The 57671-nt window shown below is 68.8% G+C and carries 43 protein-coding genes, 1 other RNA gene and 1 pseudogene (1 of these 45 cut by a window edge); 26 read left to right on the top strand and 19 right to left on the bottom strand.

Annotated features, from left to right (window positions below; all coding sequences use genetic code 11):
- Nucleotides 1–116 precede the first annotated feature (116 nt).
- Nucleotides 117–680, top strand: coding sequence for a dihydrofolate reductase family protein (locus ACSMXV_RS17385; protein WP_473178499.1), 564 nt, complete (start codon nucleotides 117–119; stop codon nucleotides 678–680).
- Nucleotides 681–747: 67 nt separating this feature from the next.
- Here ACSMXV_RS17385 and ACSMXV_RS17390 read toward each other — a convergent pair whose 3' ends face one another.
- From ACSMXV_RS17390 to ftsE, 7 genes are all read right to left on the bottom strand, one after another.
- Nucleotides 748–1416, bottom strand: coding sequence for a class I SAM-dependent methyltransferase (locus ACSMXV_RS17390; protein WP_473178500.1), 669 nt, complete (start codon nucleotides 1414–1416; stop codon nucleotides 748–750).
- On the bottom strand, nucleotides 1397–1558 hold the full coding sequence (locus tag ACSMXV_RS17395) for a hypothetical protein (RefSeq protein ID WP_473178501.1): 162 nt from the start codon (nucleotides 1556–1558) through the stop codon (nucleotides 1397–1399). Before ACSMXV_RS17395 ends, ACSMXV_RS17390 begins: the two co-directional genes overlap by 20 nt.
- A gap of 484 nt (nucleotides 1559–2042) precedes the next feature.
- Nucleotides 2043–2411: a transfer-messenger RNA gene (gene ssrA / locus ACSMXV_RS17400) on the bottom strand.
- Nucleotides 2412–2579: 168 nt separating this feature from the next.
- Nucleotides 2580–3059: an SsrA-binding protein SmpB gene (smpB, locus tag ACSMXV_RS17405; protein WP_181660426.1), complete on the bottom strand. Its 480-nt coding sequence runs from the start codon at nucleotides 3057–3059 to the stop codon at nucleotides 2580–2582.
- Nucleotides 3060–3077: 18 nt separating this feature from the next.
- Nucleotides 3078–4253: a S41 family peptidase gene (locus ACSMXV_RS17410; protein WP_473178502.1), complete on the bottom strand. Its 1176-nt coding sequence runs from the start codon at nucleotides 4251–4253 to the stop codon at nucleotides 3078–3080.
- A gap of 68 nt (nucleotides 4254–4321) precedes the next feature.
- On the bottom strand, nucleotides 4322–5239 hold the full coding sequence (ftsX, locus tag ACSMXV_RS17415; protein WP_181660428.1) for a permease-like cell division protein FtsX: 918 nt from the start codon (nucleotides 5237–5239) through the stop codon (nucleotides 4322–4324).
- 48 nt (nucleotides 5240–5287) lie between these two features.
- Nucleotides 5288–5977: a cell division ATP-binding protein FtsE gene (gene ftsE, locus ACSMXV_RS17420; protein ID WP_181660429.1), complete on the bottom strand. Its 690-nt coding sequence runs from the start codon at nucleotides 5975–5977 to the stop codon at nucleotides 5288–5290.
- Between the two features lie 318 nt (nucleotides 5978–6295).
- Between ftsE and ACSMXV_RS17425 the strand changes: the two genes are divergently transcribed.
- Nucleotides 6296–6487 (top strand): hypothetical protein, encoded by a 192-nt coding sequence (locus ACSMXV_RS17425; protein WP_181862472.1) that lies wholly within the window; start codon nucleotides 6296–6298, stop codon nucleotides 6485–6487.
- 228 nt (nucleotides 6488–6715) lie between these two features.
- Here the strand turns inward: ACSMXV_RS17425 and ACSMXV_RS17430 are convergent, their stop codons facing one another.
- From ACSMXV_RS17430 to ACSMXV_RS17445, 4 genes are all read right to left on the bottom strand, one after another.
- Nucleotides 6716–7360 carry a hypothetical protein gene (locus ACSMXV_RS17430; RefSeq protein WP_473178503.1) on the bottom strand — a complete coding sequence of 215 codons (645 nt, stop codon included), beginning with the start codon at nucleotides 7358–7360 and terminating at the stop codon, nucleotides 6716–6718.
- Nucleotides 7361–7652: 292 nt separating this feature from the next.
- Nucleotides 7653–8759, bottom strand: a complete 1107-nt coding sequence (prfB, locus tag ACSMXV_RS17435; protein ID WP_181862471.1) for a peptide chain release factor 2 — start codon at nucleotides 8757–8759, stop codon at nucleotides 7653–7655.
- A gap of 227 nt (nucleotides 8760–8986) precedes the next feature.
- Nucleotides 8987–10249 (bottom strand): serine/threonine-protein kinase, encoded by a 1263-nt coding sequence (locus tag ACSMXV_RS17440; RefSeq protein WP_473178504.1) that lies wholly within the window; start codon nucleotides 10247–10249, stop codon nucleotides 8987–8989.
- 178 nt (nucleotides 10250–10427) lie between these two features.
- Nucleotides 10428–12194 (bottom strand): serine/threonine-protein kinase, encoded by a 1767-nt coding sequence (locus tag ACSMXV_RS17445; RefSeq protein WP_473178505.1) that lies wholly within the window; start codon nucleotides 12192–12194, stop codon nucleotides 10428–10430.
- A 543-nt stretch (nucleotides 12195–12737) separates the two neighbouring features.
- Between ACSMXV_RS17445 and ACSMXV_RS17450 the strand changes: the two genes are divergently transcribed.
- The 4 genes from ACSMXV_RS17450 (at nucleotide 12738) to ACSMXV_RS17465 (ending at nucleotide 20962) form a co-directional block, all read left to right on the top strand.
- Nucleotides 12738–17117 (top strand): FHA domain-containing protein, encoded by a 4380-nt coding sequence (locus ACSMXV_RS17450; protein ID WP_473178506.1) that lies wholly within the window; start codon nucleotides 12738–12740, stop codon nucleotides 17115–17117.
- A gap of 167 nt (nucleotides 17118–17284) precedes the next feature.
- Nucleotides 17285–18682 (top strand): ABC transporter substrate-binding protein, encoded by a 1398-nt coding sequence (locus tag ACSMXV_RS17455; RefSeq protein ID WP_473178507.1) that lies wholly within the window; start codon nucleotides 17285–17287, stop codon nucleotides 18680–18682.
- Between the two features lie 7 nt (nucleotides 18683–18689).
- Nucleotides 18690–20042 (top strand): carbohydrate ABC transporter permease, encoded by a 1353-nt coding sequence (locus tag ACSMXV_RS17460; RefSeq protein ID WP_473178508.1) that lies wholly within the window; start codon nucleotides 18690–18692, stop codon nucleotides 20040–20042.
- The gene (locus ACSMXV_RS17465; protein WP_473178509.1) at nucleotides 20039–20962 is read left to right on the top strand and encodes a carbohydrate ABC transporter permease; all 924 of its coding nucleotides are present in this window, start codon (nucleotides 20039–20041) and stop codon (nucleotides 20960–20962) included. Before ACSMXV_RS17460 ends, ACSMXV_RS17465 begins: the two co-directional genes overlap by 4 nt.
- A 323-nt stretch (nucleotides 20963–21285) precedes the next feature.
- On the opposite strand, the gene ACSMXV_RS17470 is transcribed toward ACSMXV_RS17465, so the two are convergent.
- The gene (locus ACSMXV_RS17470) at nucleotides 21286–22173 is read right to left on the bottom strand and encodes a glycosyltransferase family 2 protein (RefSeq protein ID WP_473178510.1); all 888 of its coding nucleotides are present in this window, start codon (nucleotides 22171–22173) and stop codon (nucleotides 21286–21288) included.
- 209 nt (nucleotides 22174–22382) lie between these two features.
- Between ACSMXV_RS17470 and ACSMXV_RS17475 the strand changes: the two genes are divergently transcribed.
- The 11 genes and pseudogenes from ACSMXV_RS17475 to ACSMXV_RS17525 all read left to right on the top strand — a co-directional run bounded on the left by ACSMXV_RS17475 (nucleotide 22383) and on the right by ACSMXV_RS17525 (nucleotide 38447).
- Nucleotides 22383–24278 (top strand): methyltransferase domain-containing protein, encoded by a 1896-nt coding sequence (locus ACSMXV_RS17475; RefSeq protein WP_473178511.1) that lies wholly within the window; start codon nucleotides 22383–22385, stop codon nucleotides 24276–24278.
- Nucleotides 24275–25786 carry a hypothetical protein gene (locus tag ACSMXV_RS17480; protein WP_473178512.1) on the top strand — a complete coding sequence of 504 codons (1512 nt, stop codon included), beginning with the start codon at nucleotides 24275–24277 and terminating at the stop codon, nucleotides 25784–25786. Before ACSMXV_RS17475 ends, ACSMXV_RS17480 begins: the two co-directional genes overlap by 4 nt.
- A 29-nt stretch (nucleotides 25787–25815) precedes the next feature.
- Nucleotides 25816–26106: pseudogene (locus ACSMXV_RS17485) on the top strand (sugar phosphate nucleotidyltransferase); the annotation flags it as partial.
- A gap of 218 nt (nucleotides 26107–26324) precedes the next feature.
- A complete protein-coding gene (locus tag ACSMXV_RS17490) occupies nucleotides 26325–27011 on the top strand; it encodes a glycosyltransferase family 2 protein (protein WP_473178513.1) in 687 nt (228 codons plus the stop codon).
- A gap of 7 nt (nucleotides 27012–27018) precedes the next feature.
- Nucleotides 27019–27384 carry a DUF2304 family protein gene (locus ACSMXV_RS17495; protein WP_473178514.1) on the top strand — a complete coding sequence of 122 codons (366 nt, stop codon included), beginning with the start codon at nucleotides 27019–27021 and terminating at the stop codon, nucleotides 27382–27384.
- A gap of 130 nt (nucleotides 27385–27514) precedes the next feature.
- Entirely contained in the window at nucleotides 27515–29767 is a 2253-nt protein-coding gene (locus ACSMXV_RS17500; RefSeq protein ID WP_473178515.1) for a bifunctional glycosyltransferase/CDP-glycerol:glycerophosphate glycerophosphotransferase, read from the top strand.
- Between the two features lie 21 nt (nucleotides 29768–29788).
- Nucleotides 29789–32017, top strand: a complete 2229-nt coding sequence (locus tag ACSMXV_RS17505) for a bifunctional glycosyltransferase/CDP-glycerol:glycerophosphate glycerophosphotransferase (protein ID WP_473178516.1) — start codon at nucleotides 29789–29791, stop codon at nucleotides 32015–32017.
- Nucleotides 32018–32065: 48 nt separating this feature from the next.
- The gene (locus ACSMXV_RS17510) at nucleotides 32066–34312 is read left to right on the top strand and encodes a bifunctional glycosyltransferase/CDP-glycerol:glycerophosphate glycerophosphotransferase (RefSeq protein ID WP_473178517.1); all 2247 of its coding nucleotides are present in this window, start codon (nucleotides 32066–32068) and stop codon (nucleotides 34310–34312) included.
- Entirely contained in the window at nucleotides 34309–35901 is a 1593-nt protein-coding gene (locus ACSMXV_RS17515; RefSeq protein ID WP_473178518.1) for a hypothetical protein, read from the top strand. Before ACSMXV_RS17510 ends, ACSMXV_RS17515 begins: the two co-directional genes overlap by 4 nt.
- Entirely contained in the window at nucleotides 35891–37723 is a 1833-nt protein-coding gene (locus ACSMXV_RS17520; RefSeq protein WP_473178519.1) for an arabinofuranosyltransferase AftB family protein, read from the top strand. The genes ACSMXV_RS17515 and ACSMXV_RS17520 overlap by 11 nt, the downstream gene beginning before the upstream one ends.
- Nucleotides 37724–37778: 55 nt before the next feature.
- Complete coding sequence (locus ACSMXV_RS17525) at nucleotides 37779–38447, top strand: hypothetical protein (protein ID WP_473178520.1); 669 nt, start codon at nucleotides 37779–37781, stop codon at nucleotides 38445–38447.
- A 193-nt stretch (nucleotides 38448–38640) separates the two neighbouring features.
- On the opposite strand, the gene ACSMXV_RS17530 is transcribed toward ACSMXV_RS17525, so the two are convergent.
- Nucleotides 38641–40257 (bottom strand): glycosyltransferase family 2 protein, encoded by a 1617-nt coding sequence (locus tag ACSMXV_RS17530; protein ID WP_473178521.1) that lies wholly within the window; start codon nucleotides 40255–40257, stop codon nucleotides 38641–38643.
- Nucleotides 40258–40536: 279 nt separating this feature from the next.
- Between ACSMXV_RS17530 and ACSMXV_RS17535 the strand changes: the two genes are divergently transcribed.
- The 4 genes from ACSMXV_RS17535 (at nucleotide 40537) to ACSMXV_RS17550 (ending at nucleotide 44354) form a co-directional block, all read left to right on the top strand.
- Nucleotides 40537–42558, top strand: coding sequence for a N,N-dimethylformamidase beta subunit family domain-containing protein (locus tag ACSMXV_RS17535; protein ID WP_473178522.1), 2022 nt, complete (start codon nucleotides 40537–40539; stop codon nucleotides 42556–42558).
- Between the two features lie 45 nt (nucleotides 42559–42603).
- Nucleotides 42604–43023 (top strand): hypothetical protein, encoded by a 420-nt coding sequence (locus ACSMXV_RS17540; RefSeq protein WP_473178523.1) that lies wholly within the window; start codon nucleotides 42604–42606, stop codon nucleotides 43021–43023.
- Between the two features lie 68 nt (nucleotides 43024–43091).
- On the top strand, nucleotides 43092–43430 hold the full coding sequence (locus ACSMXV_RS17545) for a hypothetical protein (protein WP_473178524.1): 339 nt from the start codon (nucleotides 43092–43094) through the stop codon (nucleotides 43428–43430).
- A gap of 75 nt (nucleotides 43431–43505) precedes the next feature.
- On the top strand, nucleotides 43506–44354 hold the full coding sequence (locus ACSMXV_RS17550) for a tachylectin-related carbohydrate-binding protein (RefSeq protein ID WP_473178525.1): 849 nt from the start codon (nucleotides 43506–43508) through the stop codon (nucleotides 44352–44354).
- Nucleotides 44355–44450: 96 nt separating this feature from the next.
- Here the strand turns inward: ACSMXV_RS17550 and ACSMXV_RS17555 are convergent, their stop codons facing one another.
- Complete coding sequence (locus ACSMXV_RS17555; RefSeq protein WP_473178526.1) at nucleotides 44451–46286, bottom strand: hypothetical protein; 1836 nt, start codon at nucleotides 46284–46286, stop codon at nucleotides 44451–44453.
- Between the two features lie 263 nt (nucleotides 46287–46549).
- On the opposite strand from ACSMXV_RS17555, the gene ACSMXV_RS17560 reads away from it, so the two are divergent.
- The gene (locus tag ACSMXV_RS17560) at nucleotides 46550–47203 is read left to right on the top strand and encodes an acyltransferase (protein WP_473178527.1); all 654 of its coding nucleotides are present in this window, start codon (nucleotides 46550–46552) and stop codon (nucleotides 47201–47203) included.
- A 129-nt stretch (nucleotides 47204–47332) separates the two neighbouring features.
- Here the strand turns inward: ACSMXV_RS17560 and ACSMXV_RS17565 are convergent, their stop codons facing one another.
- Nucleotides 47333–48640 carry a nucleotide sugar dehydrogenase gene (locus ACSMXV_RS17565; RefSeq protein WP_473178528.1) on the bottom strand — a complete coding sequence of 436 codons (1308 nt, stop codon included), beginning with the start codon at nucleotides 48638–48640 and terminating at the stop codon, nucleotides 47333–47335.
- A gap of 20 nt (nucleotides 48641–48660) precedes the next feature.
- The gene (locus ACSMXV_RS17570) at nucleotides 48661–50298 is read right to left on the bottom strand and encodes a glycosyltransferase family 4 protein (RefSeq protein WP_473178529.1); all 1638 of its coding nucleotides are present in this window, start codon (nucleotides 50296–50298) and stop codon (nucleotides 48661–48663) included.
- Nucleotides 50299–50559: 261 nt separating this feature from the next.
- Between ACSMXV_RS17570 and ACSMXV_RS17575 the strand changes: the two genes are divergently transcribed.
- The 4 genes from ACSMXV_RS17575 to ACSMXV_RS17590 are packed head-to-tail and all read left to right on the top strand — an operon-like array spanning nucleotide 50560 to nucleotide 54292.
- The gene (locus tag ACSMXV_RS17575; protein ID WP_473178530.1) at nucleotides 50560–51795 is read left to right on the top strand and encodes a glycosyltransferase; all 1236 of its coding nucleotides are present in this window, start codon (nucleotides 50560–50562) and stop codon (nucleotides 51793–51795) included.
- A gap of 8 nt (nucleotides 51796–51803) precedes the next feature.
- Nucleotides 51804–52319: a hypothetical protein gene (locus tag ACSMXV_RS17580; RefSeq protein ID WP_473178531.1), complete on the top strand. Its 516-nt coding sequence runs from the start codon at nucleotides 51804–51806 to the stop codon at nucleotides 52317–52319.
- Between the two features lie 9 nt (nucleotides 52320–52328).
- Complete coding sequence (locus tag ACSMXV_RS17585) at nucleotides 52329–53675, top strand: glycosyltransferase (RefSeq protein WP_473178532.1); 1347 nt, start codon at nucleotides 52329–52331, stop codon at nucleotides 53673–53675.
- The gene (locus tag ACSMXV_RS17590; RefSeq protein WP_473178533.1) at nucleotides 53672–54292 is read left to right on the top strand and encodes a hypothetical protein; all 621 of its coding nucleotides are present in this window, start codon (nucleotides 53672–53674) and stop codon (nucleotides 54290–54292) included. Before ACSMXV_RS17585 ends, ACSMXV_RS17590 begins: the two co-directional genes overlap by 4 nt.
- Before the next feature lie 25 nt (nucleotides 54293–54317).
- On the opposite strand, the gene ACSMXV_RS17595 is transcribed toward ACSMXV_RS17590, so the two are convergent.
- The 3 genes from ACSMXV_RS17595 to ACSMXV_RS17605 form a co-directional block, all read right to left on the bottom strand.
- Nucleotides 54318–54752: a hypothetical protein gene (locus ACSMXV_RS17595; protein ID WP_473178534.1), complete on the bottom strand. Its 435-nt coding sequence runs from the start codon at nucleotides 54750–54752 to the stop codon at nucleotides 54318–54320.
- Nucleotides 54753–54798: 46 nt separating this feature from the next.
- Nucleotides 54799–56823, bottom strand: a complete 2025-nt coding sequence (locus ACSMXV_RS17600; RefSeq protein WP_473178535.1) for a N,N-dimethylformamidase beta subunit family domain-containing protein — start codon at nucleotides 56821–56823, stop codon at nucleotides 54799–54801.
- Between the two features lie 80 nt (nucleotides 56824–56903).
- Nucleotides 56904–57671, bottom strand: partial view of a hypothetical protein gene (locus tag ACSMXV_RS17605; RefSeq protein ID WP_473178536.1) — the 3' portion only. The gene runs 522 nt beyond the window's last position; the window shows 768 of its 1290 coding nt (coding positions 523–1290); its start codon lies beyond the right edge, outside the window — the gene reads right to left on this strand; its stop codon occupies nucleotides 56904–56906.

Genomic DNA, 57671 nt, shown 5'->3' on the forward strand with positions numbered 1-57671 from the left:
AGGTCAAGTCCACCACTTTTGTGAGGAGCCCTTGGCCAGGGGATTCCGCGAGCCGCGATGAGTTCTGCGGCGTCCGGCGGTCGTACTGTCGAGTCCGGTACCGAGGAGGGCTTCGGATGCGCAGCGTGACCTATTCGATGAGCGTCTCACTTGACGGCTACATCGTCGGGCCGGACGGCGACTTCGACTGGACGGCGCCCGACGAGGAGGTCTTTCGCTTCTGGATCGACGAGATTCGAGAAGTCGGCGTCCACCTGTTGGGACGACGGCTGTACGAGACGATGCTGTACTGGGAGACCGCCGACCAGGATCCATCGCTCGACGACTCAGAGCTGGAGTGGACCGCGCTCTGGAAGCCGCTCCCAAAGGTGGTGTTCTCCACCACGCTGTCGGCGGTGCAGGGCAACGCCCGCCTGGCCTCCGGCGACCTGGCGGAGGAGATCGAGCGGTTGCGAGCCGAGCCTGGGGAGGGCGACATCGCGATCGGCGGCGCGACTCTCGCCGCCGAGGCGGCCGCGTTGGGTCTGATCGACGAGTACCGGGCCATGGTCTACCCGGTGCTGGTCGGCGGTGGCATTCCGTTCTTTCCCCAACGCGAGCGCCGGGTGGATCTCGAACTCGTCGAGACCCGCACCTTCAGCTCGAGGGTCGCCTACCTCCGCTACCGCGTGGCGCGCTAGCCCAGCGCTAGCCCTGGGGAATATCCGAACGGAAACGAGGCCCTGTGCCGCCTCCGGCGCCTGGTCCTCAGGAGGGGCGCTTGGCCATGATGACCAGGCCCGGCCCGCTGTACTCCTCCGGAGGGAGGCGGAGTTCGGCGACCGGGTGCAGGCCGGCCTGCTCGATCAGGTCCACGAGTTGTTCGGGCCGCCATTTGTGTGTCGTCCAACGAACGGGGACACCTCCGTATGCCTCGGTGCGCACCGCGTCTTCGTCGCCGACGTGTGTTGCGGTGATGAAGTGTCCGCCTGGCTTCAGGGCGCGCGCGAAGAGAGCGAGAACCTGAGGAAGGACGTCACGGGGGAGGTTGAACAGTGACCACCATCCGAGCACGCCGCCAAGGGACCCTTCGTCCAGGTCGAGGTCGGTGGCAGAGGCGACGCTGAAGCGGCATTGCGGATGGAGACGGCGCGCGTTCTCGATCATGCGAGGGGAGAGATCGACCCCGGACACGTCGAGTCCGCGTTCGGCGAGGTAAGCGGTCACCGTTCCGGGTCCGCAGCCGACGTCGAGGACAGGCCCAAGCCCGCTCACGGTGTCAGCGAAGGCGTCGATCGATGCCTTGAGCCATGGATGGCTGCGGATGTCGCCGACTCCCGTCGTCACCACCATGTGGGCGTAGTTGTCAGCCACCCGGTCATAGGACTCACGGACCACGTCGAGATCGGCTGGGCGGTCAATATGGTGTGCGCGCATCAGCCAACAATAGGGTCAGCCCGTAGCGGGCCAGCCCGGTCATCCGCGCGGCCGGGAACCGTCCGACATCGACCGCGCTGGCGCCCAGGCCCCGCACCTCGCGGGCGCGGTCCAGGGCCAGTTCCATGGCCTTGCCGGACACCCGCATCGGCTCCAGCCGCAGCCGTTCCTGGCCAGGCCGAGCTGCTCGGCGACGAACCGCACCACCGAGGCCGGGACCGCCGTGGGGTCCTCGGTCAGGCTGACCGCTCGCAGGTGACGGTCTGGGCCCTTGCCCCTGAGCAGCCCTCGTACGGATTCCGGTACCCGTTGGCGACGAGGGCTCCTCGGAAGCGCTTTGGCCTCGTCGAGGTCGTCGAAGGTCTCCGAACGGCGCTCACCGTCGCGGGCGCCGCCCTCACGCCACGGCACCCGGTAGGCAGTCGTGCCGTCCTTCCGCTGCCGCACCTCGACGCCCGGCACCCGCCGTTTTCCTGCGCTCATCGTCTTGTCCTCCTGGCTGGCAAACGCCAGGGGCAAGTGCTCTGTCACGGGTTGCGGGGACACCCGTGCCCCCGCCGTGCCCCCAAGACATGCAGAAAGCCCCTGACCTGTCGACGTAATCACAGGTCAGGGGCCACATGGGGTGGTGGAGATGGCGGGAATCGAACCCGCGTCCAACGGTGCAGAACCAGGGCTTCTCCGTGTGCAGTCCGCTTCGCTTTTCTCGGCCCCGGAGATCACGCGGACAAGTCTCCGACGGGCTCAGTCACTGTTTGTTTTCCCTCTTCACCCCGTGACCGGGATCAAGGTTTAGTCCCCTAGCTGATGCCAGGATCCGGGTCGGGAACAGCCCCGGGCTGACACTTCGCGAGTCGCTACTTAGGCAGCGAGGGCGAAGGAATCGCGCTTGGTTTCGGCGATTATTTTTTTCGGCCTGTGGTTTACGAGATCATGGCCGCTTCCTCGACACGCTTCCCCTGCTTCGACAGCCGCTGTCGAAACCGATCATCCCCATGTTGACTTTTCAAAACGGCGCCCCCTCTGTGAGGGGCAGGTGCCATCGTACGTGACCAACGCACGCGGGTGCCAGCGTATTCCGCCCCGCGCGGACACGGCCCCGCCGAGAGCGGCCCGGTCGCTGCGGGCAGCCGCGGGGACGCGGGTCCCGACCGGCGCGCTCCTCAGGCCCGCTGCTTCCGCCGGACCGCCGACATCGCCCGCTCCGCCTCGCGCCGGTCCTGCTTCTCGCGCAGCGTCTGCCGCTTGTCGTACTCCTTCTTGCCCTTGGCCAGCGCGATCTCGATCTTGGCGCGGCCGTCCTTGAAGTACAGCGCAAGGGGCACGATCGTGTGACCGGTCTCCTGGGACTTCGAGTCCAGCTTCTCGATCTCCGCGCGGTGCAGCAGCAGCTTCCGCTTGCGGCGGGCGCTGTGGTTGGTCCAGGTTCCCTGGCTGTACTCAGGCACGTGCACGTTGTGCAGCCACGCCTCGCCGCCGTCGAGCTGCACGAAGCCGTCCACCAGCGAGGCTCGCCCCTGACGCAGCGACTTCACCTCGGTACCGGTGAGGACCAGACCGGCCTCATAGGTGTCGATGATGAGGTAGTCGTGCCGCGCCTTCTTGTTCTGCGCGATCAGCTTGCGCCCTTTTTCCTTTGCCATAGTGCGGCCATTTTCGCACTACGAGGGGCCCCCGAGGCCACTCAATACCGTCTCGGCCTGCTTCTGGGCCCCTTGGCGGGCCTCGAGGTCGGGAGTGATGCCCCTGCCGTCGACGGCGCGCCCCGACGGGGTGCGGTAGTGGCCGACGGTGAGCTCGGCGACGGAGCCGTCCGGCAGCCGGCTCGGCATCTGCACGGAGCCCTTGCCGAAGGTCCTGGAGCCCACGACGACCGCACGGCCGCGGTCCTGCAGGGCGCCCGCGAGGAGCTCAGCCGCGCTCATCGTGCCGCCGTCGACGAGCGCGACCACGGGTCTCTCGGTGTCGCCGCCCGGGTCGGCGTGCAGGGCACGCTCGTCGCCCCGCACGTCGTACGTCGCCACGAGGCCGCCGTCAAGGAAGGCGGAGGCCGCCGTCGCGGCCTCGCTGACCAGGCCGCCGGAGTTGCCGCGCAGGTCCAGCAGGATGCCGGCGCCGGCGGGTGCGTCCCGCACGGCGGACCGCACGCGGTCGCCCGAGCCCTTCGTGAAGGCCACGATCTTGATCAGCACGGTGCCGCCCCGGAGCTGCCGGACGGTGACGGAGTCCGTGGAGAGCAGGGCCCGGTGCAGCGTCACGCTCCACGCGCGCGTGCCGCGCTGCATACCGAGGGTGACGGGGCTGCCGGCGTCCGCGCTCTTCTCGTCGCCGCGCAGCAGGGCCACGACCTCGGTGGTGGGCCGGCCCGCTATGCGCTCGCCGTCGACGGTGCGCAGCCAGTCTCCCGCGCGGATGCCTGCCCGCTCGGCGGGCCCGCCGGACTGGACGCGGGCCACCTGGATCCGGCCGTCCTCGGCGCGCCCGGCCCACAGCCCGACACCGGTGTACTCGCCTTCGAGGGCCTGCTCGAATTTCTCGTACTCGTCGGGCGAGTACACCGCGCCCCAGCGGTCCCCGCTGCGGCTGACCACGCGTTCGGCCGCCTCCGTAACGGACTTGCCGTCGGCCATCGCCTGGGCCGCGGCCTCGGTCACGTCCTCCTCGTGGGCGGCGGAGACCGAACCGAGGCGGTCGGAGGGGGATTTACGGGACTGACCGGGATCGGTGTTCCAGGAACCGGTGGCCACGCCGGTGGCCAGCACGCCTGCGAAGACCAATGTCAGGGTCGCCCCGCGGCGCACGCGGCGGGGCTTGGAGAACAGGTCAAGACCTGACATGACGGTGAGTCTAGGACAACGCAGAGCGCCGCACGGTGCGTTGGACCGCGCGGCGCTCGGGTCATGCGTCACACCTTCAGGTACTTGCGCAACGCGAAGAACGCCGCCATTGCCGGCATCAGCAGCCCGATCGCGAGGACGAGCGGCAGCTTGGCCAGCACGGCGTCCCAGCCGATGAAGTTGATCAGATTGAGCTTCTCGGAGAGCGCGAGGCCGTGGTCGATGATGAAGTACCGGCCCACGAGCAGCATCACGCAGGCGACCACACCGCCGATGGCACCGGCGACCGCGGCCTCCATGATGAACGGCATCTGGATGTAGAAGCTGGAGGCGCCGACGAGCCGCATGATCCCGGTCTCGCGCCGCCGGCTGAACGCCGACACACGCACCGTGTTGACGATCAGCATCAGCGCGACGATCAGCATCAGCGCCATCACCGCGAGCGCCGCCCAGTTCATGCCGTTGAGCAGCCCGAAGAGGTTGTCCAGGATGCCCTTCTGGTCCTGCACGGACTGGACGCCGTCACGACCGTCGAAGGCGGTCGCGATGACCTGGTACTTCTCCGGGTCCTTCAGCTTGATGCGGTACGACTCCTGCATCTGGTCCGGAGTGAGCGAGCTGGCCAGCGGCGAGTCGCCGAACTGCTCCTTGTAGTGCTTGTACGCCTCATCGGCCGACTCGTGCGTGACGCTCTCGACGACCGACATCTTGTCCAGGTCGCTCTCGATCTGCTTCTTCTGCTCGGTCGTGACGGCGCCCTTGGCGCAGTTGGGGTCCGACTCGGCGTCGCTCTTGTTGCAGAGGAAGACCGAGACGTTGACCTTGTCGTACCAGTAGCCCTTCATCGTGCTGACCTGGTCGCGCAACAGCAGCGAACCGCCGAACAGGGCCAGTGAGAGGGCGACGGAGACGACGACCGCGAAGGTCATCGTGAGATTGCGGCGGAGACCGACGCCGATCTCCGACAGGACGAACTGGGCGCGCATGGCGTCTACTCAGGCCTTTCCATGGACAGGTGCTTCATGCTCGGGCAGTCAGTGCTGGTAGCCGTAGACGCCGCGCGCCTGGTCGCGGACGAGGCGGCCCTTCTCCAGCTCGATGACGCGCTTGCGCATCTGGTCCACGATGTTCTGGTCGTGGGTCGCCATCACGACGGTGGTGCCGGTCCGGTTGATGCGGTCGAGGAGCTTCATGATCCCGACGGAGGTCTGCGGGTCGAGGTTGCCGGTGGGCTCGTCGGCGATCAGCAGCTTGGGCCGGTTGACGAAGGCCCGCGCGATCGCGACGCGCTGCTGCTCACCGCCGGAGAGCTCACCGGGCATCCGGTCCTCCTTGCCGCCGAGCCCGACGAGGTCGAGCACCTGCGGCACGGACTTGCGGATCTCGCCCCGTGACTTGCCGATGACCTCCTGCGCGAACGCGACGTTCTCAGCGACCGTCTTGTTCGGCAGCAGCCGGAAGTCCTGGAAGACGGTCCCCAGCTGGCGGCGCATCTGGGGCACCTTCCAGTTGGACAGCCGCGCGAGGTCCTTGCCCAGGACATGCACCTGTCCGTGGCTGGCCCGCTCCTCGCGCAGGACCAGCCGCAGGAAGGTGGACTTTCCGGAGCCGGAGGACCCGACCAGGAATACGAACTCACCACGCTCGACCTCGAGGGACACTTCCCTCAGAGCGGGGCGGGTCTGCTTGGGGTAGACCTTGGAGACGTTGTCGAATCGGATCACGGATGCACCACGGGTCGCCGGGGGTAGGTGACCGTGACCATACGCGAACCTGGCGCCGGGGCGCAGTCGGCGTCATCACTTGCTCTCCGGTTGCGCGATTTGTCACGGAACGGAACGGGCTGAATCCGGCGGGACGGGGCAGGATCCGAGGAGCCGCGCCGAAATCGGCAGAAGCTGGCACAGTGGTAGGGGGAACAGCGGTCCGCCGCGGACCGTTGTTCAGATGAAGACGTCGCAACCATCGACTGAGCAGACCCCGGCGGCAGACGACCAGCTCCGCGGGAGCGGCGCCGGTTCGGGCGCAAGGAGGGCAAGCGCATGACCTACGACCGACTGGTGTGCGCGAACTGCGCTGCGCCCGTGAGTGAAGGCCGCTGCCCCGTATGCCGTGCGAACCGGGAGCGGCTGCAGCAGGAGGGCCCCTTCGGGGGCCTCAACCCCATGGCGCTGATAGCGCTGCTCGTGGTGCTGATCGCGGCCGTCGCGCTGCTGGCACACCAGACTGCGTAGGCACATACCAGTCACGCACCGTTACCGCAACGGTTGACCCCACGGGCTGGATGTCCTCTCAGGTCCGAAGTCAGCCCCTCACGGAACGTGACGACACACACAGTGTGGCGATGCAGGGCACCTCACGAACTGCCGGAGTCGACGACAAGGGCCCGGAGCGAGAAACGCTCCGGGCCCTTGCTCATGCATCACAGCGGATGCGTCGTACGCGTACGACTTCGCCGCTGATCAGACGGCGGCGCGGCCGCCCATGAGGCGCGGCAGCATGCGGAAGCCGATGCCACCGGCGATCATGGTGGCGGCACCGATCAGCAGGAAGGTGGTCTCGGCGGCACCCGTCTCGGCGAGCTCGCCCTCGTCCGCGGCCGGCTCGGAGCCGGTGTCGGTGAGCGCTTCCTTGCCCTCGCCCTGCTCGACGGGCTGGGAGCCGCCGTCGGGGTCGGTGTTGTCGTTGCCACCGCCGATGCCACCACCCTCCGTCGGGTCCTCGGTCGGCTCCGTGGGCTCGTCGGTGGGCTCGACCGGGTCGGCCGGGTCAGCCGGGTCGGCGGGGTCAGCCGGATCCGCCGGGTCAGCCGGGTCGGCCGGGTCCCCGTCCCCCGGGTCACCCGGGTCGGCCGGGTCCGCCGGATCGGCGGGGTCGCCCGGGATACCGGTGTCGGACGGCGCCGGCTCCTCCGGCTCGTCGGCGGCCGGTACGTTCACGTCGACACCGATGCCGTCCTCGCCGGCGTGCGCGCCGACGCCGACGACACCCAGGTCGACACCGACATCCAGGGCCGAAGCGGCACCGGCGGCGGTCAGCGAAGCACCGGCGGCGATCACCGCACCGGCTGCTATCCGAGCCACACGGATCCGCGTCTTCTTGGTCATCTGCCTGCTACCCCCAGTAGCTGATCGTCAATGGAGCAGCGCCCGGGGCAGCGGTGGGGCAACTCCGGTGAGCCGGCCCCCTGTTCACACGCGCCCCAGTGATACGCATGCCGCGCGTTAGCCTTCCCAGTTTTCACAGCAACGTCAAGGTCGTTGCGTACGCGATGCCGGATATGCGGGTACTTGACCGCCGTAAAGACATGTGAGTGTGATGTAAAAGGCAGACAACCAGGAACACAAAAGGCAACTGCCGCTCCGAGAGCGACAGTTGCCTTGTCGACAAAGCGGCAGGTTATTTCTCCTGCTGCTTGCGCCAGCGAATTCCGGCCTCCAGGAATCCGTCGATCTCACCGTTGAACACGGCCTCGGGATTGCCGACTTCGTGTTCGGTCCGCAGGTCCTTGACCATCTGGTACGGGTGCACGACGTACGAGCGCATCTGGTTGCCCCAGGAATTGCCGCCGTCGCCCTTGAGGGCGTCCATCTTGGCCTGCTCCTCCTGGCGGCGCCGCTCGAGCAGCTTCGCCTGCAGAACATTCATGGCCGTGGCCTTGTTCTGGATCTGCGAGCGCTCGTTCTGGCAGGAGACGACGATGCCGGTGGGGATGTGGGTGAGGCGGACCGCGGAGTCCGTCGTGTTCACGCCCTGGCCGCCGGGGCCCGAGGAACGGTAGACGTCGACGCGCAGCTCGGACTCGTCGATCTCGATGTGGTCGGTCTGCTCGACGACCGGGAGCACCTCGACACCGGCGAAGGAGGTCTGGCGGCGGCCCTGGTTGTCGAAGGGCGAGATCCGGACGAGGCGGTGGGTGCCCTGCTCGACGGAGAGCGTTCCGTAGGCGTAGGGCGCCTGGACGGCGAAGGTGGTCGACTTGATGCCGGCCTCTTCCGCGTACGACGTCTCGTAGACCTCGGTCTTGTAGCCCTTCTGCTCGGCCCAGCGCAGATACATGCGCTGCAGCTTCTCGGCGAAGTCGGCGGCGTCGACCCCACCGGCCTCCGCACGGATGTTCACGAGCGCCTCACGGGCGTCGTACTCACCCGAGAGCAGCGTCCTGACTTCCATCTCGTCCAGCGCCTTCCGGACGTCGGCGAGCTCCTGCTCGGCCTCCGCGCGGGTCTCGGGATCGTCCTCCGCCTCGGCGAGCTCGAAGAGGACGCCGAGGTCGTCGATCCGCCCGCGCAGGGCCTCCGCCTTGCGGACCTCGGCCTGCAGGTGGGAGAGCCTGCTGGTGATCTTCTGCGCCTCGTCCGGGTCGTCCCACAGGGACGGCGCGGCCGCCTGCTCCTCGAGCACGGCGATGTCTGCCCTCAGCTTGTCGAGGTCCAGGACGGCCTCGATCGACTCCATGGTCGAGGAGAGGGACTTGAGCTCTTCGGATACATCGACGACTGCCACGCCCTCCAGCCTAACGGCTGGCGCAACGTTCGCTTCCCCCTCTGATGGGGGCCCCACCACTGCGTGGTGCACGTAATACGGTCGGTAGCCGCCGCCCCCTGGTCAGCCCACGTCGTGGTGTACGGCATACGCCAGGTGGCCCGCCGTCGTGGGTTGTGCCCGCCCTTCCCCATTGCATTAAGGGCATGGGAGGCACCCCCACCGGTAGAGGCACCAGCACGGGCCCGTCAGGGGCTGGCCGGCGCCGAGGTCTCCGTGTCCTGGGGCGTCGCGTCCGCGTCGCCCCCCGACGTGGCCACCCACGTCCCGACGCCCACCACGGCCGCCAGCACCACCCCGGCCACCCCCAGGGTGATCCGCCGCCGGCGAGCCGCGGCCCGATGCCGCGCGGACCCCGGCCGCGGCACGCCCGCGGCCCGCGGAGCCCGCGCCGTACCGCGAGCGCCCCCGGCGAGCTCGTCGGGCGCCGGGACCCGCATGCTCGTATGCGTGTCACGGTTCGAGTCGGGCGCAGCCCCCCGCACCAGCGGCACGGCGCCCCGCCGGGCCGCCCCACGGTCCGGGGACGGCGCCGGATCGTCGTACGCCGGTCCGGCCGGCCCGGGCGACGCGTCGGCGTCGTCCGCCGGCTCCTCGTCCGGCTCGTCCACGTCCAGCGGCGGCATCCCCACGAGCAGCGGCAGCTGCTGCCGAAGCAGCGCGCCGAGCTCGGAGGCCCGCAGCCGTGAGGCGGGGGCCTTGGCCAGGCACTGCACGATCAGCTGCCACAGCTCGTCCGGGATGCCCGGCAGCGGGACGACCGTCTCCGTGACGTGCCGCCGCAGCACCGCCCCGGGATGGCCGCCACCGAAGGGCGTGAAGCCCGCGAGCAGCTCGTACAGCACGGTGGCCAGCGCGTAGATGTCCACGGAGGCCGTCGGCGGCAGACCCTCGATGATCTCCGGCGCGAGGTAGTCGGGAGTGCCGATGATCTTCGTGGCACGGGTACGCCGGGGCGTGTCGATGAGCTTGGCCACACCGAAGTCGGTGAGCAGCGCGGGATGCGAGCCACCGGGACCGAGCGGCCCCTGCATGTCCAGCAGAACGTTCTCCGGCTTCACGTCGCGGTGCACGATGCCCGCGGCGTGCGCGGCCGCGAGTCCGTCGGCCACGTCGGCGACGATGGCGACCGCGGCCTCCGGGGCGAGCCGGCGCTCGCGCTCGAGCCGGGTCCGCAGATCCGTCCCGCGTACGAGATCCATGACGAGCGCGAGGTCGTTGCCGTCGACGACCAGGTCGCGCACGCCGACCACGCGCGGGTGGTCCAGGCCGAGCAGCGCGGTGCGCTCCTGGACGAAGCGTCCGACCAGCTCCTGGTCGGACGCGAGGTCCTCGCGCAGCAGCTTGATGGCGACGGGCCCCTCCGGGCCCTCACCCAGCCACACCGTGCCGGCGCTGCCGCGTCCCAGGATCTGGTGGGCGGTGTACCGGCTGCCGATCTTCCGTGCCAAGACTGCTCCTACGGACGCGTGTTGGCCACACTGTGCTCTCCCGGGGGCCGGGCGCAATCAGCGGCTGCCACCGCGGGCCCCGGGCTTCAGCCGACAAAACTACGCGGCCGTGGAGCCAACCTTCACTTCCGAGGAGGAAATCACCCTGCAGATGTCGACAAATCCCCAGACTCGCTCGCTACTGCCCCAGCCACGACTCGAACCCGGACCCCGTTCCCATCCCGGAACCGGACCCGGTTCCGGTTCCGGAGCCTGACCCGCCGCCGAGTTCGCCGACCCAGTCCGAGACCGTGGTGAACCAGTCCGACAGCTGCTGCCAGTAGCCCTTGGTCGTGCCGATCCACTCCTGGAGGGGGCTCAGCTCCCAGATGAGCCAGCCCGCGACGAACAGGATGACCATCGTGAACAGGCACCCCTTGAGGCAGCCGAGGCCCGGGATCCGCATCGGGTTGGCGCTGCGCTGCCTCGGCTGCCGGGGCTCGCGCTCCGGCCGGGGCGCCTGCCGCGGCGGCTCGGCGTACCGCTGGGGCTGGGGCTGGGAGGCAGGCGCGGGGGCGTACCGCTGCGGCTGCTGTCGCTGCGGTGCGTACGGCTGCGGCTGAGCCTGCGGACGCTCTTGCGGCCGCTGCTGCTGAGGGCTCGGCTGAGGGCGGGCGACCTGGCGCTGGGGCCGGCGTCGCAGCGGGTCCTCGTTCGGGTCCAGGTACTGGACCTGTGTCTGCTCGTTGCGGTCGCGGGCCGCGCGCAGCTGGTTCTGCCAGGGGTGCGGGTCCTCGGGTGCCCCGCCGGACGGGCGCTGCCCGCCGGGCTGGTTCTGCGGCATCGACGGCATGACGGCGGTCGGATCGGGCGCGCCCCGGTTGGGCAGGGCGGCGGTCGGGTCGGCAGCGCCGGAACCGGCGGTGTGCGGCATGACGCTGGTCGCCGCGTTCGGGTCGTACGCACCCGCGTTCGACCCTGCGTTCGCTGCCGCGTTGTTGGGCAGCACCTGCGTGGGGTCGGCGGCGCCGGGGATGCCCGGGACCGTGGCGGGGGACGGGTCGGGCGCGAGCAGGGCGCCGACGCCCTCCGCGGCGGCGATCTGCGCGGAGTTCGCGTGCACGCCGACGCCCTCGGCGACGACGCGCAGCCCGCGCGCGAGGTTCTCGGCGCTGGGGCGTTCGTCCGGGTTCTTGCGCAGGCAGCGCTCTATGACCGTCCACAGGGGGTCGGGGACCGTGGACGGGCGGCGCGGTTCCGCGCTGAGGTGCTGGTGGAGTACCTCCAGGGCCGAGCTGCCGGCGAACGGCGGACGGCCGGTGACCAGCTCGTACAGCATGATCCCCGCGCCGTAGACGTCGACGGCGGAGGTCTGCGGGCGGCCCTCGGCGGACTCCGGCGCGACGTACGCGGGCGTGCCGACGAACTCGTGCGTGCGGGTCAGGCCCGGCGAGTCCGCCAGGCGGGCGATGCCGAAGTCGGTCAGCATCGGGTGCATCTGGCCGCCCTCCTGCTTCAGCAGGACGTTGGCGGGCTTGAGGTCGCGGTGCACGACGCCGTCGGCGTGGCTCGCGGCCAGCGCGTCGGCGACCTGGGCGGTCAGCAGGGCCGCGGCGACGGGGCTGAACGGGCCGTTCTCACGCAGATAGCGATGCAGGTCCGGGCCGTCGACCAGGTCCATGACGAGGGCGAGCAGGTCGCCCTCGACGACGAGGTCGCGCACCCGCACGATGTTCGGGTGCGTGAGCCGCAGGAGCACGGAGCGCTCGCGAAGGAAGCGCATCACGACGTCCGCGTCGTTGGCGAGCTCCTCCTTGAGGACCTTGATCGCCACAGTCTCGCCGGGCTGGCCCGGCACGGCCGCTTCTGCGCCCGCGGTCTCCCGCTGGCGGGCTCGCCAGACGGTGCCCGTGGCGCCGCGTCCGAGCGGCTCCTCGAGCAGGTACTTGCTGCCTACCGGCCGCACGTCATGCGCTCCCTGCTTGCTACTTGCCCTGGCTGGTCTGTTGCTCGCACTGGTGTGCTTGCTTCAGCTTGCTTGTGCCTTTTGTGCTTGCTCTGCTGGTCTGTGCTCGCCCGTCCGGCTGCCCTGACGGCTTCGGAAGGGGACTGACCCTGGCGGTCCCAGCGTTCCGATCCACTGTAGTGGGACCGACCGGAGCTCCGGCCTGTCGACTTCCTGTGGTTCTCGTTGCACTCCTCTCCTGTGGTCCTCGTGGCACTCCTCCCCGAGCCGCCTCCATTTGTGGTGGGGAAAGACGCGTCGCCGGGGGTGTTGGTTGCCGGGATCACCCCCTGGGCGATCCCAAGCGGACACCGGCTGCGGTACAGGGCGGGTACTTTTGCGGGCAGAGCCGACCAATCAAGATCACTTACGGGTGGTCGCCGGGCGTGTTGTCGGTGGCGGGTGCGAGGATGCCTCCAGTACTGGCCGACGTGCCCGTGTGCGGTGGGGGGAATCACAGCGCAGCCCCGTGCCGGGTGCCCGCAGAAGGGACTGCTGACGGCGATGCAGATCCGGCTGACCGTCCTGGGGCCGCGACCCGAACCGACGGGCCGCGCGGCCGCGTGCGACGTGCTGGTCACCGCACCGGCCGGGACCGCACTCGCCGAGGTGGCCTCGGGCCTGGCGGCGGCGGTCGCGGGCGGCGACGGTCCCGCGGTGCTGTACGCGGGTGCGGAGCGGCTCGACGCGCAGCGCTGCACGCTGGGCGAGCCGCCCCTGATCGACGGTGCCGTGCTCGCGCTGGGCTCTCCCGCCGACCCCGGCCCCGAGTTCGAGGGCGCCACGGCCCAGTTGCACGTCGTCGCCGGGCCGGACGCGGGCGGCGTCCATCTGTTGCACGGCGGCCGGATCGACATCGGCCGCTCCGCGGACGCGGACGTCCCGCTGGACGACCCGGACGTGTCACGGCTGCACTGCGCCGTGACGGTCGCCGCGGACGGCGGCGTCTCCGTCACGGATCTGGGCTCCACGAACGGCACGACGGTGAACGGCGCGCGGATAGACCACCGCCCGGTCCGCCTCGCGCCCGGGGCGCTGCTGCGCCTGGGCGAATCCGCCCTCCGCCTCGCACCGATGGGCGACGCGGCGCCCGCATTGCCGACGACGCCGGACGGAGAGGGCCACGTGCGGGTGCGGCGTGCCGCCGGGGCTGCGGCGAGCGGGGACGGGGGCGACGGCATGCGCGCGGCGGGCGCGGGCAGCGGCGAAGGGCTGAGGGGAGCGGCTGCCCGGGGCGGCGGCCGTACGTCGGGCACGGAGAATGCCTCGGGTACGGCGAATGCGTCGGGTACGGCGAATGCGTCGGGTACGGCGCACGGGTCGGGCGTGGCCGGTGGGCAGGGCGCGTTCGACGGCGCGTTCGACACGGCGGGCACACGAGACGGGTCCAGCACCTCTTCCGGTACGGCGACGACAGGGGTCCCGGGCGTGTCAGGGGACTCCGGCATGCCAGGCGCCTTCGACGCCGCGCACGCGCGCGTGGCCGACGGGCCGCATACGGCACAGGTTCCCGCCGGGGGCCGGGGCGAGCCAGAGCCCTCGGGCGCGACGCACCATGCGTACGGGAAAGGGCCGCAGGACCAGGACAGGGGCGCGGCCGACGGCAGGCAAGCCACGTACGGAGAGGGATCGGCCGGAGCCTGGACCGGCGCGTACGAACGGGGTGCGGCGGAGACCGACCGCACTCGGCGTCCGTACTCGCAGGACGGGACAGGGAGCGACCTCGGCTCGGGCTCGGCGGGCGGCTCGGGCTCGCCGAGCGAAGGCGCCGGTCACGGCGCGTACCCGGCGGACCGGGCGGGGAGCGGCCCCCGCGGTCGGAGCCAGGCCGGTCCCTATGAGTCCGATGCGGGACCGGCTGCCCGGCGCGAGAGCGCGTTCGGGCGTACGGACAGCGACACGGATCCCGACCAAGAGGTACCGCCCGTCGTGCCCGGCCAGGGCGGACCGCCCGATGAGCGCACGCGTAAGGGCACGCCCACACGCGGCACGACGGTGCCGCGGAGCCCGCGCAGGCGCGGAGGGTTCACGGCCTGGGCCCGGCGGCTGGGCCGCGGCCGGGACGACCACGGCCGGGCCTCGGGCCGCGCTGACGAGACATCGCCGCAGCAGCGGACGCCCCTGGGCTCCTCCACACTCGAGCCCTGGCCCGACCCGGCCGCGCTGCTGCTCACGGCCCTCGGGCCCGGACCGCGGCTGTGGGAGCGCGAGCCGGACCATCCGGAGGCGCTGGTGGTGCGCCTCGGCACCGCCGACCGCCAGGCTCCGGGGGGCTCGGGCCTGCTTCCCGCGGTGCCCGTGACCGTCGGGCTGCGGGAGGCCGGTGCGCTCGGCCTCGCGGGCCCGCGCGAGCGGCTGTCCGGGCTCGCCCGGTCCGTGATCGCCCAGCTGGCCGCGTTGCACTCGCCCGACGCGCTCGAGATCGTGCTGATCAGCACGGACCGGGCGCGCCCTGTGCAGGAGCGCACCGCCGAGTGGTCCTGGCTGGGCTGGCTCCCCCATCTGCGCCCCGGCCACGGCCAGGACTGCCGCCTGCTTCTCGCGTACGACCGCGAACAGGCCGCTGCCCGTACGGACGAACTCCTCCGCCGCCTGGACGAGCGCCTGCGCGAACACAGGACTGCGGGCCGTCCGCTCAGGATGGGACGCCATTCGCGGGAGGACACGCCGTTCTGGACCGCCGGCAGGCAAGGCGGACTGGACGACGCGGGACGCGCGGCCGGTGGCCATTCGGGCTGGACAGGCCATTCGGGCTCGTCGGACGGCTACCGCCCGGACCAAGGCCCATCGGCCTCATCGACCTCATCTGCTCCATCTGCCGCATCGGACGCATCGGGCCCCGAGGCGGGCGCCCGGCCCAGGCCTGATCACGCCCCCACAGCGGAGGTCCACGGCCAACGCGCCTTCCCTGCCGACACCCGCCCGGGCGCCCCCGACGGGTCCCGGCCCGCACACGACGGCCACGCCGCCCACGACGAGCCCGGTGACTACCACCGACGCGGGCACCAGGCGTACGGGCACGACGCGAACGAGCAGGCCCACCGTGCGTACGGGCACGCCCCCCACCCGGACGGGCGCTCACCGCGCACCGACGACGGTCCCGGACACAGCCACAGTGCTGACGGACCCAGCCACCGCGGGAGTGAGGGCGTGGCAGGCGGGCCTGCCGGTGAAGGGGCACGTCCCGGGCCGTACACCGTGGTCGTGGTGGACGGCGACCCGGGCTCCGCGGCCTTGCGGGAGGCCGTGACCCGGCTCGCCGAGCACGGCGCAGCCGCGGGGATCCACGTCGTGTGTCTCGCAGAGACCCCGGCGGCCTCGCCCGTCTCACCGCTGGCGGACACGTACGAGGCCGCGTGTGCCGAGTCCCCGGCCTTCCGCGCGTGCGGGGCCGTCGCCCTGCTGAGCGGCGACGTGGCCACGGCGCTGCGGCTGCTGCGCACCGTCCGCGGAGAGATCGCCGGGCATGGCACGGTGGCCGCGGTGGACGCGGTGTCGGCGGCCTGGATCGAGCGGTTCGCACGGGCGTTGGCGCCGTTGCGGATGGACGGCGCACCCGGCGGGCGGCACGCGCGCGTGTCCGCTCCGCTGCCCCAAGCGGCCCGGCTGCTCGACGAGTTGGGGCTCGCGCGGGCCACCCCCGCTTCGCTCCTGGCACGTTGGGCGGCCGCCGGCGACAGTCCGGAGGACCTCGGCGGCCGGGCCTGGGCCGTGCTGGGCGCCGGGCCGCGCGGGCCGGTGTGCGTGGACCTCGCGGCCGAGGGCCCGCACCTGCTGATCGACGGGCCGCCGGGCAGCGGCAGGACGGAACTGCTGCGCTCGGTCGCCGCGTCGCTGGCCGCAGCGGAGCGGCCCGACCGCCTCGGCCTCGTCCTGATCGACGGCCGCGACGCCGGCGGAGGAGGAAGCAGCGGGCCCACCGCGGCGGGCAGCAGCGGTACGGGGGCCGCCGGGCGCGGCGACGGGCTGCGGGTCTGTACGGACCTGCCGCATGTCACGACGTATCTGAAGGCCAACGATCCCGTCCGAATGAGGGAGTTCGCACAGTCGCTGACGGCCGAGCTGAAGCGGCGGGCCGAGCTGCTGGGGCGGCTCGGCTTCGCCGAGTGGCACACGTCGCGCGAGGTGTCCGGCCGGATGGTCGCGCAGCGGTCGGCCATGGGGGTTCGGTCGCCGGGGCGGCCGGGGACCTCCGGCGGCGCGCTGGCGTCCGGTACGCAGCCCAGCACCCAGACATCCGGTATCCAGTCCGGCGCCCAGACGTCCGGTACGCCGGCGGGCTCGCAGGCTTCCGGCGATCTCGACACCCCGCCGAGCTCGACACTGCGCCTGCGGCCGGCTGGAGGCCGGGAGCGTCCGGATCCGGGGCCGCCGCTGCCCCGGCTCGTCGTGGTCGTGGACGACGTCGACGCGCTGCTGTCCCCGGCCCTCGGGTCGCCCGGACGTCCCGCGGCCGGCTCGGTCGTACGCGCGCTGGAGGCCGTCGCACGGGACGGGGAGCGGCTCGGCGTACACCTCGTGGCGGCCACCGGGGTCGGGGGGCGCCCTGCGGAGACGGAGCTCGGGCGGTCGGCGTCGCTGCGTATCGCGCTGGACGCACCGTCGGGCGGGGCCGAGGACCCGGCGCCCGGGCGCGGGATCCTGCGCACCGCCGCAGGGCGGGCGACGCCGTTCCAGGCGGGTCGGGTCACCGGACGCATCCCCCGGACCGGGACGCTGCGGCCCACGGTGGTGGCGCTGGACTGGGAGCGGATGGGCGATCCGCCGGCCCGGCGGCCTGTGCGGGAGCTGGGGAACGGGCCTACGGATCTGGCGTTGCTGGCGAGTGCGCTGGAGCGGGCGGCGCGGTCGGTCGAGGCCTCCGAGGTGCCCTCACTGCTGTGAGGGCACCTCACCCATCACGTCTGCGTGGACATCACGACCCCGTCACGATCATCCGCTGGACAGCGCAGGCGCTCTTGCCGGGCCTGAGCGGGCAGGCGTAGACCAGAGCGCACGGGACAGGTCTCGCAAGCACTCGCGATGGAGCGAGGGAAGAGAACGGGGCAGTGATGCACAGCACTCTTCGACAGCGAAAGACGCACCGTACACATACGACGAACCGGGCCGCAAAGACCGCCGCAGCCGTCCTCGCGGGCGCGCTCGCACTCACCCTCACCGCGTGCGGCGGTGACGACGGCAAGGACAAGGAGGGCACGGGCGGCTCCACCAAGGAGACGGGCGCCACCGTCACGCTTCCCAAGCTCGACGGCGAGAGCCTCGAGGTCTCCGCCGTATGGACCGGGCCGGAACAGGCCAACTTCAAGAAGGTGCTGGCCGAGTTCGAGAAGCGCACGGGTGCGAAGGTGACGTTCGTGCCCGCGCAGGACCCGATCATCAACTTCCTCGGTTCGAAGATCGCGGGTGGCGAGCCGCCGGACGTCGCAATGCTTCCGCAGGTCGGCGCCATCAAGCAGGCCGTCGACAAGAAGTGGGCGAAGCCGGTGGGCAAGGACGCCCAGGAGCAGCTCACGAAGAACTACTCACAGGGCTGGCAGGACCTCGGCAAGGTCGACGGCACGCAGTACGGCGTGTACTTCAAGGCCGCCAACAAGTCGCTGATCTGGTACAACACCACGGTCTTCGACAATGCGGGGGCGACGGAGCCGAAGACCTGGAAGGAGTTCCTGGACACCGCGCAGACGATCTACGACTCCGGGGTCACGCCCGTGTCGGTCGGCGGCGCCGACGGATGGACGCTGACCGACTGGTTCGAGAACATCTACCTCTCGCAGGCCGGTCCTGAGAAGTACGACCAGCTCGCCAAGCACGAGATCAAGTGGACGGACCCGTCCGTGAAGGACGCGCTGACCACCCTCGGGGAGCTCTTCGGCAAGCAGGACTACATCGCGGGAGGCGCGGACGGCGCGCTGCAGACCGAGTTCCCCCGCTCCGTCGAGCAGACGTTCACCGGCGGCGACCAGCCCAAGGCGGGCATGGTCTTCGAGGGCGACTTCGTCGGCATCAACATCACGCAGGCCAACGCGGAGATCGGCAAGGACGCCAAGGTGTTCCCGTTCCCGGCCGTCGGTGCCGAGGCGCCCGTCGTCAGCGGTGGCGACGCGGCCGTCCTGCTGAAGGACTCCAAGGCCGGGCAGGCGCTGCTGACCTTCCTCGCCTCGCCCGACGCGGCGACGATCTGGGCGAAGGAGGGCGGCTACCTGTCGCCGAACAAGAACGTCGACCTGGCCTCGTACCCGAACGACGTGCAGCGGGACATGGCCAAGGCGCTGATCGACGCGGGTGACGACTTCCGCTTCGACATGTCCGACCAGGCCCCGCAGGCGTTCGGCGGCACGCCGGGCGCGGGCGAATGGAAGGCGCTGCAGGACTTCCTGAAGAACCCGAAGGACGTGGCGGGCACACAGGCCACGCTGGAGGCGGACGCGGCCAAGGCGTACGGGGACTGACCCGGCGATGACGTCGTCGACGGCGGGAGGCGCGGCGAAGTCGCCGCCGCCTCCCGCACCCCGGAGTCGTAAGAGCGTGACGGGCACGCGCAGGACGGTGGCGGCACTCTTTCTGCTGCCCGCGCTGCTGCTGCTCGGTGCGCTCGTGGTCTACCCGATCGGGTACTCGCTGGTCCGCAGCTTCTTCGACCAGTCCGGCAGCAGCTTCGTCGGGATCGACAACTACAAGGCGCTGTTCACGACCGACGGCATCCGCACCGCCCTCAAGAACAACGTGATCTGGGTTGCGGTGGCCCCGGCCGTCGCGACGGCGCTCGGCCTGATCTTCGCGGTGCTCACCGAACGGGTCCGCTGGGGCACGGCGTTCAAACTGGTCATCTTCATGCCGATGGCGATCTCGATGCTTGCCGCCGGGATCATCTTCCGGCTGGTGTACGAGCAGGATCCGGACCGCGGCTTCGCCAACGCCGTGTGGGTGGGGGTGCACGACACCTTCGCCGAGTCGTCCGCGTTCCCGAAGGCGCACCCGGGCGCGGAGTCGCCGCTGAAGGCGGCGGGCGGCGGCGCGTTCATCACGAAGGAGCCGGTACGGGCCGGTGAACCGGTGGTGCTGCCGCTGGTCGGTGTGGCGCCCGACCAGTTGCCCGACAGCGCGAAGCCGGCGAAGGCCCCGGCCACCGAGCCGGGCAAGGTCACCGGCACCACCTGGCAGGACTTCACGCGCGGCAAGGGCGTGGGCGAGCGCAACGGCGTCGACGCCTCCGAGCTGGGCTATCCCGGCATGAGGATCGAGGCGGTCAAGGATGGGAGGGTGGTGGACTCGGCGCGGGCCGCGGCCGACGGCACGTTCACGCTGTCGTCGAAGGCCGACGGGGCGCAACTCCGCCTGCCGGCCTCGAACTTCCGGGAGCCGTACAACGGGATCGACTGGCTCGGTCCGAGCCTGATCACCCCGGCGGTCATCGGTTCGTACATCTGGATGTGGGCAGGGTTCGCGATGGTGCTGATCGCGGCGGGGCTGGCCGGAGTGCCGCGCGAACTCCTCGAGGCGGCGCGGGTGGACGGCGCCACCGAATGGCAGGTGTTCAGAAGGATCACTGTGCCGCTGCTCGCGCCGGTACTCGCGGTCGTTCTCGTCACGCTGATGATCAACGTCCTGAAGATCTTCGACCTGGTGTTCATCATCCCGCCGGGTTCCTCGCAGGACGAGGCGAACGTGCTTGCGCTGCAGCTCTACCGCTCGGCGTTCAGCGACGACCAGCCCGGCATCGCGAGCGCCATCGCGGTGTTCCTGCTGCTGCTCGTCGTACCGGTGATGCTGTTCAACATCCGGCGGTTGCGGCGGGAGGTAAGGCGATGACCACCCCCAGTGGTGCCGCGCACGATGGTGTGCCGAAAGCCGCTCCCTCGGCAGAGGCCGTGAAGGCGCAGCGGTCGCTCGGTTCGCGGATCGCGGAAGTCCTGAGCGGCGGCTTCGTCCGTGTCTTCCTGATCGTGGTGGGCCTCTTCTGGCTCGTGCCGACGATCGGGCTGCTGCTGTCCTCGCTGCGCACTCCGGCGGACATGAGCAGCAGCGGCTGGTGGAAGGTGCTCTCTCAGCCGTCGCAGATCACCTTCGACAGCTATCAGCGGCTGCTGGAGAACGACACGATCACGGGCTCACTGCTCAACACCATCTGGATCACCGTCCCGGCGACCCTGCTGGTCGTCGTGATCGGCTCGCTCGCGGGCTATGCCTTCGCCTGGATGGAGTTCCCGGGGCGGGACTGGTGGTTCCTACTGGTCGTGGGGTTGCTGGTGGTGCCGGTCCAGGTCGCGCTGCTGCCGATCGCCAAGCTCTTCGGCGACATCGGGATCTTCGGCTCGATCATCGGCGTGATCCTCTTCCATGTGGGATTCGGCTTGCCGTTCGCCGTGTTCCTGCTGCGGAACTTCTTCGCGGAGATCCCGCGGGAGCTGCTGGAGGCGGCGCGTCTGGACGGCGCGGGTGAACTCCGGCTGTTCGTACGCGTCGTGATGCCGCTCGGCGGCCCCGCGATCGCCTCGCTCGGGATCTTCCAGTTCCTGTGGGTGTGGAACGACATGCTGGTCGCGCTGATCTTCGCCGACTCCGGCAGCCAGCCGATCACGGTCGCCCTGCAGACACAGGTACGGCAGTTCGGCAACAACATCGACGTGCTGGCGCCGGGCGCCTTCATCTCGATGGTGATTCCGCTGGCGGTGTTCTTCGCGTTCCAGAAGCAGTTTGTTTCGGGGGTTATGGCGGGGGCGGTCAAGTAACGCAGGGGCCGGATGGTTGCGAGGGGCGCGCGGTGAGGCGCGCCCCTCCGTACTCAATTCGGCTTCCTCCATACGCCGCATCCTCGTATCCGCTCATCTCGGCAACTCGTTTCCGGGCAATATGCAGCAGTCGTCCGCAGATATCGTGCTGTATCCAGGCACACGCCGCCCGTGCCCAGGGCCGCTCGGCAGCCCCCTTTCTCTTCTTCCGCGCGGGGCATACGTGGAACTGGGGCTGTTGATGGCCGTCACGGTGCTGTCACATGCGATCACCGCGGCCGGGGCGAGCACGCCGAGTCCTCACTACCTGAGTCCCGTGAGCCTCACCCGAACGCATGTCTGAGCAACCCTGGCACCGCTGCCCGGGAACCGGCTCGAAGAGCTGTGGGCAGCACCGCCAGTGCATGCAGGCGGGAGGTGAGATGGCGGTCGGCTGCCCGCCGTGCCCGATGCCAGCCACGGCGGGCAAGGCGGTCGGCGATCTCGGTGAAGAAGCGGCGCTCCTCCTCGAAGCGGCGACCGTCCACCGCGCACGCCGAAGAGACGCTGAGCCCATGGCGGCGGTACTCGAAGGAGACGCGGGCGTCGACTGCGAGCTGCCCGCCGTCCAGCAGGACGTCCATCACCAGCGCGAGGTCCTGGACGACCGAGAACTCGGTGCGGAATCCGAAGGATCGGATGACATCCGTGCGCCAGCAGATGGACGGGAAGTAGAGCCAGTTGCCGTGCAGCAAGCTGGACACCAGCGGCTCACCGGCAAGCAGGGCCCGCTTGCCGTCGCCCCGACGCTGCCAGCGTTTGATGCGGTCGCCGAGCGGCTGAATGGGCGCGCCGGCGCCGTCCACCACCCGCACTCCCGGCTGCACCATGGCCGCGCCGGGAAAGCGCTCCAGGGTCTCGGTGAGAGCGTCGAGATAGCCGGGGAGCAAACGGTCGTCGTTACCCATCACCACCAGATGGCTGCGGTCGGCCCATTCCAGGCAGCGGTTGAAGTTCCGGGTGATGCCGAGGTTGGTCTCGTTGCGGCGATAGCGGATGCGGCGTGAACTGCTGAGTGCGGCGAGTCCGGAGGCCAGATCCTCGTTGTGCCCTCCGTCGTCCACCACGGTCAGCCGCCAGCCCTCGTGGCGTTGGGCCAGGACGCTGTGGACGGCTTCGTACAGCATCGCAGTGCCGCCGTAGTGAGGGATGAGGATGTCGAACTCGGGCATGGGGCACGGCTCCTTGGATCCTCGAGGAAGGGCGAAGGCCAGGCCCTACGTCTCAACGAGCCCAGCGACACTCAAGTCACCCTGCTTTAAGGCCATTCGAATGGTTCACGTAGATAGCCCCATCTTGGCCCTCTTCTACGCGATTACGGTGGATACCGCGCCCAAGTTCCCCGGCGGCCGGAAGAGACAGCAGAGAGACGAGCGGCTTCGTGCACCTCCGCGCACTCACCCCATACAGCAGCACCACACTGGTCGGGGCTGGGACACTGATCAACGCCGCGGCCTCGTACGGACAACTGGCCCTCACCGGACGGGCTCTGGGGCGAGAGGCCGGAGCCTCGTTCTCTGTCCTCTGGGCGATCGTCTTCACCGTGGGCATCGGCCTCTTCTTCCCACTGGAGCAGGACGTGACCCGGGCGGTCGCGGACCGGCACGCACGGGGTGTCGGTACGGCGCCTTTGGTGCGGCGGGGGGTGACGGGTTCACTCGGACTGGCCTGCGCGACGCTCACCCTGCTGGCGCTCGGGGCCGGTCCCCTCGCCGACGCACTGTTCGCCGGGGACCTCGGTCTGGTGGCCGCACTCGGCGGCGCCGTGTTCGGGCTTGCCTGCGCGCATGGAGTACGGGGGGTTCTGGCTGGTCTGGGGGCTTTCTCCGGGTACGGTGCCCAGCTGGCCGTCGATGCGGTGCTGCGCCTTACGGTGACCGGCGCGCTCACGGTCACCGGGCACGGCTCGGCCCTGGCGTATGCGCTGGCCCTCACCGTCGCGCCCGTGATGGCCTCGCTGGCGGTACTGCCAGCGGCTCTGCGTCGTATCAGGCCTGGCCCCAGGCCTCTGCGGGGGGAGCTTGGGGCGGCCGCAGGGCTTCTTGTCGTCTCCGCGCTGCTCGCCCAGGCCGTGGCCAATGCCCCGGTCGTCACCGTGCGACTGCTCGCACCGGACCGGACCGCGCTCGCCTCGGCGCTGCTGTGCGCGCTCGTGCTGGTACGCATCCCGCAGTTCCTTGTCGCCTCGCTGCAGTCCTCGCTGCTTGTGCGGTTGACCCATGCCTCTACGCGGCATGACCCGGTCGGCTTCCGTCAAGCCCTGTTGATTCCCGCGGCTCTGGTCACCAGCGTTGCGTGCGGCTGGATGCTGCTGTGCGCATTACTCGGCCCCACGACGCATGTACTTTTCGGCACCGAGCCGGTTTTGCACACCGCAGACTTCTTGCTCCTGGGCCTCGGCTCCACCGGGTTCCTGCTTGCCTTACTACTCGGCAACGCAACGCTCGCCGCCGGCCGCCACCGCACCCAGATGGTGGCGTGGTCGTGCGGTTCATGTCTGCTCCTGGCCGCCCCTGTGCTGTCCGACGACGTGCTACGGGGCGCGGAGCTCGCGTTCACGGCCGCTGCCTGGGCTGCCGCCCTCGTTCTTCTGCTCGCCTCCCGCCCTCTACTCGCGTCCGAAGCCCAGGAGATCCCTGCCATGTCAGACACCCCGTCCCATTCCTCGTCGGACTCGCCGCCCGGCATTTCATCGGCGACCGCCGACACCTCCTACACCCAGCGGCTCGTCCGGCTCGAACGGCAGGGGCTGAAACGGCTGTTGCCCATCCAGGCTCCGTATCGCTGGAATCTGCGCCGACTGCGGCTCGGCCGGGTTCTCGACATCGGCTGCGGAGTCGGACGCAATCTCGCCCACTGCCCCTCCGGCAGCCTCGGCGTGGACCACAACCAGCACTCGGTGGCCATCGCCCGGGCCCGCGGCCTGGACGCCTGCACCCCGCAGGAGTTTTTCGCCGGGCCTCACGCGACGCCTGGAGCCTTCGACAGCCTGCTGTCCGCACATGTGCTGGAACACCTGGAGGAAGGGCAGGCCGAGGAGCTGCTGAGCACTTATCTTCCGTACGTACGCGAGGGCGGATCCGTTGTCCTGATCACTCCACAGGAGGCCGGCTTCCGGAGTGACACGACGCATCTGCGGTTCGTCGACTTCGCGCTGCTGCGCACGCTGGCACAGAGACACGGGCTGACGGTGCGGCGCACCTACTCATTCCCCTTCCCGCGACCGGTGGGCAGGGTCTTCAAGTACAACGAATTCGTCCTGGTGGGGACCGCGTGAAGGCGACCGCTCTTACCCTCTGGTCACGCGTACCGGCCGGGCTGCGGCTGCCGCTCGCGGTCTTCCTCGTCTGCCAGGCCTGCTGTCTGCTGTGGTGGGCTGCCTTCTACCCCGGCCTGATGACCAAGGACTCGGTGGTCTTCGTCTGGCAGGTGACCACCGATCATTGGCGCTCCGACCACTCGGTGCTCTACAACTCCCTGGTCTGGCTGACCCTCAACACCACCGGGGACCTGGCAGCGCTGACCCTCCTGCAGACGGTCGCGATGTCCGCGGTGCTCGGCTATGCCTGTGCAAGCCTGCGCGCGCTCGGCGTACGAGGGCGATGGAGCGCACCCGCCGCCGTGGCCTGCACTGCTCTTCCGCCGCTCGGGTCGTTCACCGTCTTCCTGTGGAAGGACGTACCGTTCACGATCTGCGCGTTGCTGGTCTTCGCGGTGGCGGTACGGCTAGTGGCCAGGCGGTCGCGAGGGATGTGGAGCGGCCGTCTGCGACGTTCCGAACTCCTCTTGCTATGTGCCGGGTTCCTCGGTGTCGACCTGTTCCGCAACAACGGCTTCCCGGTCTCGGTCGTCGCCGCACTGGTCCTGCTCCTGGCTCTTCCGGGAGCCCGGCGCGTAATCGCCTCACTCGCCGCTGCCACCACGGCCGTGACCCTGCTGCTGATGCTGGTGGTCTATCCGGCGGTCGGCATCCAGCAGCCCAGCAGGGGAGCGGTCTACTCCCTGCACTACGCCGACCTCGCGGTGACCTACGCGCGGCAACCGAGCCTTTTCACCCCTGCCGATCTGCGGCTGATGTCCAAGGTGGCTCCGCTCTCGCACTGGCGCGGCCCCGGCTCCACCTGTTATGACTCCGACCCGTTCGCCTGGAACCCCGCGCTGAACAAACCCAATGCCGACCGGCTTGCCGAACCGCTGGTGCGGTTGTGGTGGCGCACCCTCCGCAAGGCTCCCCATGAGGTGGTCGGGGCCAGGCTTTGCCGGGGACACATCGCCTGGGCCGTGTTCCCCGGGCCGCAAAGCGCAAGGGGCACGACACGCATCTACAGCACGTCGATCCCGGCGCACCTGTGGGGGTACACCGAGTCCGATGCCGAAATGAGGAACTACCGACCGGTCCTCAGGGCCCGGCCCCTGTCCCAGACGCTCCATCAGGCTGCCGTCTTCGGCTACGACCTCTTCCGCGTCCCGCAATTGGAATGGCTTTTCTGGCGCGGTGCCATCTGGTGCTACGCCACCTATGCGCTCACCGTCCTGCTCACCAGGGCCCGCCGCTGCCGCGCCCTGCTCGCCCTGGCGGGCATCACCCTGGGTGTGCAACTCACCGTTCTCGCCGCGAACCCCGCTCCGCTCTTCCGCTACATGGTCGCGCCCATGTTCATCGGCATGCTCTGCCTGTCGCTGATCCCGGCTCTGCGTGGCGCTGGAGTTCCCGTCGTCCCGCCCCGGGCCCCCGGAGCGTCGCCATCCACCACCTCACCGAAACACGTGGAACCAGTCCCATGAAAGCACTCGTACTCTCGGGAGGTTCCGGCAACTTCATCGTGGGCGGTATCAGCGGCCTGGTCGACGGTTTTCGCCGCACCCGTCCGGACGCCGGCATCCTGCTCACCCGGGTCCCCGACCCGAGCCGCTTCGGTGTCGCCGAACTCGATGGGGCCGGCCGGGTCTGCCGGCTCGAGGAGAAGCCGGAGCAGCCGCGCTCTGATCTGGCGCTGGTCGGCGTCTATCTCTTCACTCCGGCCGTGCACCAAGCCGTGCGGGCCATCAGACCTTCCCAGCGCGGCAAGCTGGAGATCACTCATGCACTCCAGTGGCTGATCGACGGATCGAGTACTCGATCGTGCTGAGCGGCTCCGCGATCCGCCGGACAGCCGGTCGCCGTCCCCCGAATGCCTCAGCCGAAGTAACTCCCTAGCCACACAGCCGTTTCAGGGCAGTGTGCGCGTGTCGGCCCATAGAAGTGCAAGGCGCCGCAGGTGGCCCGTCGCCTCAGCTCACGTTCCACGGCCTATGCCGCTCAGCGACCCGAGGAGCACACGCCATGCCCCTGCACTACGACGACACCTGGGTGGTGATTCCGGTCTTCAACGAGGCCCCTGTCATCGCCGGGGTCCTGAAGGAAGTGCACGGCACCTTCCGCAACATCGTGTGCGTCGACGACGGCAGCCATGACGACTCGTTCCGGAAGATCCTCTCCTGCGGGGCGCATCTGGTGCGCCACCCGGTCAACCTCGGCCAGGGAGCGGCGCTGCAGACCGGCCTGGACTATGCGCTGTCCCAGCCTGGTGCTCGATGCTTTGTGACGTTCGACGCCGACGGCCAGCACCAGGTCGCCGATGCGTGCAGGCTGGTGGACACGGTGGCGCTGGACGAGGCTGATGTGGCCCTGGGCTCCCGCTTCCTGTCCAGCACACAGAGGGTGCCGCTGCTCAAGCGGGTGGTGCTGCGTACCACGGTCGCGGTGAGCCCGGCGGCCCGGCGGCTGCGGCTGACCGATGCTCACAACGGCTTGCGGGTGTTCAACCGCCGTGCTGCCTCGCAGGTACGCATCACTATGAACGGGATGGCGCATGCATCGGAACTGGTCGCGTTCCTGGCCCGGTCCCGGCTGCGCGTCCGGGAGGTCCCTGTCTCCGTGGTCTACACGGACTACTCACGGGCCAAGGGGCAGTCACTGCTGAACGGAGTGAACATCCTGTGCGATCTGGCGATCCGCTCCAAGGGGTGACGGCACCATGCTGATCCAGGTCCTCCTGCTGCTCGCCGCGGCGGGCATGCTGGTCCTGTTCGTGCGCGGCTGGTCCACCGCGCGCACCAGGGCCTGGAAGCGGCTCGGCTTCCTCGCCTTCCTCGCGGCCAATGTGGATGCGGTGCTGCGGCCGGAGGACACCAGCCGGGTCGCTCATCTGCTCGGTGTGGGCCGGGGTACCGACCTGCTGCTGTACCTGCTGGTGGTCACGTTCGCGTTCGTCACGCTCAACACCTACATGCGGTTCAGGGCGTACGAGCGCAAGATCACGGAGCTGACACGGAGCATCGCCCTCGACCAGGCCACGTCCCGCACAGAACCGGGTGTCCCGAGTCAACAGGTCCGGCAGTGAAGCGGGTTGCTGACGCACCGGCCCGGGCCATCGGCTCGGTCACCGTCCCCCGCATGCCACATCCGACGTAACTCACCCGCTTCATCCGTCGTTTCCGGACAATATGCCGCTGACGACCCATGGATGTGCCGTGCCCCGGTTCAGTGTGATCGTCCCCGTGTACAAGGTGCAGGCCTACCTGCACGCATGCCTCGAGTCCGTACTGGACCAGTCCTTCACGGACTTCGAGCTGATCGCCGTCGACGACTGCTCACCCGACGGCAGCGGCCCCATCGTCGACGAGTTCGCGGCCCGCGACCCGCGCGTCACCGCGGTCCATCTGCCGGAGAACGTCGGCCTGGGTCCGGCCCGCAACGCCGGTCTCGAGCGCGCCACCGGCGAGTACGTGATCTTTCTGGACAGCGACGACTCCCTGACGCCGGAAGCGCTGCAGGCGATCTCGGACCGGCTCAAGGACACGGATGGTCCCGACGTCCTGCTCTACGACTACGTGCGGACCTACTGGACCGGCAGGACGGTCCCCAACAGTGTCGCGGACCAGCTCGCCGAGGCGGGACCCGCGGTGTTCACGCTGGCGGACCGGCCGGGCCTGCTGAAGGTCCTGCACGTGGCCTGGAACAAGGCCTACCGACGTGAGTTCCTGAAGCGCGGCGGTTTCGCCTTCGCGCCCGGCTACTACGAGGACGTCTCCTGGACGTATCCGGTGCTGCTGACCGCCGAGTCGATCGCGGTGCTCGACCGGGTCTGTGTCCACTACCGGCAGCGCAGGCAGGGCGCGATCACCAGTACGCCGGGGAGCAGACACTTCGAGATCTTCGACCAGTACGACCGGGTCTTCTCCTACCTGGACGCGCACCCCGAACTGGCCGAGTGGCGGCCCCTCGTCTTCCGCCGGATGGTCGACCACTTCAGCACGGTGTTCACGGCGCGCGGCCGGGTGCCGCGCGCCAGCCGCGGCGCATTTCTGCGCCGAGCCCGCACCTACTGCCGCCGCTACCACGCCCCCGGCGCAGCTGCGCCCTTCCGCACCAGGATCCGTCACGCTCTCGTCCGCACGGGCGCGCACCGCACGTATCGCGCCCTGTGCTCCGCACGGGCGCTCCAGCGCCGGCTCCACCGCGTCGCCGTTGCCGCACACCATGCCGTCCGGGCGGCCGCGCTGCAGGTCCACTACCGCGCCCAGCGGTGCCTTCCGCTGCGCGAGAACGACGCGGTGTTCTCCGCGTACTGGGGCCGCGGCTACGGCTGCAACCCGGCGGCGATCGAGGAGAAGGCCCGCGAAGTGGTGCCCGGCATCCGCACCGCCTGGATCGCCGATCCCGCGCACCACCACACGGTTCCGACGGCCACGCGTCGCCTCACGCCCGGAACGGCCGCGTACTGGACGGCGCTGGCCCGCTCCAAGTACCTGGTGAACAACGTCAACTTCGACCGCAGGCTGGCCAAGCGCCGGGGGCAGGTGTTCCTGCAGACCCAGCACGGCACCCCGCTCAAGCACATGGGTCTCGACCTGCTGGACCGGCCGGGGGCCGTCGGCGACACCGATGTCCGGCGCACGCTCGCCAACTGCGACAAGTGGGATTACGTGCTGTCCGCGAACCGCCATTCCACGCTCGTGTGGGAGCGGGTCTACCCGGCGGCCTACACCACGCTCGAGTACGGCTATCCGCGCAACGACGTCTACCAGCGCGCCACGGGCCGGGACGTCGCCCGGCTGCGGGAGACCCTCGGCATCCCACGGGACTCGGTCGCGATCCTGTACGCCCCGACGCACCGGGACTACCGCCGCACCCAGCGCCACGCGGTCGATCTGGACCGCCTGCTCCGCGCCCTCGGCCCCAGCTTCACGGTGCTGACCCGCGCCCACCACCTCTACGGCACCCCGCTCGCGGGCGAATGCTCCTCCCGGCTGGTCGACGTCTCGGACCACCCCTGCGTCGAGTCCCTCTGCCTGGCGAGCGACGTCCTCCTGACGGACTACTCGTCGCTGATGTTCGACTACGCCAACCTGGACCGCCCGATCGTCGTGTACGCCGACGACTGGGCCGCCTACGAGGCCACTCGCGGCACCTACTTCGACCTGCGGAGATCCGCCCCTGGCGCGATCGCGTTCAGCGAGAACGAGCTGATCGACGTCTTCGCGACCGGCGAGTGGCGCAGCCCGCACTCCGCCAAGCGGCGGGCCGCCTTCCGTGAGCGCTTCTGCCCGTACGACGACGGGGCCGCCGCCGAGCGGGTCGTACGGCACGTCTTCCTCGGCGAGACGGCGGGCCTGCCGCCCGTCGTACCCCTGGAGAGGCGGCAACCGGCGACGGTGCCCACGGCTTTCGGACCGCGGCAGGAGCCGCGGTCATCGGTGCTTCTGACGACCGGCCCCGCGTAAACCCGAGCGAATGAGGGTGACTTGTCCCGCTTCAGCGTTGTCGTTCCCACCCATGAGGTCGCGGGGCGTCTGCCCGGCTGTCTCGACTCGGTGCTCGGCCAGACATTCACCGATGTGGAGCTGATCGCCGTCGTCAGCGCCCCGGACGAGCTGTCCGGATCGATCGTGGCCGCACGCGCGGACGCCGATCCACGGATCAAGGTGGTGCACTCGCCGCCGTCCGACGGCCTGCCGGGCGCCCGCAACGCCGGGATCGCCGCCGCCGAGGGCGAGTTCCTGCTCTTCCTCGACGGCGACGACACGTTCGTACCGGACGCCCTGGCGGCCGTCGACGCCCGGCTGAAGGAGACCGGCGACCCCGATCTGCTGATCTTCGACCACGAGCGGGTGCACTGGTACGAGGGCGGCAGGGGGTCGGCCCTCAAACGGCTGTGGAAGGACGTGCCGGCCGAAGCCGTGCCGGTGGAGCAGCACTCCGCTCTGCCCGACGTGCTGGTGCCCGCCTGGAGCGCCGTCTGTCGGCGCACCTTTGTGATCGGGCACGAACTGTCCTTCCGGCCCGGCATGTTCACCGACATGGAGTGGAGCGTGGCGGGCGCGCTGCGCGCCGACCGCATCGCCCTGCTCGACCGGATCTGCGTACGCCACCTGCTGCGCCGCCAGGGCAGCAGGAACCGCGCTCCCGGCGCCCACCACCTGGACCTGCTCGACCGGTTCGAGGCCGTGATGCGGCAGGCCGTGGATCTCAAGCCGTACGCGCCACTGCTCGGCAGGCTGTTCGACGGGATGGCGGAGGAGGTGCTGAAGACCGCGGCGTCCCCGTGGCGGCTGCCGGAGTCCACGCTGAGGCGGCGGTACTTCAAGCGGGCGAGCCGCCTCTACCGGCAGCACCGCCCCGTCGGCCACCCGCGGCCCAGCGGGCCCCTGGGACTGCAGCACGCGCTGCTGGCGTCCGGCTCACACGTGGCGTTCCGCGCGCTGCGCGGCACGAAGCAGGGACTGGACAGCATGGTGCAGCCCGCCCAGAACCGCCTCCAGCGACTGCGGCGGCGGCATGACCACCCGTACAAGGCGTTCCTCAAGCAGCCGGTGGACGCGAACCTCGCCGTCTTCTCCGCCTACTGGGGCCGCGGCTACACCTGCAACCCCGGCGCCGTCGAGGCCGCGGCCCGGCGCCTGGCCCCGCACATCAGAACCGTCTTCCTGGTGGCCGAGGACAGCGCGGCGCAGATGCCGGACGGCGTGGAGAGCGTGGTGATCGGCAGTCCGCGCTACTGGGAGGTGATGGCCACGGCCAAGTACACCTTCAACAACGTCAACTTCGAGATGGCGATCCGCAAGCGGCCCGGCACCGTCCATGTGCAGACGCAGCACGGCACCCCGCTCAAGCGGATGGGCGTGGACCAGGTGGAGTTCCCGGCGGCGGCCGCGGCCGCCGGCGATTTCGGCAAGCTGCTGCAGCGCGTGGACCGCTGGGACTTCAACATCTCCTCGAACCGGCACTCAACCGAGGTGTGGGAGCGGGCCTACCCGGGTGCGTACGAGAGCCTCGACGTCGGCTATCCGCGCAACGACGCGTTCTACACCTCGACGGCCGAGGACGTGGCCGCGATCCGGCGGCGCCTCGGCGTACCCGAGGACCGGATCGCCGTGCTGTACGCGCCGACCCACCGCGACTACCGCAGGGACTTCGCCGCCCAGCTGGACCTCCCCGCGTTCTGCGAGGCCGTCGGCGACGAGTTCGTCGTGCTGCTGCGCGCCCACCACTTCTACGAGGACACCCCGGGCCTCGAACAGGCTCTGTGCTCCAGGTCATTGATCGATGTCACGGCGCACCGCTCGTCCGAGGACGTGTGCCTGGCCGCGGACGCGCTGATCACGGACTACTCGTCGATCATGTTCGACTACGCCAACCTGGACCGCCCGATCGTGGTGTACGCCGACGACTGGGACGTCTACCGGGAGACGCGCGGCGTGTACTTCGATCTGCTCGCCGAGCCGCCAGGTGCCGTGGCTCGCACCCAGGACGAGCTGACGCGTGTCTTCCTCAGCGGCGAGTGGGAGAACGAGCGGACGGGGCGGCTGCGCGCCGCGTTCCGAGAGCGGTTCTGCGAGTTCGACGACGGGCGGGCCGCGGAGCGCGTGGTCCGCCGGGTCCTGCTCGGCGAGCCGGCCGATGCCCTGCCGCCCGTCGTTCCGCTGCGGGAGCGCATCCCCGCCCCCGCCGCCCGCCGTGTCCTGCAGCACTGAGCCCGCCCCGAGCCGCAGTCCCCATCCGTCACGACCGTGGAAGTGCCCGTGCCCCGCTTCAGCGTCATCGTCCCCGTCCACAAGGTGCAGGGCTTCCTGCGTGCGTGCCTCGACTCGATCCTGACGCAGTCGTTCACCGACATCGAGGTCATCGCGGTCGACGACTGCTCCCCCGACAACTGCGGCGCGATCATCGACGAGTACGCGGCCCGCGACCCGCGGGTCACCGCGGTCCATCTGCCGGAGAACGTCGGTCTCGGCCGGGCACGCAACGCCGGGGTCGGCCACGCCACCGGCGACTATCTGCTCTTCCTCGACAGCGACGACTGCTACACGCCGGGCGCCCTGCAGGCGATCGACGAACGGCTGAGGGTCACCGGCGATCCCGACCTGCTCGTCTTCGACCACGTGCGCAGCCACTGGTGGGGCTGGGGCGGCCGGAGCGCGACCGCGGACCTGCTGGCATCGGCGGGCACGGACACGTTCGACATCCCGGGCAGCCCGAAGTACCTGCACCTGTTCCTCGTCGCCTGGAACAAGGCGTACCGGCGGGACTTCTTCACGGGCCACGGCTTCACGTACCAGCCGGGTCTCTACGAGGACGCCCCGGTCACCTACCAGGCGCTGGTGTGCGGACGCCGCATCGCGTGTCTCGACCGGGTCTGCGTCGAGTACCGCCAGCGCAGGCAGGGGGCGATCACCCGCACCCCCGGGCGCAGGCACTTCGACATCTTCGAGCAGTACGCCGGACTGTTCGCGTTCCTCGACGAACACCCCGAGCTGGACGAGACGCGACCGCTGCTCTTCGAGCGGATGATCAACCACTTCCTGGCGACGATGCGGCTCACCGAGCGGGTACTGCCGGAGGACCGGGCAGACTTCTACCGCAGGACGGTGGAGTTCTACCGGCGCTACAAGCCGGACGGCTTCGCGCCGCCGGACGACGCCTACCGCGTCCAGTGGCGGCTGATCGCCGGAGGGCCCTACCGCGTCTACCAGATGTGCGTGCTGGCGAAGGGGCTGCAGAACGCGTCCCGCCGCACGAAGCGTGAGCTGCGCAACTCGGCGTCCCGGCACATCAACCGCACCATTGCCCGGACCCAGCGACGGCGCCCGCTCGACCCGAACCTCGCCGTGTACTCGGCCTTCTCGCACCGCGGTGTGCTCGGCGATCCGGCGGCCATCCATGAGGCGGCCCGGATGCTGGCCCCGCACATCCGCGCGGTGTGGGTGGTGCGGCCGGACGCCGTGAAGGGACTGCCGAAGGGCGTCGACTACGTCACCCCGAACACACCGGGCTACCACCGCGTGATGAGCCGCGCCACGTACTTCGTCAACAACGTCAACTGGCCGCGGTCACTGCAGAAGCGCCCCGGGCAAATCCATGTCCACACCCACCAGGGCACTCCGCTCAAACACCTGGGCGTCGACCTGCTGGGCCACCCGGCCGCGACGCACCGCATCAACGTGAAGGCGATGCTCTCGGGCGCCGACCGCTGGGACTACAGCCTGGTCTCCAGCCGGTACGCGGAGCAGACCTGGGACCGTGCCCTCCCCTGCCACTTCACCCCGCTGCGAACCGGTGCCCCGCGCAACGACGTGCTCGTGAGGGGCGACAAGCAGCGGGCCGCAGCCGTACGCCGACGGCTCGGCATCCCTGACGGCAACACCGTGGTGCTGTACGCGCCGACCCACCGCGACCACCACCGGTGGTACGCACCGCGGCTGGACTTCGACCGCCTGGTGCGGGAGCTCGGCCCCACGGTCTCGCTGCTCGTCCGGCTCCATCCGTGGGACGCGCACACCGCGATCCGCGTACTCCAGCTGCGCGACCTCCAGCAGCGCGGACTGCTGCTCGACGTCACCGACGAGCCCTCCGTCGAGGACCTGATGCTCGCGTCCGACACCCTGCTGACCGACTACTCATCGCTGATGTTCGACTACGCCAACCTGGACCGCCCGATCATCGTCCACGCCGACGACTGGGCGGCCTGCCGCGCGGCCCGCGGCACCTACTTCGACCTGCCGGCCGCACCGCCGGGCCACGTGACCCGTGACATCGAGGAGTTGGCGGACCTGTTCACCTCGGGGGCCTGGCGCGACGAGCGCTCCGCCGCCCTGCGCGCCGCCTTCCGGGAGCGGTTCTGCGAGTACGACGACGGGCACTCGGCGGCCCGTGTGGTCTCGCTCGTCATGCTCGGCGAACAGCAGGGCGGCCGCCTCCAGCTCCCGGCGCAGGGCACGGCCCGCCATGCCTTGGTCGACACCTCCCGTCTCGGATCGGAGCCAGCATGACCCAAACGATCCTTCGCGTCCGTCCCCCGCGCCAGCGCGACGTCCGGTCCCTGCTGCGCGGCCCCTCCCCCGGGCTCCCGCGCAGACGGCCGCGGATCACGCCGTACGGGGTGGTGTCCGCCGCCGTCCTGGCGGTTCTGCTGCCGATCTGCGTGAAGGTGCCATGGCGCGCGGACCTCGGGCAGCACGCTGCGACCATCGAACGGCTGCGGGTCGATCTGCTCCACCCAGGCAGCACCCTGATCGACCTGCCCGTGTCCAGCCCGTACTACTCCCCGTACACCGTTGCCGCTGCCCTGGCGGCGCGGGCCGCCGACACCACGGCGATCGGGATCCTGCCGCTGTGCGCCCTGTTCAACACGGTGCTGCTGCTCACCGGCGTCCGCGCCTTCGTGCGGACCCTCAGTACCTCGCCCTGGGCCCCGGCGCTTGCGCTGCCGACCCTGCTGCTGCTGTGGGGGCCCGAACTGCGGATGTGGGCTGGGAACATCTCGCTGCTCAATCTGGCCATGGACATCTGCTTCCCGTCCATCTTCGTGGTCGGGCTGACCTGCCACGTCTGGGCCCTGACCGCCCGAGCCGTGGGCCGCTCGGTCTCTCACGCCTCGCCCCTGCCTCGCTGGGGATACGCAGCACTGGGGCTGCTGACCGCGGTTGCCCTGCTGTCGCACGCGATCACCGCGGCGGGGACGGTCCTCGGGATCGTGGCGCTCGTCGCCGGCCGGCTGCGCGCTACGGACCGGCATACGGCGCTGTACCTGGTTCTGAGCTGCGCGACTGCGCTCTTGGCCGTGCTGATGTGGCCGTACTACAACGTCCTGCGGCTCGTCGGTGCCGACCACCTCGACTACTTCCACAACGCGCTCTACCAGAGCATGGCGGCCTGGTACGGGCTCGCCGTGATCGGACTGCCCTCGCTCCTGCTGCGCCTCAGGCGAGACCGGCTGGACCCCTTGGTGCTGCTGTTCCTGCTGGCCGCGGCGGGCGTGGCGTACGGGTGGTGCACCGGGCACTACACCTGGGGCCGACTGGCCAGCACCGCGCTGGTACCGCTTCAACTCGCCCTGGTCATCGACCTGGTGGAGACCCGGCACCGTACCTACCGGGCCGTGCTCGGCGCAGTCACCGCGGCGTGCCTCACAGCCGGCGCCTGGGTCCAGGCCGGGGTGGTGCTGCACATCGTGCCGGAACGGGACCTGCCGAAGGCGTTCACCAAGCGGGTCGAGCGCCGTGACGCGTGGCCGGGCTACGAGTGGGCGGTACGGCACATGCGCCCTGGGGACGTGGTGATGGCCGCGGCCGACAAGCCGATCCGGATGCTCCCGGCGTACGGCGTTTACACCGTCGCACCCATCTGGCAGGACCCCGCGGTGCCCGAGGCGGAGCGCGAGCAGCGCTGGGCTGCCACCCGCGTCTTCTTCGCCCCCGGCACGACGCCCGCCGAGCGCGACCGGACGCTGCGCCGGTACCACGCCGACTGGGTCCTCGTCGACCAGGCGGACGAACCCGTGCCCCACGGGCCCGGATACGAGCGGGTCGCCTCCCGCGGCAGCGAGATCCTGCTGCGGAAGGTGCGACGTGACCGGTGAAGAGCTCGTCCTGCAGAAGCGGCGCCCGGCCGGAGCCACCGTGCCGCGCCCGGCGGGCGCGTACCGCAAGGCTGGGCGCCGCGACACCCTGCCCGGCCGGGCCCCAGGCCGCGGCCGCACGGCGCCGCCTGCCCGGGCCCCGATCGCCCTCGTGTGCGCACTGCCCGCGGCCGCCGTCCTCTGGACCGGCCACCGGCGGCGCTGGATGGCCGACGACGCCCATATCTATCTGCGCACGGTCCGCCAGATCCTCGCGGGAAACGGGCCGGTCTTCAACGTCGGCGAGCGCGCCGAAGCGTCCACTGGCACGCTCTGGCAGTGGCTGCTCGCGCTGGGCGGCCTGTTCGGCGGGGATCTCGCGAACACGGCCGTGTACGGCGGGCTGTTCCTCACCGCGGCGGGCTTCGCACTCGGCACGGCCGGAGCCCTGCGCCTGTACGGAGTGGACGCCGGGCTTCCAGCCGGATGTCTCGTACTGCTCGCGCTTCCGCCGGTGTGGGACTTCGCCACGTCGGGCCTGGAGACGGGTCTGGTGACCTGCTGGCTGGCGGGCGGCTGGCTGTTGCTCGTCGCCGAGTGCGACGCCGTCCGGCGGCAGTCGGGCGGTCGGCTGAGGTCGTTGGCCACCGCCGGCTGTCTGGGGCTCGGACCGCTCATCCGGCCCGATCTCGGTCTGGTCAGCCTGACGTTCCTGGTCGCCCACTGGCTCGTGCTACGCCCCTCCGTGCGCGCCACGCTGACCGGGGCGGCAGCGGCCGCCCTGCTGCCTGCCGCGTACGAGGTGTTCCGCGCCGGTTACTACGGACTCCTCGTGCCCCTGCCCGCGGTCGCCAAGGAGGCGTCGGAGAGTGTTTGGGACAGGGGCCTCGCCTACCTCCAGGACTTCACGGGACCGTACGCGCTGTGGCTGCCGGCCCTGCTGGTCGCCGTCACCGCGCTCGCGCTGCTTCGCGGCCGCCCCCCGGCCCCCCGCGACCCGCGCTGGGCGGTCGCCGCGGCACCCCTGGTGTCCGGGGCCCTCAGCTGGCTCTACGTGGTCCGGCTGGGCGGGGACTTCATGCACGCACGGATGCTCTTGCCCGGGCTGCTGCTGATGCTGCTGCCGCTGTTCGCGGTGCCGCTGACCAGGACCACGGCGGTCATGGGGGCAGCCCTGGCCGTCTGGGCCGTCGCCTGCGCGGGCTGGTTCCGGGTGCCGTACACCGGATCGACCTCTCCCACAGGGATCGCCGACGAGCGCGGGTACTACGTGCATGCCAACCGCGACCCCCATCCGGTCCACCACACGTTCGCGGGCTTCAACCGGCACCGGATCTACCGCGACCAGCTCCAGCGGGCGGTGGACAGCGGCCGTCCGGCCCTGATCCTGGACGGAAGGAGGACGCTGACCGTCACTGCCCCCGCTCCAGGGCGGCCGCCGCTGATCGGGGCCTTCAACAGCCTCGGCTGGAACGGTCACGTGGTCCCCCTGTCCGGTGCGGCCGTCGACCGCGTCGGACTTGGCTACCCTCTGGCCGCACACACCCAGCGCCTCCCCCGTCTGCGGGCGGGCCACGACAAGTCGCTGCCGTCGGCCTGGCTGGCCGCGGACAACACACCTTCCAGTCACGTCTCGCCGCCGGGCGTCGCGGCCGCGGACGTCGCCGCTGCCCGCCGCGCCCTGCAGTGCGGGCCGCTGGCCGAACTCATGGCCGCCGTACGGGATCCGCTCACACCGGAACGTTTCTGGCGCAACCTGACCGGGGCCTGGGAGCGCACCGCGTTCCGCTTCCCCTTCAGTCCCGCCGCCGCGGAACGCGAGTTCTGCGGCATCCATACGTGAGCGAGCAGAGCATGGCTGTATCGGCACGCAGCACGGCTGGAACACGTGCACCGATATGCGGTCCCTGCCGGGCCAGGCCCGGTGGAACGGCGCCGAGCGGGCTCCTACGACGGGTGCGGGCACCGGATGCCACACCCGGCGGTGGCCGGACGGCACGGCCGTCGCCGCGGGCACTGCCCTCATCGGCCGGCACGGTTCCCGGCTCGGCCAGCGGATGGTCGACGACGCCATCACCTTCGCGTACGCCGGCCTGCTCTGCGCAGCGGGCATTCTGATCGCAGTCTCCTGCGCGGCCCGGCGCATGGTCGCCCACTCCTGGGTGGTCACGGGCCTGACGGAGGTGCTGCTGGCGTCCGACATCCTCGTTCACGGCCTGGATGTTCTCCGGCCTGGAGAACCCGCAGTACGCCATTGTCGCGTCCGCCCTGGCCACCGTGCTCATCAGGGCGTGCGCCACCGGCACACTGCTCACCCGGGGTCCCGCGGTCACCAGCGGGCTGCTGGCCCTGACCGCCGCGCTGACCAGGCCGAACGGGGTGGTGCTGGCGGGCGCGTGTCCTCTGCTGCTTCTGCTGTCGGCTCGGCGCGTCCCTTTCGTACGGCAGGCACGTTCGGCGGCCTGGCGATCGCGGCCTTCACCCTGCCCTACGCCGCCTTCCTCGGCTGGCGCTACGCGCTCTTCGGGCGGCTGGTGCCGAACACGGCGGTAGCCAAGGCCCACTAGCGAGCTCAGCGTGTACGACCTGGCCGGGCTGGCGGAACCGCGGATCGCCGACGGGCCCCTGGACCGCGGCCGGGATGTCGGTCGGAACCTCCGGGCCGGTCCACGGACCATCCCCGTGCGGCCGGCTTGTCCAGTCTTCCGGACAGTCCAAGGACCATCGGCTGGATCAGGCGCTGCACCGGGTTCGGTCCGATCAGTTGCTCCGTCGCGACAGCAGCCGCCGCATGCTCCGCATGACGCCCCTGCGCAGACGGACTGTGGTCGCGGACGCGTCCCGTCGGCCCGGGCCATCGATGCCGCAGCCGACGGCATGACGGCGTCCCCGGTGCCACCGGCGCAGAAACAGCCCGATTCGGCCAGGCGCCCGGACCGTGCTCTCGACGCCCGCGATACGGATCCGCAGCCTGGGGCGGTTCCAGTCCCGTACGGTCCAGGGAAGTTCCACGTCGATCTCCGTTCCGGCGCCGTCCGCGACGGGGCGGAGACCGACGTGCGTCCCGGCCGGTGCGCCGTCGACGGTGACCGTCGCCACGTCTTCCGCAACAAGCTCGACAAGATCTTCCAGCGAGCTCACCACTCGCATCCTCAGCACCGGTGATCCCCGGCGCTCGCGCTCCGCGATCACGGAGCGAATCTCGAGGCGTTGTCCAGACGCCCGCTCCACGGTCGCCTTCGTGACATCGAAGACGCTGTCCGGCAGAGTGCGTTCCGGGTCGCGGAAGGCGGGGTAGTCCGCGTACACGCGCTCTCCCCGCGCGGTAAGCGGAGCCCGTCCCCTGTCGTCCTCGCAGGCGATGACGGCGCGCAGTCCCATCAGATCGCCCTCGCGTACGTGTGCCAGCCGCACCCGGCGGCGCACCTGGAGCCTCCGCTGCACTTCCTCGTCGAAGTGCCGGTCCACCAGGACCTTCAGCCCGCCGAAGATCTCCTTCTGCAGGTCCTCCTCCAGATCAAGGAAGTTGTGGCGGAGGAGTTGCTCGGCCTCCCAATGGAAGTGCCGCACATTCAGGTTGGATCGGCACTTGCTGCCCGGCTCCGTGAACCGCTCCGTTACAGCCATCGCGGCGGTCAGGCCGCGCAGGCGCTCCAGATGCCCGGACCGGAGCGTGATGTTGCTCTGGTCTCCTCTGTGGACCGAGAAGTAGTAGTCGTAGTCGGCTAGGACAGAGATACGGCGGGCCCGGAAGAGGGCTTCAAGTGTGAACGGCTGGTCACTGAACGCTGTCAGCTCCTGTGGGAAGCGCAGCCCGTGCTCCTCGACCAGGGAGCGCCGGAAGAGCTTGGTGTTGGACAAAGCCCAGCACAGCCGCCAGTCGTCCCTGGGCACATCCGCCCGCGTACTGGCGAACACGCCCGAGTGCACCTGCCTGCCCCCGACACCCACCATCTTTGCGTACACCACGTCAGATGCGTGGGCGTCCGCGCTGTCCACCATCCGCTCCAGCGCCTGTGGGCCGAGGTGGTCGTCGGCTCCGAGGAAGAAGACATAGCGGCCGGTGGCCGCCTCCAGCCCGCGGTTGCAAGGGGCCGCCGGACCGCCGGAATTGGCCTGATGGACCACTGTGAACACACCTGGGTGCAGGGACGCGTAACGGTCCAGCTCCTTCGCGCCGCCGTCCGCTGAACCGTCGTCGACGGCGATCACCTCTATCCGCGCGTGCCCGATCGACTGTCGGACGAGCGAGTTCAGGCACTCGACGAGGTATGGCATGGCGTTGTAGACCGGAACGATCACGCTGACGTCGCATGTCGACGCCGTGCTGCGGGATTTACGCTCGGCCGGGCGCTCGCTGCGGCGCTCGTTCTTCATGTCGCCTGTCCCCTCTCTTCCGTCTCTCCGATAAACGAGACGTGACAGCTCGGGGCTACGGTGGCACCACAAGTAGTCCAAAAGGCCGTGCATAAACGATTCTTCTGGCCGATTGCCAGGAAATGCACAAGGAAGATCAGTACGCCAATACATTTCCCGGCACCGGAAATCGCGGCAGCTGACGTCGACTCGCCGAGGCCGGAAGGTACTTGCGCCATGGATCGCCAGTAACACACAATCACCCTCACCGCGTTTATCCCGAGTGGATACCAGGGTGACATGGCTTACGACCCGGCACAACGCTTTCTTCAATTGGTACCCGGCGGCAACGGAATTATTTACGCGATCCAGGCCGACGGAAACCTGTACTGGTATCGCCACAGGAACTGGGCCATCGGTACGTCCGGCTGGGCAAATTCCGGCGTCGGTCGGCTCATCGGCACCAAGTGGAACCAATTCCGTCTCGTCCTGGCAGCCGCCGACGGGCAGATCTTCGCTTTCCAACCGAATGGTGATCTCCTTTGGTACCGCTACACCGTCACCGATATCAACACAGGTGCCGGACGCTGGCACGCAGCAAGCGGCAGCCGTATCGGCGTAAACTGGAATTTTCCACGCATCTTCGGCGGGTGGAACAACGTCCTCTACGCCGAGGACGGCAATGGAAACCTATTCTGGTACCAATACATCGGAAATGATGGATCATTTCGCTGGGCATCAGGCTCCGGAAACCAGATCGGCACGGGCTGGAAGCCCAACCAGTATCTGTTCGCCGACCCGAACGGGGTCATTTATGCAGTGCGCCAGGGTGCCGCGCTCCAGTGGTACCGCTACCTCGGGACCAACGGTTCGTCGGTCTGGGCCAACGGCGGCCGCCGGATCGACCTGGGAATTCTGGGCGGCTACCAGAAGCAGATCTTCGCGAACACCTCGGGTGTCATCTACCGGGTCAGACTGAGCAGCACCACTCCTCCCGGCCCCGACACCGACCTCCTGTGGTATCGCCTGCGCAACTCCGAGACCATCAATACCAGCGGCATTTCCTGGGTCAACGATGGAAACGGAGTCCAGGTGGGGAGTGGATTCACGTCTCAGGGATCGGCGGCTCTGCAGGGATATCCGACCCCGCTGTCCGTCCAACAGGGCGGGGATGTCGACATCCACGTCTCCTCGACCTTCGCCTCCTACACCTCGTCGACGGTGCGCCTTGCTCCGGCCACCGGGAATCCCGTCACCATCACCCCGCCGACAACCCGCACGGGGCAGTTGCAGCTCTTGCAGAGCGGATACCACAGTGCGGGGTGCGGATGGGATCCGTCCTTCTCCGTGCCGACGGCAGACCTGGATTCGGGTGTCTACGCCTCACAACTGAAATCAGTGCCGTGGGGCGGCGTGCAGAACGTGATGTTCGTGGTCCGGCCCAGCGCGCCGCAGCAGCAGATCGCAGTCGTGATCCCCACCAACACGTACAACGCCTACAACTTCTGGGGCGGTCACAATCAATACGGCGGTGGTGGAGCGCCCGGGCCGCGCACCATCACCCTGCAGCGCCCCAACATGGGGCTCGACCGGAACACCAACTTCGTGTCGGCCACCGGGATCATCGATCACCTGCTCTACAGTGACCTGCTGCTCCTGCGCTGGATGACATCGGCCGGCAAGACTTTCGACTGCTACACCGACAACGACCTGGACGCGACCGGTGCGACGTGGCTGCCGAATTACGACGCGGTGGTACTGACGAGTCATCCGGAGTACTTCACGGAGGACGCCCGCCAGAACGTGGTCGACTACCTGACCGGAGGTGGACACCTCATCTACACCGGCGGTAACGGCATCTACGAAAAGGTGCAGTACACGCCGGACGGTCAAGCGGTCATCTTCCGGCGGCCCGACGGTACACGAGATCTCTTCCGGGAGGACGGACAGCCTGAGTCGCAGATCCTGGGAGTGTCCTTCTACGCACCGTCGTACATGACCTTCGCGGGATATCAGGTGCGCACCAACCACCCGTTCCTGAATGGCACCGGGCTCAGCGTGGGGAGCACCTTCGGCAGGTCCGCCTACAACGGCGGTGCCAGTGGCTGGGAGATCGACATGCGGGACGGCTCGACCCCCGCCGGCACGGTACTCATCGCAGAGGGGCTCAATCCGGCAGGCGGAGCCAACATGGTCTACGTACCGAAGCCGAATAACGGCTGGGTGTTCTCGGCCAGTTCCATCTCCTTCAACGGCGGCGTGCCCAACGACGCTGCAGTGCAGAGAATCCTGCTGAATGCGTTCACTGCAGCGGGGGCTTAGGACGATCTCGAGGTGGTGTTCCTCCACTGACGTCAGGGAGACAAAATGCAGGAGATTTCGCGTCGCACCGTCCTGGTCGGCGCAGCGACGGCAACCATTGCGCTGAGCCTGCCGCGGTCGGCGTCGGCCGAGTCCGAGGAGAACGAACAGCTGGCGCCCAGCGCTTGCCAGGATCTGGGCAGCACACGCGCGTGTGTCACAGCGCGGCAGGTCCAGGATGTGACCGGCATTCGGTACAGCCTTACGAACAACGGAGACGCGCCCGCGAGCTACCAGCTGTCGTACACGGACGTGGACGGAGGTCCGGAATCGGCTCCGATCACGGTCTCGGTGGAAGCCGGAGAGACCCTCTACGGAGACTTCTACGGTGCCCTCGAGCACTGCTTCACGCTTCGTGTGTGCCTGCTGCCGACCGAGGAATGCGTGACCATCGGCCCCGTCTGCGCCACCACGGTCGACTGGTGAAGAGAACCGAGCATCAGTCCTTGCCAAGAGAAAGCGGACGGGCAATGCGAAAGTCCCTTGTAATCGCCATGACCCTCCTTGCAGCCACCTTTCATGCCGGACCCGCCCAGGCCGGTGCGACAGTCTGCGAGCAGGACGGGGTGGCCGAACTGTGCGCCACCGCAGAAGAGGTCCAGGACGTCACGGGCATCACTTACGAAGTGACCCAGCAAGACGGCCCCGGAAGCTACCAGATCCGCTACGTGGATCTCACCACGAACTTCACCTCGAACCCGCAAAGCGTCGGTCCGCTGCGGTATCGGCAGAACGCCTTCGGCACCTTGTTCGGCGATCTGGGGCACTGCTTCCGAGTGGTCCTGACCAGTACCGCGGGGACCAGCCTCGACGTGGAACCCGTCTGTCCCTAGCCGGTCAGCGACCCGAGCAGCACTGTGGAGAATCCAATGTCCAACGGCCCAAGAACACAACGCATTTCGACATCCATGTGGAGCGTGCTCCTGGCCGCACTCTTCACGCTCGTCGCGCCAGGCGCGCCGGCACATGCGGTCACCACCTGCACCGAACCAGCGGTGAGCGTGTACCACGTGGACGACCTCGGCCAGCTGCGGCGCTGGAGTCACAGTGCCCCCCTCACCGGGAACGCCACATGGACTCAGGCGCTGGTCGATGACACGTGGGTGAACAACTACGCCTTCTCCGGCGGTGACGGAGTGACCTACACCATCACCAATACCGGCAATCTGCTCTGGCACAGGGAGAACAACTTCAACGGCACTGGCGGGGCCGACTGGCATGCCAATAGCGGATCCACGATCGGCACCGGCTGGTCAGGGTTCAGCACCGTCTTCTCCGGCGGCGACGGCGTGATCTACGCGGTGGCCCAGGACGGAAGGCTCTTCTGGTACCGGTACCTGGGAACGGCCGGTGAGGTCGAGTGGGTGTCGGGCCGAGGACGCCTTATCGGACAGGGATGGGGCGGCTTCCAGCACATCGTGCCCACCGGAGACGGCGCCGTTTACACCGTGACGTCCACCGGCGCCCTGCGCTGGTACCGCCATCTGAGCCCGTTCCAGGGCTCTGCCACCTGGGCCAACGGCGGCGTGGGAACGACCCTCGGAACAGGCTGGTCCCAGTTCACCAGGCTCGGCTCCTTCGGCGCCGGCATCCTGCTGGCCCGGGGCAGCACCGGCACGCTCTTCTGGTATCGCCATATGGATCCGGTGGGTGGTTCGCCCGGCTGGGCCAACGACGGAGAAGGCACGTCGCTGGGCACCGGCTGGAACAACAACCCGGTCCTGGGGGACGTCACCGGCTGCAGAGTCACCTCCTGACACCGGAAAGCAGACGCACAACGGCCCGTCGGATTGACCGGCGGGCCGTTGCTGCTTGTTGAACGCTGTTTGTTCTGCCGATGGTGCGGTGTGCCGTTATCCCGCCTCAGGAACCGTCTCATCTGCCGTAGGCCGTCGACGCGGTACGCGCAGTCGGGTACGCCAGCTCGCCGATGCGGTGGAGGTGGGAGCGCTTGGCCGCAGTGTCGACTCGGCACCGGCCAGAGCGGCGAACTGGCGCAGCGGCGCGGCGTCGGCGGGCTGGGGGCGATCATCCTTGCAGCGTTGAATGATGGGGTGCAGTTGGTCGAGTTGCATCAGCCGGGTCAGGGGACCGCCGGCATCGTCGAGCATGCGTTGGATCGCTGGAACACCGTCCCCCTCCCAGATACGGGTGGCAGTGGAGCGGGGCGAGGAGCCCGAGACGAAGGGCACTTCAGCCCACTCAGGAACCAAACGCTTCAACAGGTCCATATGAAGGCGACGCTGACGGTGATCCGTCGCGCTCATGGCGAATGACGCCTGCACGTACTCGCGCGACACGAATGGGGTGATAATCCCCTCGCTGTAAGCGGACGTACACCAGCGGCGTACCCCTTCCATCAGATAGCCGTAGTCGAGGATGACGTAACCCTCGACACCGAGCGTGCATGCCCGTTTCGTGAGATTCGCACAAAGTTCACGCTGGCGATCCCTCACCTCCGGACTCTGCAGTTCGGCCGGCGCTTCCTTGGAGAGGCAAGCGAACACACGGAGTTCCATATCCCCTGCGGTCGGCTCGCCTTCCAGAGTCTTGGGATACCAGCGCGATCCACCGCCGATCTCGCCTCCCGCCCCGCTGAACACGGGTGCCCCCATTACCTTGGCCAACTTTGCCGGTTTTGCACGGCGTTCGAAGTAGGTGGAAGGGAACTGGTAGTCGTAATAGTTCTGCAGCCGCAGAACGCGCTGCGGCAGGTTCTCCATGTGCACGGTGCCCGATGCCGCCGCGCGACGGAAGCTGTGCTCGATCGTGATGCCCCGGCGCTTGGCGAGCAGATCAGTGAGCGTGCGCGCGACATCCCCCTCGGCGGGAAGATCGATATTGGTGTTGAACTTCGGTAGAACGCCACCCGCGATCAGCGCGGCAGCGATCAGACGGGAGTCCTTGCCACCGGACAGCCCGATGGTCACCGAGCCGTCCCTGAGCGCTGCGGCGCTCGCGGCAACTCGTGTGAAGCCCGCGGCCGCCTCGGCGAGTACGGTCTCTTCACACCCCTGACGGTTGACTCCCTCAGCGACGAAGTCATCGACATTCGTGCGCTGGTCGCGCGTTACGTTCCATGTGCCGTCCGGAGCCTGTCGACCCTCCAGCCGCTCACCGGGCGCGAGCAGCCGGACGCCGTCGACTGGGGAGGAGTCTCCTCCGAAGTGACCGCAGGCCACATAGTGCGACCATCCTCCCAGGTCCGGGCGCATGGGGTCACCGAAGAACGTCGGCAGCAGTGTGGGTCGGTTGGAGAAGGCCACGATGCCGTCCGAGGTGTACTCGAAAACTCGCGCCATACCCAACCAGTCCTGCTGGAGCACGAACCGAGGTGATCGGCGATCGAGAGCGAGCAGAGCGAAAGGCGGCACAACCTCGGTGTGGACGTCCTGCCCCTGGAGGAGCTGTTGTGCCATGCCCTGGGGGGAAGTCCCGTCGGTAACCCCGATCGGGACTCCCACCGAGACGGCCGCCGAATGTTCCGTCTCATGGAACAGTGGCCACCGCCACCCGTTGAGCTCGGCGTGAGCGAGATGGATTCCCCATCCATCACCCTCCACCCGATGGCATGACCAGCCTTCGGGAATCAGCCGCGCCTGGTACTCATCGAGGCGACGCAATGCAGCCTGCCGTTCGGAACTGCTCTGACGCTGGTTCTGCGAGAACCAGGCAAAAAAGATCAACATCAGCGCGCTCTCATGGTCGAATTGCTTCCCTCACCAGCTCGGACCAGGACCCGATCACTGCAGACGGACGAGAAACAGGCCGACGAGCTCTCTACGGAGAACCGGGCTCGATCAAATGGGTCACTGCATACCGATTTTCTTCATCCGGATGGCCCAGACGGGGCACGGTCATACGGAAGAGGCCCGAACGGATGCGTAACGCTCCTTGAGCCAACAGGCCAAGCCGCCGCACCTAAGGTCCCTGTTTCGTCGTTCCACAGCACATGAGGCAGAACAGTGAGGCGCCCCCCGCGCCGGTCCGCGTCGCACCGGGGGCACAGATCGACGAGACGACCGTGCTTGGCGCCGGCACCGCCGTATGGGAGCTCGCCCAGATCCGTGAGCAGGCCGTGCTCGGCGAGAGCTGTGTGGTGGGGCGCGGTGCCTATATCGGCCCCGGTGTCCGCATCGGCGACCGAGTCAAGATCCAGAACCATGCACTGGTCTATGAGCCCGCGGAGCTCGGCGACGGCGTCTTCGTCGGTCCTGCGGTCGTGCTGACCAACGATCACAGCCCGCGCTCGGTCGATCCCGAAGGACGGCTCAAGAGCGGCGGTGACTGGGAACGCGTGGGGGTCACTGTCGCCGAGGGTGCTTCGCTCGGCGCGCGCTCGGTTTGCGTGGCCCCGGTCCGGATCGGTCGCTGGGCGATGGTCGCCGCCGGTGCCGTGGTCACCCGGGACGTACCGGACTTCGCGCTCGTCGCCGGTGTCCCGGCGCGCCGCGTCGGCTGGGTGGGCCGCGCGGGAGAGCGGCTGCGTGAACTCACGGGCCCGGCCGGTATCTGGGAATGCCCGCGCACCGGCGTCCTGCACGCCGAGAAGGACGGCCTGCTCACAGAGGTCTCGCCACCACCTGCGCCCAGGACGAGAGCCTGACGCGACGTCGTTGCCGGCTCCTCGAGCCGGAGCCGACGCCAGGGCGCGCCTGCCGTCGGCTGCCCCGCACGCGCCGGCCGTGCGGGGACACCCAATCGATGCGGACGCCGGAAAGGATTCGGGCGAGCCTCAGGCCCGACCAGATGCCGGCAACGGCGACCCCAGCACGATGACCTCGGCCCCGGCCCATCGGCCGGGGTCGGTGGCCCGGCGTCCGTCGACCACGACCCGCACGTCTGGGAACCGGTCCGTGCCGAGCTGGTGGTACTCATCGTGGTCGGCCTGGACGACGAGCGCGGTGACGCCCTGGCCGGTGTGCGGCGGAAGGCCGAGCTCGGTCAGTTCCTCCGCGGTGTACAGCGGGTCGGAGACGTACGGCTGGGCGCCGCGCGCCCGAAGCGCCTCGACGAGCGGGAAGACGCCGGAGAACGCGGTCTCCTTGACTCCGCCCCGGTAGGCCGCGCCCAGTACCAGCACTCCGGCACCGTTCAAATCGCCGTAAGCCTCCTCCAGACGCCTCACCGCGTAGGCGGGCATCCCGACGTTCGCCTCACGGGCTGCACGTACGACCGTCGCGTCCGGATCGTTCCACAGGTACATCCGCGGATAGACGGGAATGCAGTGACCGCCGACGGCGATTCCGGGCCGGTGGATGTGGCTGTACGGCTGTGAGTTGCAGGCGTCGATCACGAGATCGATGTCGATGCCGACGCGGTCCGCGAACCGTGCGAACTGGTTCGCCAGCCCGATGTTCACATCACGGTAGGTGGTCTCGGCGAGCTTGGCGAGCTCTGCCGCCTCCGCCGACCCGAGGTCCCAGACCCCGTTGGGGCGCGGGAGATCATCGCGAACGTCGAAGTCGAGAACGGACGCATAGAACTCGGCACCGCGGCGAGCGGACGCCTCGTCGATGCCGCCGACGAGCTTCGGATAGCGGCGCAGATCCGCGAAGACGCGCCCGGTCAGGACTCGTTCGGGGCTGAAGACCAGGGCGAAGTCCCGGCCCGGGATCAGCCCGCTTCCCTGCTCGAGCATCGGCGCCCAGCGCTCGCGCGTCGTGCCGACCGGCAGCGTCGTCTCGTACGAGACGAGCGTGCCGGGCCGCAAACCGCGCCCCACGGCCTGCGTCGCCGCGTCCATCCAGCAGAAGTCGGGAGCGCCCTCGGCATCGACATACAGCGGGACGACGAGGACCACCACCTCGGCCTCGGCAACCGCCGCCGTGGTGTCGGTGGTGGCCCGCAGCCGGCCTTCGGCCACCGCTTCCTTCAGCCTCTCGCCGAGGTCTGCCTCCCCGGGGAAGGGTTCCACTCCGTCGTTGACCAGGCGTACGACGTGTTCGTTCACATCGGCGCCGGTGACCCGGTGGCCCTTGGCCGCGAACTGCACGGCCAGTGGGAGCCCGATCTTTCCGAGCGCCACGACACAGATCTGCATGGTTGCTTTCCTCCCTGGGGTCACGAGCGGCTTGTCACCCTCACGGGCACGCCGCAGTCATCGGCTTGTGCACGCTGCGGGAATCTGGGGCTGCCGGGGAGCAGCCCGCTGTACACCTGGTCAAGCACGTCGGCCTGCGACTCCCATGTCCAGGCATCCAGCAGGCCGGGTGTGTCGTATGCGGCCCGATAACGCCCGGGGTCGGACAGCACCGTGCGTACGGCCCGTGCGTAGTCGTCGACGTCCTCGGCGCGGAAGACCTCGCCCTGGCCCGTCTCGCGCACTGTTCGGGCCATGGTCTTCACATCGCTGACGACGATCGGCAGCCGAGCGTGCGAGTACTCGAAGAACTTGGTGATGAGCGCGAGTTCGTGGTTGGGCCAGTGGTGGATCGGGATGACCCCCACGTCTGCGGAGGCGAGGAAGGACGGGACCTCCCAGTGCTCGACGTAACCCAGCACGTGCAGCCGGTCACCGGCCCCGAGCTCCTTGGCCCGCGCGACGAACGCTCGGATGTGTCCCCATCCCGGATTGGCGACGATCAGTGCGACATGGACGCCGGGCAGCTTAGGCAGAGCCTCGACCATGGTGGCGAGCCCGCGCTGCGGAGATGCGGCGCCGCTGTACACGACCAGCGGCACCTCGGGACCGAGTCCACAGCGCTCACGCAGGGACGGCCGGGGATCGTCCCTGGCTCCCGTGTGGGGCCTCATGCTGGGCGCGTTGAGTACGACAGCCGGCCGCCGGGGTAGAGCATGCGTCTTCTGCAGGAGCTCGGCCAGGCTTTCGGAGACGGTGACAGCTGCGTCGGCCCAGGGGATGTACTCACGCTCGTGGTCGATGTGCGCAGGCTTCCACCGCTCGTTGTCCTCCCAGGCCCTGATTCCCGGTAGGAACTCGTGAGCGTCCCAGACGAGTTTCACCGGGCGCCCCTTGGCCAGAGCGCGCATCTTGGCACGTGCGCCCACGCCCAGTACCCGGAAGTCGTTCGCGTGGATGAGATCCGGGCTCAGCTTGTCGACCACAGGGCCGAAGGCGAATTCGAAGTCCCAGAGCGACGGCCAGAGCACGCGCCAGCTGCGCCTGCCGAGGATCTTCCGCCAGGTGAAGGTGACCAGCCGGTCGAACGGCCCGTCACACCGCGAGCGCCGCGTCCCGGATGCGACCAACTCGTCCGTCTGCCTTCTGCGGAAAGCCACCCAGCGACCGAGGCACTTGGCCGTCAGCCGGGGTACGAGGAGCCGGACACTGCCCATACGTGCCCTCAGCGCGCGTCTTCCGCCATCCCGCTGGGCGACTGTCAGGACGCAGCGCCTGACGTTGAGATCCATGCGCCAGGCCTTGACCTTCTGCGTCCGGTACTCGGCCCACTGCCCCGTCGGGTATCCGAAGAAGTAACGGGTCCGGGAGCGGCGGGACGGATGCCGGGAGCGGTTGAGCGTGGGCGGCATCGGGACCAGCATGACCTGGGCCTGGCCGATGGCCCACTGGTGGATCTTCCTGTCCGGCGACTGCCCGACGAGCACGACGTCCCAGCCGGCTTCCGCGGCCGAGAGAGCCGTCTTCTGCACACGGGAGTCCCCCTTGACGCCGTTGCAGACGAGCATCACCACCCGTCCCCGTCGATTCCGTTCCTCGTCCGCCTGGTCGGGTGTCACCGCTCGCCTCCCGTGAAGTCGACTTCGGGAACAGGTACAACGAACCCCGAGCTAGGGGGCTACGTGAACGACGAAAGAGGCACCCACACGGTCCCCATCAAATCGGAGCAAAGGTCCGAAACGGGTATATAAGGCATCCAACTATTCACCTCTGTGTGGGAATTCCACCGTCCCATCCAGCCCTGAGCGATCGCAGCTCGTTGGGCACGGAAGAGAAATTTCCTCCTGCCCCGGCCGACGCACAGCGAAGGACCCCAACGAGTGCGCAAGACTCCGATCAAGGACGTGGCCGTCGTCACCCCCTGGTACCCGACCACAGAACAGCCTTTCGCTGGAGCCTTCGTCCAAGCCATGGTCGAGGCGACGGCTCCTGGTTGCGACCGCGTCAGCGTTTACCACTGCGACGGATGGGTCTCTCCCGAACGGGGCTACGGCGAGGTCATGCGGACTCATCGACGTCTTCTCCCCGTCACAGCGCGCACCGCCCCCACCGTGGCGGGCGCCCGACTCACCTACGTTCCGGCGCTGTTCCAGCGGAGGCGGGGCTGGTTCGAGCTCGCCGGGGCCTACCGCGACTGTCTGAACGCCGCGCTGGGCGGCCGTCCGATTGAGGCTCCGGTCGTCCACGCCCATGTGGGACTCCGCGGCGGCTGGGTGGCGCTGGAGAACGCACGCCGCGACGCCCAGGTGTTCGTCACCGAGCACGCGACCTTCATCGACAAGGTGCTGGAACACCCTGAGGGGCGCGAACTGTACGGCGAAGTGCTCGAACGCTGCACCAGGTTCTTCGCCGTTGGTGAGAAGGTGCGCCGTCCCATCGTGGAGGCCTTCCCCGAGCACGCGGACCGCATCGGCATCATCCCCAATCCCATCGCCTTCGGCCCCTCGCGCCTGACACCCGTGACCCGGCTGCGTCGATGGCTCTTCGTCGGCTTTCTGATCGAACGCAAGGGGGTGGCGCTGCTGTTGGAAGCCTTCGCCCGGTGCCACGCGGAGGACCCGGAGCTGACGCTCACCTTCGTCGGAGACGGCGCCCTGCGTGAGCCCCTGCAGCGGCGGGCTGCGGAGCTGGGGCTGGGCGATGCGGTCACCTTCACCGGGGCCGTTCCGCCCTCCGAGGCCCTGCGCCTCATGCATGAGCACGACCTCCTTGTGCACCCCAGCCGGCTCGAGACGTTCGGCATGACCGTCGTCGAGGCCATCGCCGCCGGACTGCCCGTCCTGGTCACCCGTAGCGGGGGCCCTCAAGAGGTACTGGCAGGGATCGAGGACGATGCCGCGCAGTTCGTCGATGTGGACGACGATCCGGAGACGATCACCGACGGCTACCGGAGCCTGTGTGCCCGCTTCCCACAGGAATTGGACCTGGCGGGCGCCCGGCGCCATCTCGAGGCGTGTTACGGGCACGAAGCCGTGGCCCGCGCCCATCACGCCCACTGGTTCCCGGACCAGCGCGTCCCCCTCCCGTCGCAGACCCCCACCCAGCATGTGAGGTGACCAGACCCATGCGAGTCGTTTTCCTGGCACTCAACGCGACCCGCCGTCGGGCCGTCGTCAGCGAGTCCGCCGAGGTCGTCGCCTCCGGCGGGCACGCCGTCGTGATCGTGGCGAGCCGGAAAGCATGGAAGGAGGACACCTTCGCCCAAGGGGTCGATGTAGTGGAGCTGTCCCGGCTCGAACTGCGCCATACGCCCAGGCTCCTGGAGTGGCTGCTGCTCTTCAGAATCCCACGCGCCATGTCCGCACTGCTCGGACGTGGTCCGCTCAGACAGTTTGTACGCCGTGCGGAACGCGCCTACGAGCGTCGGCTCGCCCTGCCCGTGCACCGCAGGATCTTCACGCCGGTATACCGCAGGCTGTGCGGCGATGTACGACAGCGTCTGCTGAAGGAACAGGTCCTCGGCAGTTCGGCCGAGCTGATCGTGCTGGCCGACTCGGCGGCCATGCCATACGCCCCGCAGTTCCTCGACGCCGCCCTCGTCCCACCTCCCCGCATGGCGTACAGCCTCCGTCACGTCTGAGAGACCCCCATGACATCCACTCGCGCACGCAGGCCCCGCGTGTTGTATCTGGCCTTCTACTTCCCTCCGTCAAGGGCCAGCGGCGTCTTCCGCGCGCGGGCCACCGCCAACCATCTGGCGCGCCGCGACTGGGACGTGACGGTGTGCGCCAGCCCGCTGGACTTCCTGCACAAGGTCATCGGCTCGACGGATGATGAGCTGCTCGCCACGCTCGACCCGCGTGTCAACGTCGAGCGGCCTTCGCTGAATCAGTACGTCTGGCAGCGGGACGCGCGTGACTTCGGCCTGCTGCGCAGGACGTTTCCGTACACCACGCGGAAGGCCTACACCTGGACACAGCGGCGGCTCTTCCCCGAGCACTACGCGTCCTGGTCCTTCGCGGCTCTCAGACGCGGTCTCGCGCTCCACGCGCGCCGCCGCTTCGACGTCGTCGTCGCCACAGGCAACCCCTTCTCCTCATTCGCGGCCGCTTGGCTCTTCCATCGCCTCACCGGCGTTCCATACGTGCTCGACTACCGGGACTCCTGGACGCTGAACCAGTTCACCGACGAGCTCGCCCGCCCCGAGGGGGATGCCATCCACACGTGGGAGCGCCGAGTCGTGGGCAGCGCCGCTGAAGTGGTCTTCGTCAACGAGGCGATGCGCACCTGGCACGCGGAACGCCATCCCAGTGCCGCGGAACGGATGACGGTGGTGCCCAACGGCTGGGACTACGAACTGCTCGATCTTCCGCCGCGCGACCTCTCCGCGCGGGTCGCACCGCGCCCGGTTCGTTTCTCCTTCCTCGGTACGGTCACAGGCGTGCAGCCTGTCGAGGAAATGCTGTCCTCCTTCCGGAAGCTACGTCGGCATGCCGACTTCACCGATGCGGAGCTGCACATCCACGGCCATCTGGGCTTCTTCAGAGGCGCCGATGCCGCGCTGCAGAGAAGACTGTTCCCCGAAGCGGACGGCGGCCGGGACTCCGGGGTGCGGCTGCGCGGGCCGGTGCCCAAGACGAAGGTCGCCGACGTCTATCGGGAGAGCGACGTGCTGGTCTTCCTCACCGGCGGGGCGCGCTACGTGACCTCCGGCAAGATCTTCGAGTACATGGCCACCGGCCTGCCGATCGTCTCGGTGCACGGACCCGGAATCGCCGCGGAGGAGGTCCTCAGGGGCTATCCCCTCTGGTACAACGCGAACAGTCTTGAGGCTTCGGCCGTGGCGGACATGATGATCTCGGCCGCGAAGGCCGCTCGCAGCCTCTCCCTCAAGAGCCACCTGGCAGCCCGTCGGCATGCGGACAAGTACGAACGTGACGTCGTTCTGGACCCTTTCGAAAAACGTCTGCGCGCACTGGTGAGGAGGAAGTCATGACCGCGGTCACCGACCCCGTGGACGGTGGTCCCAGCATGGAGCGGAAGCGACCCCGCGTGGTCCTCGTCTCGCACGCCAAGGCCGTGCCGCAGCCGGTGCTGAGCTATGCCCTTTATCTGGTGCGGCGTGGCGTGGCCGTGGACCTGGTGGCCCTGTCGGCCCCGCCCTTCCCCGATCCTGCGAAGTTTCCGCATTTCCGGGCGATCACGGTGAAGGCCGCAGAGGAACGGCACCCGGTGAAATGGCTGCAGTCGACGGTGCTGTATCGACTGCCACTGGCCGTGCTGAACCTCCTCCGCCGAGTAGCCCGCCGCCTCCCCGGCGGCGGCCCCGTGCTCCGCATGGAGCGACTGGCGCGGCGCGTCCACCGTCGAGTCGCCGACGCCGTCAACCTCCGGCTCTTCTGGCCCGTCTACAACCACGTGCGGCCCATGGTGCTGGCACGGATCTCGCGGCGCGCACTGCGGGGTATCGGCTTCAGCGGCGTCGACCGAGTCGTGTTCACGGACACATCGACGGAGCGCCTCGCCTGGCAACTTGCCCGCCGCCACCCAGAGTTGACCGTTACGACGGCCCGTGACCGTGAGCCGTACGAGCATCTGGCGTCCACTGCGTGACGCGGGCCGAGCTGTATCCCTGACTTCAGTAGAGCCAACCCGACGTTGTTTCGGCACAAACCGGCCCGAGGGTCACGCAGTCACCGCTGGCCACCGGGCACACCCGCAAGGTGAAGCAGTGCTGGAGGTCACCGTAGAAATAGCCGATAACGACCTCCCCCGCCTCCACCGTCACCGTGCGCGGACGTGCTTCGGGGCCTCCGTCCACATCCAGATACGACACCGTGTAGCTTGCAGGCGCATTATCGCCGTTCGTGATCGCGTACTCGATGCACGTTGCGTCCTGGACCTGTCGAGCCGTGACGCAGGCCTGCGTACTGCCCAGCATTCCGCAGGCGCTGTGGCTCCGTCTTCCCCCTCCTCCCGCGGGCTTCGCCCAGGCAGCAGGGGTGGGGAGACCCAGCGTAATGCTCGTCGTCGCGGCGCCGACCAATACGGTGCGACGCGAGATCTCCTTCATTTCCCTCCTCTACATCGGCGAAGCGGCGAAGGAACGCCACTCTGTCCTAAGCAACCGCCGCCGTGAACGCATTCAGCAGGATTCGCCGGATCGCGGCATCTTGCGGCACGGCACCGTTGAAGCACAGGGACCCGACCGAGAACACCCAGCCGTCGTTGGGCTTGGGCACGTAGAGCATTTCGGCCCCTCCGTCCATATTGAGGCCTTCGGCGATGAGCACCGCCCCGGGCTCCGGACCTACCCGCCTGTCGACTTCCCAGCCGCTGGCCGCACCGTTGTAGGCAGAGCTGCCGAAATTGCTACCCACGCTGAGGCCCGTGCCATCCAGGAAGGGGTGGTCATTGCGCACCTGGTACGGCGCGAACGTAAAAAACGATGGCGAGAAGTACCGTACGCCGAGAATCTGCGTCTCGGACTGCCCCGACTCTCGAAAAACATCTCGCGTACCATCGGGCCGCCGGAAAATGATGGCTTGACCGTCCGGAGTGTACTGCACCCGCTCGTAGATTCCGTTCCCGCCGGTGTAGATGATACGACCGCCGGCGTTCTGGAAGTCGACCACGTTCTGCCGCGCGGTCTCCGTGAAATACTCCGGATGGCTCATCAGCACCAGCGCTCGATAATTCGGCAGCCAACTGTTTCCGGTGGTATGCAGATCATTGTCGGTGTAGCAGTCGAAACTGATTCCCGCCGATGTCATCCAGCGCAACAGCAGCAGGTCGCTGTAGAGCAGGTGATCGATGAGTCCGGTGGCCGACACATATGTTTCGACCTTGTCCATTCCCATGTTCGGACGCGCCAAGGTGATGGTGCGCTGCACGCCCACTTGACCACGCGTGTACTGGTTGTGCCCGCCCCAGAAATTGTAGGCGTTATAAGTATTGGTGGGCAGCAGGACAGCGATCTGCTGCTGCGGCGAGGTCGGCTTCACCACGAACATCACATTGTGTGTGCCGCCCCACGGCACTGATTTCAGTTGTGAGGCGTAAACACCGGAAGTCCAGTCCGCACCGGCGGAAACCGAAAACGACGAGCTCCAGCCGCACCCCGCGCTGCGATATCCGCTCTGCAGCAACTGAAGCTGCCCCGCTCGGGTGACCGGTGGGGTGACAGGCACAGGATTGCCGGTGGCAGGAGCGAGGCGCACAGTAGAGGAGGTGTACGGAGAAAAGGTCGTGGAGACGTGAATGTCGAGACTCGCGCCCTGCTGGACGGACAGCGAGCTCGGGTAGCCCTGCAACGCCGCGGAAGCCTGGCTACTGAAGCCACGCCCCACCTGGATCGAGACACCATCGTTGTACCATTCGATCCCGCTCGAGTCGATGGTTTCGGAGTTGCGCAGACGATTCCATGTGAGTTCGTTATCGCGCCCCGGCACTGTGGCGGTACTCAGTCTGATCGTGTATACGGTGCCGGAGCCGTTCGAGAAGGTTTGTTTCTGGGTGACCCCCAGAAGGCCGAGGTCGATGCGGCGGCCATTGTTCGCCCAGACCGACGATCCGTTTGTGCCGAGATAGCGATACCAGTTGAGCGAGCCACCACCTCCTTGGCCATAAATGACTCCGTTCGGATCAGCGAACAGAGCACCGAACTTGTTCCAGCCCTGACCGATCTTCGCACCGGAATTCGCTGCCCAGCGAGACGAGCCGTCATTTCCGATGTATCGATACCAGAACAGGCTTCCGCTGCCGTCCTCTCCGTAGATCACGTTGTTCCACCCACCGAGGAGCCGAGGGAATCTGTCCCACTTGACACCGATCCGACTGCCACTCGAGCCGTGCCAACGCCCTGCGCCGGTGTTGATGTCGGTCACGGTGTATCGGTACCACAGCAGATCCCCGTTCGGCCGGAAGGCGAAGATCTGCCCGTCGGCGGCGGCCAGCACATAACGAAACTGATGCCACTTGGTGCCGATGAGCCGGCCCTCGCCGGAGTTCGCCCAGGTTGTGGCACCAGAATCCCATCCCCTATGGCGGTACCAGTACAGATTGCCGTCGGCCTGGATCCCGTAAATAATCCCGTTGCCGCCGGGCACCAGTTGCAGGAACCGCTGTTCAGGGTCGTAACTCATATCACCTTGACCCTATTTCAGATGGATACGATATGGCGAGTCCGCATCTGCGTGCCTAATTCGCCACAAAAGCCCCGCTGTCAACGCTCACAGATTGACCCTGGGCGCCACGCCGCAACACGCTGCGACGAGACAACTCTCGCCTTTCCGGCGGTTACGTTCCACTGGTCCAGACGCACTTCGACCCTCGTTAGATGCCGGTTGTAGAGCGCGGCATATTCCGCGTCGATGCGAGTGGCCCGGTTCAAGGCCTTGCACTGGTCAGTGGAACGGATGGCTCCAGCATAAATAATTCGAACACGCCTATCGAAAACGGGCGGCACCTTCGGAGAAATCTCGAAACGCAAGCGGTTTACAGTCGGCCCATGGAGGCTCGAATACATGGTGTTGGCAGTGAACGGATACGCGAGAAGATACCTATCCGCTTTCGTCCAGGCCGTTGCAGTCTGAACTACCGCCACAGTGGTGACCATGGCCGCAACCAGTGGCCAGCGCCGAGAAGCAATGTGGAGGGCAACCCCTCGGTCGAAGTCAAGGAAGAGGACTCCTAGCGGCACCATTTCCCATCCGAACAAAACCATGATGGTGGACAGTCCGATAGTCTCGGCCAACCATGCGCCGGCAGCGACCAACTGAGCCGACCGCCAACGCAGCAGCGGAAGCATAAGCGCCATCACAGACTGTGCCATCAGGTTCCCCAAGGCCATCAGGCGTGCCAGCGTCGGCTCCGCAAGCGCCAGTGAAACGACCCACGGAGGCGTTTCACCGATCACCAAGAACCGCAGCGAAAAGATGTGGCGCAGATTCTCTGAGAGCGCCCAGTCGATTCCGCTGACGCTCATCTTCCA

It is taken from the genome of Streptomyces sp. DSM 42067 (assembly GCF_055792885.1).

Excerpts from the sequence above, each read along its gene's own strand:
- ACSMXV_RS17385 (WP_473178499.1), top strand. The coding sequence starts at position 117 with ATGCGCAGCGTGACCTATTCGATGAGCGTCTCACTTGACGGCTACATC.
- ACSMXV_RS17390 (WP_473178500.1), bottom strand. The coding sequence starts at position 1,416 with ATGCGCGCACACCATATTGACCGCCCAGCCGATCTCGACGTGGTCCGT.
- smpB (WP_181660426.1), bottom strand. The coding sequence starts at position 3,059 with ATGGCAAAGGAAAAAGGGCGCAAGCTGATCGCGCAGAACAAGAAGGCG.
- ACSMXV_RS17410 (WP_473178502.1), bottom strand. The coding sequence starts at position 4,253 with ATGTCAGGTCTTGACCTGTTCTCCAAGCCCCGCCGCGTGCGCCGCGGG.
- ftsX (WP_181660428.1), bottom strand. The coding sequence starts at position 5,239 with ATGCGCGCCCAGTTCGTCCTGTCGGAGATCGGCGTCGGTCTCCGCCGC.
- ACSMXV_RS17425 (WP_181862472.1), top strand. The coding sequence starts at position 6,296 with ATGACCTACGACCGACTGGTGTGCGCGAACTGCGCTGCGCCCGTGAGT.
- ACSMXV_RS17430 (WP_473178503.1), bottom strand. The coding sequence starts at position 7,360 with ATGACCAAGAAGACGCGGATCCGTGTGGCTCGGATAGCAGCCGGTGCG.
- ACSMXV_RS17450 (WP_473178506.1), top strand. The coding sequence starts at position 12,738 with ATGCAGATCCGGCTGACCGTCCTGGGGCCGCGACCCGAACCGACGGGC.
- ACSMXV_RS17455 (WP_473178507.1), top strand. The coding sequence starts at position 17,285 with ATGCACAGCACTCTTCGACAGCGAAAGACGCACCGTACACATACGACG.
- ACSMXV_RS17460 (WP_473178508.1), top strand. The coding sequence starts at position 18,690 with ATGACGTCGTCGACGGCGGGAGGCGCGGCGAAGTCGCCGCCGCCTCCC.
- ACSMXV_RS17465 (WP_473178509.1), top strand. The coding sequence starts at position 20,039 with ATGACCACCCCCAGTGGTGCCGCGCACGATGGTGTGCCGAAAGCCGCT.
- ACSMXV_RS17470 (WP_473178510.1), bottom strand. The coding sequence starts at position 22,173 with ATGCCCGAGTTCGACATCCTCATCCCTCACTACGGCGGCACTGCGATG.
- ACSMXV_RS17490 (WP_473178513.1), top strand. The coding sequence starts at position 26,325 with ATGCCCCTGCACTACGACGACACCTGGGTGGTGATTCCGGTCTTCAAC.
- ACSMXV_RS17495 (WP_473178514.1), top strand. The coding sequence starts at position 27,019 with ATGCTGATCCAGGTCCTCCTGCTGCTCGCCGCGGCGGGCATGCTGGTC.
- ACSMXV_RS17515 (WP_473178518.1), top strand. The coding sequence starts at position 34,309 with ATGACCCAAACGATCCTTCGCGTCCGTCCCCCGCGCCAGCGCGACGTC.
- ACSMXV_RS17525 (WP_473178520.1), top strand. The coding sequence starts at position 37,779 with ATGCGGTCCCTGCCGGGCCAGGCCCGGTGGAACGGCGCCGAGCGGGCT.
- ACSMXV_RS17530 (WP_473178521.1), bottom strand. The coding sequence starts at position 40,257 with ATGAAGAACGAGCGCCGCAGCGAGCGCCCGGCCGAGCGTAAATCCCGC.
- ACSMXV_RS17535 (WP_473178522.1), top strand. The coding sequence starts at position 40,537 with ATGGCTTACGACCCGGCACAACGCTTTCTTCAATTGGTACCCGGCGGC.
- ACSMXV_RS17540 (WP_473178523.1), top strand. The coding sequence starts at position 42,604 with ATGCAGGAGATTTCGCGTCGCACCGTCCTGGTCGGCGCAGCGACGGCA.
- ACSMXV_RS17545 (WP_473178524.1), top strand. The coding sequence starts at position 43,092 with ATGACCCTCCTTGCAGCCACCTTTCATGCCGGACCCGCCCAGGCCGGT.
- ACSMXV_RS17550 (WP_473178525.1), top strand. The coding sequence starts at position 43,506 with ATGTGGAGCGTGCTCCTGGCCGCACTCTTCACGCTCGTCGCGCCAGGC.
- ACSMXV_RS17555 (WP_473178526.1), bottom strand. The coding sequence starts at position 46,286 with ATGTTGATCTTTTTTGCCTGGTTCTCGCAGAACCAGCGTCAGAGCAGT.
- ACSMXV_RS17560 (WP_473178527.1), top strand. The coding sequence starts at position 46,550 with ATGAGGCAGAACAGTGAGGCGCCCCCCGCGCCGGTCCGCGTCGCACCG.
- ACSMXV_RS17565 (WP_473178528.1), bottom strand. The coding sequence starts at position 48,640 with ATGCAGATCTGTGTCGTGGCGCTCGGAAAGATCGGGCTCCCACTGGCC.
- ACSMXV_RS17580 (WP_473178531.1), top strand. The coding sequence starts at position 51,804 with ATGCGAGTCGTTTTCCTGGCACTCAACGCGACCCGCCGTCGGGCCGTC.
- ACSMXV_RS17585 (WP_473178532.1), top strand. The coding sequence starts at position 52,329 with ATGACATCCACTCGCGCACGCAGGCCCCGCGTGTTGTATCTGGCCTTC.
- ACSMXV_RS17590 (WP_473178533.1), top strand. The coding sequence starts at position 53,672 with ATGACCGCGGTCACCGACCCCGTGGACGGTGGTCCCAGCATGGAGCGG.
- ACSMXV_RS17595 (WP_473178534.1), bottom strand. The coding sequence starts at position 54,752 with ATGAAGGAGATCTCGCGTCGCACCGTATTGGTCGGCGCCGCGACGACG.
- ACSMXV_RS17600 (WP_473178535.1), bottom strand. The coding sequence starts at position 56,823 with ATGAGTTACGACCCTGAACAGCGGTTCCTGCAACTGGTGCCCGGCGGC.